Genomic DNA, 44681 nt, shown 5'->3' with positions numbered 1-44681 from the left:
TTGCAGGAGTTTGGCTACGAGCCCGACGCCAGCGTTCTGGCCGAGCGCATGGAAATTCCGGAAGACAAAATTCGCAAGATCATGAAGATTGCCAAAGAGCCTATCTCCATGGAAACGCCGATCGGTGACGACGATGACAGCCATTTGGGTGACTTCATCGAAGACAGCACGCACACCGCGCCCATCGATGCCGCCCTGCAAGCCGGTCTGCGCGACGTGGTCAAGGACATCCTGGACAGCCTCACGCCCCGCGAAGCCAAAGTGCTGCGCATGCGTTTTGGCATCGAGATGTCCACCGACCACACGTTGGAAGAAGTGGGCAAGCAGTTCGACGTGACCCGCGAACGCATCCGCCAAATTGAAGCCAAGGCGCTGCGAAAACTCAAGCATCCCAGCCGCAGCGACAAATTGCGCAGCTTCATCGACACGATGTAAGTCCTCTCGGACTTCAAAGGCAAAAAGCCTCCCGATTGCAAAGTCGGGAGGCTTTATTCATGGCTCAAATCTTCTGCGATTCCACGTCCCTTGCCCAGATCGATCAACTTCAGGGCCGGGGCATCGCCCAGCTCAGGGGGTACGAAACAAATCAGCGCGTCGCTCAAACACTTGAACCATGGCATGGCTCAGCCCTTGAACCACCTGGGGATGGGTTTGGGCCAGCAACTCTTCACCACTGAGTTTGCCGGCAAAGTAAGCCCGAGCGTGCTCCAACAACTGCATGCTGGCCGGTATGCCCAAAGACTTGACCAAATAACTGGCCACGGGGGAGTGTCGCGCGTCGTGAACAGAGTCGGCCGATCGCCCCGTCTCCAGCAATTCCATCACGATTTTTTCTTGCTGATTTTGGGCTTGGTAAGGGTTGGTAATCTTTGGAAGGTAATTTTCAAACTGAATTGGAAAATCCATCTTGCCGGGCAATTTGCCCATGATCGAAGACAAGGAGACTTCTTCACCCAAAGTCAACGACAAGGACTCGATCAAAGTGATGGACACCAATTTGAGCCGCAAATAAAGCCGCGCCACCTCCAAATTGCGCGAGGTCAACTCCAGCCGACGCTGATGCTCTTGATCGGACGGCTCCTGTGCAAACTGTCTGAACACGGCTGCCGGTTGCAAAAAGCCCAAGAAGCCTTCCATCTTTTGCAACGATATGCGATAGCCCTTGACCGTGTAAGTGTTGGTGCTGACCAGATCGTGGTTGGTCTCGGGTATCAGATTCCAGGTGTTGTTCAAAAACTCAGAGGGGTGCTCGCTGGCAAAATTGCCAATGTCACGGTTGGACACCCTCACACCCATCAGGACGGTTTCCAGACAGGCTGCATCGTCCAGCCCCAATGCATGGTTTTGGTTCGCCAGTTTCAAGCGCTCCAGCAAAACCTGTGAACAGTTCTTGCCATCGGCATGAGGGCTGCGAAACGGCACAGTGGCCTCGATGCATGCGGCGATCTGCGCGCAAACCGGCTTTGACAGAATGCCATCCAAGACGCGAACAGCTAACAAGGCACTGAGGAATTCATTGAGTCCGGCGAAGGGAGACAAAACCTGCCCCCGCGTGAACCCAAAAAGGGTCATCACCAACTCCAGGTCTTGTGCTGGCGCATCGTCCATCGGATCGATCACCAAACCTTTGTCGCCCTCGCGGACGTAAGCCGCCACATAGCGTGCCAAATTCACATGGATGCCAGAATCCACTTGGGCATAAACCAAATCATGAAAAAGGGCGGCCACGACCTCCACCGGCGTTCCGCCTGCGCCGACCTCGAAGATATGTTCTGGCGTGTGGAAAGAGCGCCATGGTCCCGTCATCGACTGAATGATCAACGCCGATAAGCTTTCCAAGCGAGGCGATGCAGCATCTCCCCCCAAGGCGGACACTGCGCTTTTCAGCTCAGCATGGCATTTGGAGATGTAATGTTGTGGATCCATGGGGTCTGTTACCTCATTAAGTTGGGCACATTCTAGCTGTGCAATGGGTAAGCAATGCCAATTTGGACACGCGATAAGCTCTTGGACACAGCTCAGCGCGATTGGGCTTTGTTGCCGTAGGGGCAGTGGTTGGGCCTGGGGCCCACCTGCGGGTGCAGACGGCAGGTTGTGGGCCGCTTGTCGTACACCGTACAGCGGCGGGTTTTCGCGTCCAAAAACTGACAATCTCCACTGGCCCGGCGAGCCAGGCTGAAGATGCTGTTCTTGAAGTTGAAGTGATCGATCAACCCGGCTTTGGACAAGCGTTTGGCAATTTGCTTGGGGTCTTCGTGCTCAGCCTCAAAAGGGTCCACCAAGTCCAAGCGCACCAAATCGGCCATCTTGACCTCGACTGGCATGGTGCAGCAGTTGGCGGCGCACGAGTCGCACAAACCTGCCTTGTAACGGGTCCAAGTGTCACAACGGTCAACATCGACTACGGCAATGGGAGATCTCATGCTGGGGATTATCCCCGGATGTGCCTCAGCCCTTCTTGGCCACCAAAGTCAAGATGTCATAGCTGGCCACCACTTCGCCCAACTGGTTGGTGACTTCCACATCCCACGCCACCACGCCTTGGCCCACGCCGTTGGCGTCTTTTCTGTGCCGGTCAATCTTGCGCTTGGCCGTCAGGCGCGCCTGGATGGTGTCCCCAATGCCCACGGGCTTGACAAAACGCAGCGTGTCCAGACCGTAGTTGGCCAGCACGGGTCCGGGGGCGGGTGAGACGAACAGGCCCGCTGCGGCCGACAGCACAAAGTAACCGTGCGCGATGCGCTTGCCAAAAGGCGAATCTTTGGCCGCGATCTCGTCAAAGTGCATGTAGAAATAGTCGCCCGACAGACCGCCAAAGGCCACGATGTCGGCTTCGCCCACGGTGCGGCGGTGGGTGAGCAAACTCTCGCCAATTTGCAGGTCTTCAAAGTGACGGCGGAAGGGGTGAACTTCGGTCTCAATCAGCTTGGCGCCGCGCATGTACTCGCCCGTCACGGCAGCGATCATGGTGGGCGAGCCTTGCAAGGCGGTGCGTTGCATCAGGTGCTTGACAGCGCGGATACCGCCAAGTTCTTCGCCACCGCCCGCACGGCCCGGCCCGCCGTGCTTGAGAGACGGCAGGGGCGAGCCGTGGCCAGTCGACTCGACTGCCGACTCACGGTCGAGGATATGCAGGCGGCCGTGCAAAGCAGCGGCCACCGGAATCATGCGGGCGGCGATCTGAGGGTCTTGGGTGACCAGTGTGCCCACCAAGCTGCCTTGCCCTCGTGCGGCCAACTGCAGCGCTTCTTCGATGCCGTCGTAAGGCATGAGGGTGCTCACGGGCCCAAAGGCTTCCACATCGTGCACGCTGTCGGTTTGCAGCGGCTTTTGGCACAGCAGCAGCGTGGGCTGGAAAAAGGCACCGCCTTCAACACCCTGCCCCACCGGCTTGAAATCTGCAGCACCGCCAAAAACCAGCTCGGCACTTTGGCGCAGCAGGGCCACGCGCTCGGCCACATCGGCCTGCTGGGCGTGCGACGCCAGCGCCCCCATCTTCACGCCCTCGACAGACGGATCGCCCACCACCACCTTGGCCAGGCGGGCCTTGAGCTTTTCAGCGACAGCGTCCAGGTGCTGGCGTGGCACGATGGCGCGGCGAATGGCTGTGCACTTTTGCCCCGCCTTGACCGTCATTTCGCGGGCAACTTCTTTGACAAACAAATCGAACTCTTCGTCGTCAGGCGTCACATCGGGCGCAAGGATGGCGCAGTTGAGCGAGTCGGCCTCGGCGTTGAAGGGGATGCTGTGCTTGACCACATTGGGGTGCACACGCAGCATGGCTGCGGTGTCGGCCGAGCCGGTGAAGGTCACCACGTCCTGGCCGTTCAGACGGTCGAGCAGATCACCCGTGGAGCCGATCACCAATTGCAGGGCGCCCGCAGGCAAGATGCCCGACTGCTCGACCAAACGCACCATGGCTTCGGTCAGGTAACTGGTCGAAGAAGCAGGTTTGACGATGCAAGGCATACCGGCCAGAAAGCTGGGCGCGAACTTTTCCAGCAGGCCCCAGATGGGGAAGTTGAAGGCGTTGATGTGCACAGCGATGCCGCCGCGCGGCACCAGGATGTGTGTGCCCGCAAAGCCGCCCTTTTTGCCGAGTGCAAACGCCGGGCCTTCATGAATCAGGTTGCCGCTGGGCAGCTCGTTGCTGCCCATCCCGGCATAGGCAAACAAAGTACCCGCGCCACCTTCGATGTCGACCCAGCTGTCGGCGCGGGTGGCACCGGTGTGGGCCGAAATGGCGTAGAGCGTTTCCTTGTGCTCACCCAGGTACTTGGCCAGGGCCTTGAGGCGCTGAGCACGCTCTTGGAAGTCCAGCTTGAGTAAGTTGGGCAAACCCACGGTGCGGGCGTGGTGCACCGCATCGGCAAAGTCGATGGCCTCGGCATGGGTTTGGTAAACCGTCTGGCCGTTGATGGCGCTGCGCAAGGCTTGAGCGCCTTGTTGACCGATCCATTGGCCACCGATGAAACTTTGCAGGACTTGGGACATGTCAGGGACTTTCTTTGAGATTCAAACCCGAGGCCTGAATTCACCAACCGGGCGGTCGGAAAATTCTAGTCGCTTTGGGTTGGATGGCTGTTGCTTGCTGAAATTAATATGCATGCTTATAATAAATTACAAAAATCACCCTCACCTGGAGACCTGAATGCACACAGCACACACCGAACTACCCGTCATCGTGGCAGGTGGCGGCATTGGCGGTCTGGCCGCGGCCCTCGCCTTGGTGCGTCAAGGGTTTCAGGTCACCGTGTTGGAACAAGCGCCCGAAATTGGCGAAATCGGTGCGGGCATCCAGCTTGGGCCCAACGCCTTTCACGCGTTTGACGCTTTGGGCATTGGTGACAAGGCCCGTGGCCGCGCTGTGTACACCGACTACATGGTCATGCACGACGCCATCAACGAATACCAGGTGGGGAAAATCCCAACGGGCGAGATGTTCCGCCAAAGGTTTGGCAACCCCTACGCCGTGATCCACCGCGCCGATGTGCATTTGTCGTTGCTCGAAGGTGCTCAAGAAACAGGGCAAGTGGCTTTTCACACCAGCACGCGGGTGGTGCGCATCGAGCAAGATGAACACAGCGTGACCGTGTGGGACCAGAACGGCAAGACTTTTCAGGGCTGCGCACTGATCGGAGCCGATGGCGTGAAATCGGTGGTGCGCGAGCAGTTCGTAGGCGATCCGGCCCGCGTGACTGGGCATGTTGTCTACCGCGCCGTGGTCGACAAAAAAGATTTCCCCATCGACCTGCAATGGAACGCGGCCGCCATCTGGGTCGGCCCCAACTGCCACCTGGTGCATTACCCCTTGCGCGGAGGCGAGCAGTACAACGTGGTGGTGACCTTCCACAGTCGCCAGACCGAAGAATGGGGCGTCACCGAAGGCAGCAAAGAGGAAGTGCAAAGCTACTTCCAAGGCATTTGTCCCAAAGCACGCCAGTTGATCGACCTGCCCAAGACCTGGAAGCGCTGGGCGACCGCCGACCGCGAACCGATTGGTCAATGGACCTATGGCCGCGTGACCTTGCTCGGCGACGCCGCCCACCCCACCACGCAGTACATGGCACAAGGGGCCTGCATGGCCATGGAAGACGCGGTCACCTTGGGCGAAGCCCTGCGCACCCACCACAACGACTGGCCCCAAGCGCTGGACATGTACCAACGTGCCCGCGTGGCCCGCACCGCCCGCATCGTGTTGTCCAGCCGTGAAATGGGGCGCATTTACCATGCCAAAGGCGTTGAGCGCCTGGTGCGCAATGACCTTTGGCGCGGCCGGGGTGCCGAGCGCTTTTATGATGCGATGGAGTGGCTGTATGGCTGGAACGTGGGCAATTGCCTCGATGCCGCCCAAAACAACTGAAGGCAAGGAGACACACACATGAACGAACTCGGACGACTCGAAGACCTGCCCCAGGACTATGTGCAAGACCTTCGCAATGTGAACCTGGTGCCCCTGTGGCCCAGCCTGCGCGGCGTGCTGCCGCCCAAAGTGCCCAGTCGCCAAACCCAGCCGACTTGCTGGGCCTACCAGGACATCAAACCGCTCTTGCTCAAAGCGGGCGAGCTCACCCCGATTGAAAAAGCCGAGCGCCGCGTGCTGGTGCTGGCCAATCCCGGTCACGGCCTCGAGAAAATGCAGGCCTCTGCCGCCATGTATTTGGGTATGCAACTGCTCATGCCCGGCGAATGGGCCCCCAGCCACCGCCACACCCCCAACGCGGTGCGCATGGTCGTCGAAGGTGAAGGCGCTTGGACCACGGTGGACGGCGAAAAATGCCCCATGAGCCGGGGCGACCTGATCTTGACGCCCACGGGTCTGTGGCATGAACACGGCCACGACGGCACCGACCCCGTCATCTGGCTGGATGTGCTGGACCTGCCGCTGGTCTATTACATGGAAGCCAGTTATCACATCAACGGTGACCGCCAAACCGTGGTGCCCGGCCGCAGCGACCAGCAATATGCCCGAGGCGGCGTGGTGCCCTCACATGTGTTTGATCGCAGCAAGAAGGCCTACCCCATGCTGCGCTACGCCTGGACAGACGCCAAGGCCGCGCTCGAATCGCTGGCGACTGATGGTGCGGGTTTGGAACAGGTGCAAGTGACTTACACCAATCCCGAGACCGGTGGCGACGCCGAAAACATTCTGGGCTTTTACGCCCTGATGCTGCGCCCAGGCCAGCGCCTGCGCTTGCCTGCACGCTCGCCCGCTCAGGTTTTCCACGTCATCGAAGGCGCGGTGCAGGCTCAGATCGTGGCCAGCACCTTCACACTGGCCGAAGCCGACACCTGCTGCGCCCCCGGCTACGAAGCCGTGACGCTGACCAATTTGAATGCGGAACAACCCGCCTTCGTGTTCATTGCCGACGAATCCCCTTTGCACCGCAAATTGGGCGTCTATGAGAACCGTGGCTGATCATTTTTCTTTTCATTGCACACCATGACCTTTTATCTGTTCCATCCTCCCGCCGTTCAGTCCCTGCCCATCCGTGGCCAGACCGAGCGTTTCCCGATCAACCGCATCTTCTGCGTGGGCCGCAACTACCACGCGCATGCGGTCGAGATGGGCCGCCCCGTCGACAAGAGTGTCGAACAAGCGTTCTACTTCACCAAGTCGCCCCAGACCCTGGTGGAAAGCGGTGCGACGGTCGCCTATCCACCCCGCACCAGCAACTACCACTTCGAGATGGAACTGGTGCTGGCCATTGGCAAAGCAGGTTTTCGCGTGAGCGAAGCCAACGCGCATGAGCTGATCTACGGATACGGTGCAGGCCTGGACATGACCCGCCGCGACTTGCAGTTGGTGGCGCGCGACAAAGGCCGCCCTTGGGATACGGGCAAAGACATCGAACAAGGCTCGGTCTGCTCGGAGATCGTGCCCATGCCCGGCGTGGTGATCGAGAACGGCGCCATCGCCCTGGAAGTCAACGGCACGACCAAACAGTCGTCCGACGTGGACAAGCTGATCTGGAACATCCGCGAAATCATTGCCGACCTGTCGACCTACTACCACCTGCAACCCGGCGACCTGGTCTACACCGGCACGCCCGAAGGTGTGGGCGCGGTGGTCACAGGCGACAAAATCACCGGACGCGTGGCAGGTGTGGCCGAATTGACCCTGACGATTGGCGCAGCGGAGTAAGACCATGAAGCTTTACAGTTTTTTCAGAAGCGGCACCTCGCACCGCCTGCGCATTGCCCTGAACCTCAAAGGCATCGCCACCGACTATGTGGCGGTAGATCTGCGTGTAGACGAACAGCAAAAAGAGGCGTTCAAGGCCATCAACCCGCAAGGCTTGGTGCCTGCCCTGGATACCGGCGAGCAGCTGATGATCCAGTCGCCCGCCATCATCGAGTGGCTGGAAGAGAAATACCCCACGCCCGCCCTGCTGCCCGCAGATGCTGACGATCGCGCCCATGTGCGGGCCCTGGCGGCCATGGTGGGTTGTGACATCCATCCGATCAACAACCGCCGTATTTTGCAAACCCTGCGCAAGCAGTTCGGCGCCGATGAAGCGGCCGTCAACGCCTGGTGTGGCCACTGGATCAGCGACGGGTTTGACGCCTACGAAGCCTTGCTGGCTGCAGACAACAAGCGCGGGCGATTCAGCTTTGGCGACATCCCCACGCTGGCCGATCTGTATTTGATTCCGCAAGTCGAAAGCGCCCGTCGCTTCAACGTGGACATGAACCGGTGGCCGCTGATCAGCGCTGTCGATCAGGCTTGCGGGGAGCTCGATGCTTTCAAGCGGGCAGCGCCCATGGCTCAACCGGATGCGTGAAGCCAAGGTCTGCCGCTAGAGGCAGATCGCGTCGATGGCCTTGCGTCCAAAGGACCCAGGCGCCGTCAGGCGAACGTCTCGGTATCGACTTCGCTGTTGGCCTGCGCGTTGTACCGATCACCTGCCACGGTGTTTGGGTTGATCAGTGCCTCCAATTGCGCCATGAGGTCGGCGTCCAACTGCACATCCACCGACGCCAAATCTTCCAGCAAGTGGCCCACCGACGTGGTACCCGGAATGGGGATGATGTCGTCAGCCTTGTGCAGCAACCACGCCAAGGCCAGCTGCGAAGGGCTGCAACCAGCCTCTTGCGCCAAATCGTTATAAGCAGGTAACAGTTTTAGGTTGGCCGCGTAATTGTCAGCATTGAAGCGCGGCATGCTGCGGCGAATGTCTTTCGCATCGAAGCCCGCAATGTCAAGGGCAGCGCCACACAAAAATCCCCGGGCCACAGGACTGAAAGCCACAAAGGCCACACCCAATTCTCGGCAAGCTTGCAACACCGCAATCTCGGGGTTGCGCGTCCACAGGGAATACTCGGTTTGAACGGCGGCAATGGGGTGCACCGCATGAGCTTTGCGCAATGTGAGAGCCGACACCTCCGACAAACCGATGGTTTGGATCTTGCCTTGGCGCACCAGATCGCTCAATGCCCCTACGCTGTCTTCGATGGGGACTTTTTTGTCCCAACGGTGCAGGTAATAAAGATCGATCACATCGGTCTGCAGACGACGCAGCGACTCTTCGCAGGTTTTTTTGATCGTCTCTGGGCGGCCATCAATGACGCGCACTTTGCTGCCATCGCTTTGTTCAACGCCTTGCATGCCGCATTTGCTGGCCAGCGTGAACCGTTGACGGTGCGGCTTCAAGACTTTGCCCAGCAAGGTTTCGTTGTTGCCAAAGCCGTACAAAGCGGCGGTGTCAAAGAAAGTGACGCCTTGGTCCAAGGCGGTGAGCAGCACGCGTTCGGCTTGCTCAGGCGAAACAGGTGCACCATAAGCATGGCTGAGGTTCATGCAGCCCAAGCCGATGGCACTGACGGAAAAGGAGGCCAATTGACGGTTTTTCATGGGCTCTATCTTAGCCCGTCAACTTCACCTTTTAGCCGCCACAGGCATTGAACACCCCCATCCAATCTGGCTCCCCCCTCTGAAGCCCAGACAGCCACCTGCCCCACCGTCGCCAGTCTTAGTTTGGTCCAATGTTTGGCGGGCCAGGATGTCCTTGCGCTCACGCACCGAGTGGTGACCAATGCACACAATGCTTTGTGACATTTGCGTGATCAAGGCTTGGACATGACACAACGCCAGTTGTTGCAGTTCGCGGCAACGCACCAGTTCAGATTGGAAGACGCCAACAGGCATTCGGTAAGCCAGACCGGCGCATTGCACCACCACACGGTGGTTGGCCGAATGGCTTCCCAAAACGAGCGACACACCCACGAGGCCGTCGCGACCTGTCATGCCCAATTCGGAGCTGTCACCCTCGGCTGTCTGAGACAGCAAGGAAGTGGTGCAAGTGGTGGGGAAGTAAACAAACTCCAGTGACTCACCCGGCTCGCAGATCACTTGACCGGCCGTCAAAGTCACCAGCTTGAGGTGCTCAGACAACCGCACGTAATGGCTCAAGGAGATACTCGCCAAAATTCGATTTTGCCGAGATCTGATGGACAAAACAGATACACCTGATGGTGTACCCCAGATGATTTTTTGTCAGGCTCTGAAGATCGATCTGCCCCTCAGACCTTCAGACCTGCGCGCGCGTCCAGGCAGGCAATGGTGCCGATTTGTGCAACACATCTTGGTGCAACCAAGTCGCACTCCGACGGGCACGCTCTGCCACCGTCTCGAGAGGCAACTGTTGGTAATCGTCGTTGAACACCTCAAAACTGTAATCGCCTCGGTAGCCAATGCGGTCCAAGCGCAACACCAACTCGGCCAGCTGCTCGCTGTGAACGCCCTCGCCGGGGAACACACGGAATGTACGGGCCGTGGTCATGCGCTCTTCAAAAGTGGGGGTTTCTTGCCACATGAAGTCTGACAGCTGGACCAGAAATATTTTGGATGGGTCCAGCGCTTCGATGGCATCGAGCGAGGTCTTGGCCGCAAAGATGTGGAAAGAATCAATGCCAATGCCCAAATTCGGGCAGTCTGCTCGGCAGACCACATCCCAGCTGGTGGTGAACTCGTTGACGGTGCGGCCCCAGGACAGCGCTTCGTAGGCGACCTTGATGCCCAATGGCACGGCCAACATGGCGAGCTTTTTGAGGTCGGCGGCAATCGCGTCGAGGTCTTGCGTGGCGTGACGCGAGGTGGACGAACAGGCCAACAACACCTTGCTGCCGGTGGCTGCGCACATCTCGAGCATGGCTTTGGCAATGTCCAGTTTGTAACTGTGCAGGTGGCCTGACAGGCCTTCAAAATCACGCAAGACTTGAAAGCCCGTCGGCCGCATGCCGCTTTGCTGCACAGCCTCGACCGCTGCCGTCACGCCACCCGGGTGGGTCACCAAATCTCGGGCCATCAGCATCACCTGAGAAAAACCAGCCCCTTTCATCGCCGTCAGCTTGGCATCCAGAGTGCCCGCCATGGTGATGGTGTCCATGCCATAACCGTCCAGCAAGTTCATAGAAGTGCTCACTGGTGGACGAGTTCAAAAGCGACCGAGCCCAAAGTGGCGCGGGTCAATGCGCCCCGGTCTTCCGGGTGCAAGCGGGCGGACTCCACAAACTCCACCCCCCTGGCTTTCAATGCCCTGACCGCCTCACCCACATCGGGCACACCCAAACCGATGCGCTGCAAGCACTCGGGACTGTCGTCGGCATCCATCCAAGGCTCGGGCTCAATCAGTTGCCACAAAAAGCTGCCGCAAGGGCTTTTCATGAGTTTGCCTTTGGGCAAGATGCCAAAGCGCTCTTCATCAGGCATGGCACTGAAATCGAACATGTGTTCGTAATAGGTCTGCCAATCGGCGCTGCGGGCTGCACCGATGTATTGCACCAGGCCGAAATAACACATGCCCGCCAACGCAGGTGGGTTCAGGTCCACGGTCGGAATGGGTTTGAAGTCAATGTCGTAAATTGAAAACTCTTGCCACCGGTCGACAAAATAAAAGCGGCTGCCACCCGGTCCATGGATGGCAGGGATGTGCAGTTCCATGGCTTGCGCATGACTGCCCACGCTCCAGGCGCCCAGCTCCATGCAGCGGTGGTGAGCCTTAAGCGCATCATGCACCCGAAAAGCCACTGCCGAGATGACGGGCTGGCCATCGACCGTGCCGCTCACACGGGCGTCATCGGGGCTGGCATTGACCACCAGGTTCATCGCACCTTGGCGGTAGAGGGTCACTTCTCTTGAGCGGTGACGCGCCACGGGCCGAAAACCCATGTTTTCAAGCACCTGGCCCAGCGCTTGTGGGCGACTGGTGGCGTATTCGATGAATTCGATGCCTGCAATGCCCAATCGGTTGGGCATTTCCGGTACGGCTTCACGGTCAACTTTGTTGAGGCTCATCCATGCACTCCAGTCAATTCAAACACCCAGTTATCCGTAACTGAGTTGGGCACCACTGCGCAAAACCTCAGCGGTGGTGGTGGGCAAACCGAAATACTCCAAGTAAGCCGGAATTTGCTCATAAAGCATATCGGCACCCACTTGCGTGCGACAACCGCGGGCCTGTACGGCCGCCAAAAAAGCCGTGGTCTCGGCTTTCATCACCACCTCACCCACGAAGGTGTCGGGCGACAAGCGCGACACATCCATGGGCAAAGGATCGCCCTCGTTCATGCCCATCGGTGTGGCATTGACCACCAAATCGTGGCCCAAGGGGTCATGGGAGCCGGTGTGCACTTCGATCTGCGGGTAGTGCGTTTTGAGGCGCCCGGCCAAAGCCTCGCAACTTGCCGCATTCACATCGAACAAGCTGATGGCGGCGATGTTTGCACCGGCCAATGAAGCGGCAATGGCACAACCCACGCCCCCCGTGCCCACGACCAACGCGCGTTTGCCCGTCAAATTGAACCCCTTGCGCTGCACACCACGCACAAACCCAGCGCCATCAAACATGTCGCCCACCAAGCGGCCATCGGCCAAACGCTTGACCGCGTTGCAGGCCCCAGCCACGCGCACTGTGGCAGTCACTTCATCGAGCAAGCCCACCGTGCTGACCTTGTGCGGCATGGTGATCAAAGCGCCCCGGATGTTTTCCAGGCTGAACACCGCCTTGAGAAACTGAGGGTAGTTCTCGGGTTTGCAGCCCATGGGCACCACCACCGCATTGATACCCGCTTCTTGAAAGTACGGGTTGTAAATCATCGGCGACTTGAAGGTGTGCGTCGGGTAGCCGATGTGGGCGATGATTTCTGTGTTGCCGTTGATCATGTGCTGTGAATCAATCGCTCGGTTTAAGCCGCTTGCGCCGCAGACACGCCTGCACGCAGGGCCAGCAAATAGCTGTCAGCGCCAAAGCCACAAATTTGCCCTTTGACGATTTCGGCCAACACCGACTTGTGGCGGAACTCTTCGCGGGCGTGGATGTTGGACATGTGCAACTCCACCACCGGACAGGTGAGCACGGCCAAGGCGTCGCGAATGGCGTAGCTGTAATGGGTCCAGGCCCCGGCATTGATCAGCACTGCATCGACCTGGTCGGCATACGCTTGGTGAATTCGTTCACACATGTCACCTTCGTGGTTGGTCTGGTAGCACTCGACCTCGGCGCCCAACTCTTGGCCCAATTTTTGCAAGTTGGCATTGATTTCATCGAGGGTGATCGTGCCGTATTGCTGGGGGTCGCGTTTGCCAAACATGTTGTGGTTCACGCCGTGCAACATCAAGACTTTCATGAAAACTCCAAAAGGGTTGAACAGTGGGTCAAAGAAAAGCTTTGACCCGCCGTTTGTTGAACTTTCACACCGTTCTGACGGTCTGAAAGCCAGAGGCCATCACTTGCGCAACTTGGTCAATTCAGCCTGCAATTCGGCGACAGTGGCGGTAATCTGCTCCCCATGCTTGGCAATCACGGGCTTCATCTTCTCGCGCAGGATGGCGACTTCGGCCGCCGGCAAAACGGTCACTTGCATGCCGTTTTTCTTCAGGTTTTCCAGCAAGCTGGCTTCCTGGGCGCGCGCCTGGGTGCGCTGGAACTTGGAGGACTCGGCAGCCGCATCGCTCAGAATTTTCTTTTCAGCGGCCGACAGGGTGTCCCAGAACTTCTTGCTGATGACGATCGACTGGGGGTTGTACTGGTGACCGGTGAGGACCATGTGCTTTTGCACCTCGAACAGCTTGGCACCGTTGATGGTGGCCACCGGGTTTTCCTGGCCGTCCACGGCTTTTTGTTCCAGCGCAGCGTACAGCTCCGGAAATGGCAGTGGCGTGGGGTTCGCGCCCAGCGCCTTGACCCAGTCCACATTGATCGGGTTGGGGATGACGCGCAGCTTCAGGCCTTCGATGTCCGACACTTTGTTGATGGCGCGGCGGCCGTTGGTCACATGGCGAAAGCCCAGCTCGTAGTACCCCAGACCCACCAAGCCTTTTTCTTCCAGCTTGGCGTGCATTTTCTTGCCAAAGGCACCGTCCACCACGGCATCGGCTTCTGGGCCGCTGGCGAACATGAAGGGGAAATCAAACACCGAAAAATCACGCACTTGCGAGGCAAAGATGCCCGAGTTCATCGACGCCATCTCCAAGGTGCCGCCTTGAATGGCCGAGACATTGGCCTGGTCGCTGCCCAAAGCGCCACCGGGGAACACATTGACCTTGAGCTTGCCGCCCGAGTTTTTCTCAACGATTTCCTTGAATTTTTCCATCCCCTGAATGATGGGGTGTCCCGCCGCATTCTGGTTGGCGAACTTGATGGTCTTGTCTTGCGCCGAAGCCACGCCCATGGCGGCCAGCGCCACGGTGGCGATCAAGGACTTGATGAATACACGTTTCATGAAGGGTCTCCAGTAAAAATAAGGACGTACGCTGTGCATCAAAGGGGTGGTCATCAGGCGTACCCGATCAGACAACCACACCCGGGAATCAATAGAACCAACGCGCGGGCACCATCACCAAAGCCGGGAAGGCCACCATCGCGAACATGATGGTGAACTGGGCGATCATGAAAGGCATCACGCCCCGGGTCACCTCGTCCATGCTGATTTTTCCAACCCCTGCCACCGCGTTGAGCACCGTGCCCACTGGCGGTGTGATCAGGCCAATGGCGCAGTTGATGATGAACAGCACACCGAAGTAAATCGGGTCGATGCCCGCCGCCTTGATCACCGGCATGAGCACCGGGGTCAAGAGCAAAATGGTGGGCGTCATGTCGAGCGCAGTGCCCACCACGATGATGATCACCATGATGGTGAACATGAGCAAACGGGGGCTGTCCAGCAAGGGCTGCAAAATTTCGATCAACTGAGCGGGCAAATTGGCCACCGTGATCAACCAGGCCGAGACCATGGCGGCGGCCACCAAGAACATCACGACCGCGCTGGTTTTGGCCGAGCTCACAAATAAGGGGTACAGGTCTTTCAGACGCAATTCGCGGTAAATGAAGGTCGAGATGAACAAGGCGTAAACCGCTGCCACCACCGCCGCTTCAGTGGGGGTGAAAATGCCGAACTTCAGGCCAAACACCACGATCAGCGGCATCACCAGGGCCCAAGTGGCCTCAAGCATGGCCACCATGATCTCGCCCATGGATTTGCGCGGCGGCACCTGCACCATTTCACGCCGTGCCAACCACCACCAGGTGACCCAGAGCGAAGCACCCAACATGATGCCCGGCACGATACCGGCCATGAACAGTTTGGAGATGGACACATTGCCCGCCACGCCAAAGATCACAAAGCCAATGCTGGGTGGAATCACCGGGGCGATGATGCCGGCCGAGGCAATCAAGCCTGCCGAGCGGGCCCGGTCATGGCCTGCGGCCACCATCATGGGCAAGAGCAAGGCTGACAACGCTGCCGCATCGGCCACCGCCGAACCCGACAAGGCCGCCATGATCACGGCGGCCATGATGGTCACATAACCCAAACCGCCTTTGATGTGGCCCACGCAGGCCATGGCAAAGTTCACGATGCGGCGCGACAAGCCGCCCGCATTCATGATCTCGCCCGCCAGCATGAAAAACGGCACGGCCAGCAAAGGGAAACTGTTGGCACCTTCGAGCAGGTTTTGCGCCAGGATCTGGGCATCGAACATGTTCAGGTGCCACATCAAAGCCACACCACACAACAACAGTGAAAACGCGATCGGGATACCGATCGCCATGGCACCAAGCAGCGAAAAAACAAAAACAGCGATGGTCATAAAGCTCTCCGTTGTTCTGCAGCTTTGTTTTCGCCGTGTGGCGACTCTTCGGTGTCCTGGACCATCACCAAGTCTTCATCACGCAGTTGACCGGTGAGCAAGCGCAGCAAGTCGGTGAGTAAGACCAAACCACCCAACACCGCAAAGATCACCCCAGGCGCGTAAATCCAGGCCATGGACACTTCCATCACCGCGCTGGTGCTCCCCAAATTGATCATGGTCTGTTGATAAGCGCCACTGAACAACAACCAGCAAATGAACAGCATCAAGCTATAAGACAAGGCCAAACAAAACTTTTTGCCAACAGTACCCAACTTACCCACCAGCATGTCGGTGCCCAAGTGCCCGTGTTCCTTCAGCGCCACGATCGCGCCCATGAAGGTCATCCACACAAACAACCAACGCGACAACTCTTCTGACAAAGTGATGCCCGAGTTGAATGCATAACGCATGACCACATTGCCAAACACCAAAATCACCATCACGGCGAGACAAATGGCCATGACCATGTTCAGAATTTTGCAAAAACCATCCATGAATTTTTGAATCAACGCATCACTCCCAACAAAGACAATCACTAATGTACGAACTGGTTAGTTTTCTATTAATAGTACAAACCCTATGTCAAAAAGGGTCCGCACCCTAGCTGTTATGCCGAAATTGAATGACTCACAAAACGCAAGATCAACTCCACCACATGCTCGCGCTTGAGAGTGTTGGCTTTGTCCGGGCTGTTGCGGTCCTGAAAAATCACGCCAAAGGTGTGGCGGTTCGACACATTGAAAAACGTGAACGCTGAAATGGCCGAGTGGATGTCCACCGGGTCCAGCCCTGGCCTGAAATCCCCCTGCACCACACCACGGTCATACACCGCTTGAACCGAGCGTATGGCATTGGAATTGAGTTCTTGGATGTTGCTGCTTTGGCGCAGGTAGTCGCCACGCTGGATGTTCTCGTTCATCACCAAGCGAATGAAGTCTTCGTTGTCGCGGTGGTGGTCGTAGGTGAACTCCACCAAGCGTTTCAAGGCGGCCACAGGGGCCAAGTCGTCCAAATGCAGGTCGGATTCGATGGTGCGCATGCGGCGGTAGGCTTCCTCGAGCACGGCCAAGTACAAACTGTCCTTGCTGCCGAAGTAGTAATAGATCATCCGCTTGCTGGTACGCGTGGCTGCTGCAATAGCGTCGATGCGGGCCCCGCTCAGACCTTTGTCGGCAAACTCGTGAGTGGCCACCTGAAGGATCTCGGCCATGGTGCGGGCCGGGTCGTTGGTGCGCCCTGCCTCGCGGGCGGTGGGCGCCTCAGCGGGCGTGGACTTTGCAGAATGTACCAGTTGGTTCATTGTGCAAGTATAGAGGGGTGACTGTCGCATTTTGATCAGGACAAGCCCTGATCGGATCTGTGGTTTAGGTATATTGAGCCAACCCCTTGAAAGACTTCCCATGAAAACAATCGGCATGATCGGCATTGGCATGATGGGCCACGGCATCGCGAGCAATTTGCTCAAGCACGGGCAACTCCTGACGGTGCTGGAACACCCGGGGAACCAGCCACTGGACGCTTTGTTGGCCGCAGGCGCACGCACCTGCACCACGCCCCAGGCCTTGGCCGCGCAGTCCGATGTGGTCATTTTGTGCGTGACAGGCACGCCACAAGTCGAAGCCGTTCTCTTGGGAGACGACGGGGTACTCAAGGGCATGCGACCCGGCACGATCTTGATCGACTGCTCCACCGCAGTTCCCACTTCGACCGAAAAAGTGGCCGCCATGGTCATCGCCCAAGGCGGTCAGTTTCTCGATTCGCCCATGACCCGCACCCCCAAGGAGGCCGCCGAAGGCCGCCTGAACTTGCTGGTGGGCGGGGATGCGGACTTGTTTAAGGCCTGCCAACCCATCTTGTCGTGCTTTGCCGAAAACATCGTTCACACCGGCCCCATTGGCTCGGGCCACCGCATGAAGCTCTTGCACAACTATGTGTCGCTGGGCACGGTGACCTTGCTGGCCGAAGCGGCGGCTTGCGCCCAACGTGCAGGTGTGGATGCCAACACCTTTGTGGAAGTGCTGTCCAAAGGCGGCGGCTGGGGGGCAGCGCTTGAGCGCCTCAAGCCCACGCTGGCCACAGGCGACACTTCTGGCCTGCGCTTTTCCATGAGCAACGCGCTCAAGGACCTGAGCTATTACAACCAGATGGCCAGTGATACCCACGCCGACCACACCGTCGCTCAAGCAGTGAAAAACACTTTAGAAACTGCTTGCAAAGAAGGCGACCAGAACGCGCTGGTGCCCGAGTTGATTGGCTTGTTGGTCAAGCGCAAAGCCCACTGAACAGCCCCTGAAAGAGGGGGGTCTGGGTCAGACCAAAGGCACTGTCAATTTCTGAATCACTGCCGCTGTATCCGGACGCACACCCCGCCACCACTGAAAAGCTTCTGCCGCTTGTTCGGCCAACATGCCCACGCCATCGGCCAGGCGATGGGCATTGGCCGCAAGCGCCAGCTTCAAAAACGGGGTCAGGCCTTTGCCATAGGCCAACTCATACGCCAGACAACCCGCGTCAAAAACAGAATCGGGCAATGGCGGCAATTCGGAACTCATGCTGGCCGAGGTCGCGTTGAAAACCACATCAAAATTTTGCTGCCCGATATCACCGTAGCCCACGCCACGAACAGGGACTGCGCCGCTTTGGTGCTCAAGCGCCAAGTTGGCCAACTCTTGGGCCTTGGTCACGGTGCGATTGACGATGACCACCTCGGCAGGCCCCTGCGCCAGGATCGGCAACAAAGCCCCGCGTGTGGCGCCACCCGCACCCAAAATCAACACACGCTGGCCTTGTAATGGGCAACCGAGGTTGTGCACCACATCGCGCACCAAGCCGATGCCATCGAAGTTTTCCGCGTACACCTTGTCGCCATCGAACTTCATCGCATTCACTGCACCGGCCATCCGTGCACTGGGCGCCAAATCGGTCGCGTAGTCAAACGCATCCAACTTGAAGGGCGCGGTGACATTCATGCCCCGTCCACCGGCCGCGCGAAATGCGTCCACGGTCTGGGCAAATCCGCCCAAGGGGGCAAGCAACTTGGTGTACCCGATGTCTTGCCCAGTCACTTGGGCGAATGCGGTGTGGATGAGCGGCGACTTGCTCTGCTCGATGGGGTTGCCGATCACGGCGTAACGGTCTGTCATGGGGTCGTCTCGAACAACAATCTGTCGATCTTACCGCCGAAGAACGCCTCAGCCTGCCCCGTCGGATAGAGGAGGCCCAGGTCAATCCAATTGATGATGAGACCCGCCAAAGTTGATTCAAGACGGATACACGACATGACCTTGTAACCCCAAATGTTGGCCCTGCTTTTCACCGTGGTCTTACTGGCCGTGACCACCTATTTTTTGTTGGGCTCCATACCTCTGTTGATACTCAAGCACGACAACCCGATGGATTCCCGGTTCGTCCGCTCTTTTTACATCACCTACTTTCGCCTCGCCCTGCTCGCCGCCCTGGCCGCAACCATCAGCTTCGCCTTTGCGGGAAAACCCGCTGGATCGAGTCAGTGACACGCTGGTGTCAGCTCGGGCGCAAGACATGGCCTAAATTGTCTCCTTCACTTCGAAGACAAACCATGAAAAATCGTCTACCCCTTTGGGTCAGTCTGTGCTGCTTATGGCTGAGCTTGTGCGGTAACTTGCACGCGCAAGAAGCCCCGCAACACGGCAGCTGGGTCGTCAAGGACTTCAAGTTTCACACGGGTGAGGTCTTGCCAGAATTGCGCTTGAACTACACCACCTTGGGTGACCCCAAAAATGAAGCCGTGCTGATTTTGCATGGCACCACCGGTTCCGGTGCCGGCATGTTGGGGGCCAATTTCGGTGGGGAGCTTTTTGGACCCGGTCAAATTCTGGACGCCAAACGCTACTTTTTGATCCTGCCCGACGCCATTGGCACCGGCAAATCCAGCAAACCCTCTGACGGTCTGCGGGCCAAGTTTCCGGCCTACAACTACGATGACATGGTGTCGGCTCAGCACCGGTTGGTCACCCAACACCTGGGCATCCGGCATTTGCGTTTGGTCCTGGGCAATTCCATGGGGGGCATGCAAACCTGGATGTGGGCCGTCAAATACCCCGACATGATGGACATCGCTGTGCCCATGGCCTCTTTGCCGTCGGCCATGTCGGGCCGCAACTGGATGCTGCGCCGCATGCTGACCGATTCCATCCGCAAAGACCCCTTGTGGATGAACGGCAATTACAAAGAAGCCCCTCCGAGCTGGCAATTTGCGTCCGTTTTTTATGCTGCCGCCACCAATGGCGGGAACTTGGGCCTGCAAAAAATCGCACCGACCAGCGACAGGGGCGACGCTTTGCTCAAGCAGCGCCTGACGGCCCCGTTTGCGGGTGACGCCAACGACCACCTATACCAGTGGGAATCGTCCAAAGATTACGATCCATCTGCGGGTCTGGAGCGCATCAAAGCCCGGGTGCTGGTCATCAACTCTGCCGACGACGAGCGCAACCCACCCGAACTGGGCATTCTGGAAAAGGCGCTGCCTCGCATCCAAAATGCCAAAGCCCTGATCATTCCGGGCAGCCCCGACACTTTCGGCCACGGCACCACCGGCAATGCGCGATTCTGGAAATCAGAGGTGGGGCAATTGCTGCAGTCTGCGCCCAAACTGCCGCGCTGAAACCCACTGCGCCCTCAGTGCCGCCCCACCAGGCGGTACACCATCACACCCAGCGCTGCAACACCCACTGCCGCCAAGCTGAAGGCATAGGCCAGCCAGCCCATGTCCACACTTTGCGCCATGAGCAGCACCCCCGTGGACTGGCCAAAAAACAGTGAACAGGCAAACAAGGTCACGGCCGAGCCGCGTGCGGCCGGGGCCATTTGGGTGGCCTGCACCTGCAGCGTGTTGTGCAGCATGTAAAAGCCCAGCCCGGTCATGAAGCAGGCCAACACGCCAAGCCACACACCACTGCCCCACGCCAGCACCAGCAAACCCACAGCGACCAAAACGGCCCCTGTGCGCACCAGGCCGCGCTCGCCCAACCAGGCCAGCCAACGGCGTGCCATTTGGCTGTACAGCAAACCACCCACGCCATACACCATCATCACCGAGCCTGCCGCCACCACACTCAAACCAAACTGCTGGTGCAAATGTGTGGGCATGAAAGCCAAGGCCCCAAACACCAAGGCACCTTCTGCGGCCGTGACGCCCAGCACCCAGCGCACACGGGGCGTGCCTAAGAGCTGCCCGGTCAAGCGAAACGCCGCCCACAAACCCGGCGCCGCCACAGGCCCCGACTGTGTCTGCAACTTTGTTTGCTGTCGCAGACGGCGCAGCAGCAGCACAGCGGCCACGCCAAACATGGCTGCAAGCAAAACAAAAGCCCCGCGCCAACCCACCGTGTCGGCTGCGAAGCCGCCAAACCAGAGACCGCTCATCATGCCCAGTACGGTCGCGCTCATGAGCTTGGCCAGGGTTTCCTGACGTCGCTCGTAAGGCACTTGATCGCCCACCCAGGCCATCGACAAGGGAATGATGCCGGCCGCCGCCGCGCCCATGAACCCGCGCATTACGACCAGCATGGACAGGTTCATGGACAGCGCCGTGATGACGCTCAACAGCGCACAGGCCGACAAGGCCAAAGACACCACCCGAAGCTTGCCAAACCGCTCGCCCAGCGGGCCATAAAACAGCTGCAAAACGCCATAGACCATGGCAAACACCGAGACCACCGCAGAGGCGTCGCCGGTACTGACCTGAAACTCCTGACCCAGCACCACCAGCATCGGATCGCAGATGCGCATCGAGGCCATGCTGGCAAAACCGGCCAGGCCCAACAGCTTCAGGTGTTGCCGCTCGTCTGCAGGTGTCAAGCCGCTCATGCTCAGGCCAATTGCTGCTCCAGGTCGTGCAGGACCTGGTAGCAGGGCAACACCTGGGCAATCGAGCTGTTGGGCTCGCGGCCTTCGCGGATCGCGGCGAAGAACTCGCGGTCTTGCAGTTCGATGCCATTCATAGACACCGCCACTTGCGACACGTCGATCTTTTCTTCCTTGCCGGTGAACAGGTCGTCGTAACGCGCCAGATAAGTGCCTCTGTCACCGATATAGCGAAAGTACGTGCCCAGTGGGCCATCGTTGTTGAACGACAAGCTCAGCGTGCAGATCGCGCCGTTGGCCGCCTGGAGCTGGATGCTCATGTCCATGGCGATGCCCAAGGCAGGATGGATTGGGCCCTGCACCGCGTTGGCTTTGACGATCGGGCTGCCACACTGGTAGGCGAACAGGTCCACCGTGTGGGCAGCGTGGTGCCACAGCAAGTGGTCGGTCCAACTGCGCGCTTGACCCAACGCGTTCATGTTGGTGCGGCGGAAGAAATACGTCTGCACATCCATCTGCTGGATGTTGAACTCACCCGCTTTGATTTTTTGGTTCACCCACTGGTGGCTGGGGTTGAAGCGCCGGGTGTGGCCCACCATGGCGACCAAACCGGTTTCTTTTTGCACACGCAGGACTTCCTGGCCTTCCTGGTAGACATCACACAGGGGAATTTCCACTTGCACATGCTTGCCCGCTTTCAGGCAAGCCAGGGTCTGGCTGGCATGCATTTGGGTCGGGGTGCACAAGATGACGGCATCGACTTCTTTCAAAGCCAGCGATTCATTCAGGTCGGTGGTGACATGACCAATGCCGTATTTGTCCGCCACCTCTTTGGTTTTGGCGAACTCGCGACCGGTCAGCGAAACGACTTCCACGCCGTCGATGTTTTGAATGCCGTCCAGGTGTTTGATGCCGAAGGCACCTGCGCCCGCGAGGGCGACTTTGATGGTTTTGCTCATGGGTGAAATCTCTCAGGTGTTTTCAAGAATGACGTGTCCCACCGCTGTGTTGCTGGCGGGCACATGGTAAAAGCGGTGGCGCAACTTTGGCGCGGGACCGTTGGCTTTGCCGTCGTGGATGTCGCTCATCGCACCACGGGCGATCAGCCACATGACCAGCTCAATGCCTTCGCTGCCCGCTTCGCGCACGTAGTCGATGTGCGGCATAGCAGCTGCCGCCAGTGGGTCGTTGATCAATTTGTCCAGCCAGGCATTGTCCCAGTCACGGTTGATCAGACCCGCACGCGCACCCTGCAGCTGGTGACTCATGCCCCCTGTGCCCCAAATGTGGACCTTGATGTCTTCATCGAAACTCTCGACCGCTTTGCGGATGGCTTGGCCCAAATTGAAGCAGCGCTGACCACTGGGCACAGGGTACTGCACGACATTGACCGCAAACGGGATCACCGGGCAAGGCCAGGCGTCTTTGACGGGGTCCTTTTCACCACACATCAGCGACAAGGGCACCGTGAGGCCGTGGTCCACGTCCATCTTGTTGACGATGGTCAGGTCAAAGTCCTGTTGAATGACCGATTGCGCGATGTGGCTGGCCAGCTCAGGGTGGCCTTTGACCAAGGGCACAGGTCGCGGACCCCAACCTTCGTCAGCCGGCGTGAATTGAGCCGCTGTGCCAATCGCAAATGTCGGTATCAGGTCCAAGCTGAAAGCGGTGGCATGGTCGTTGTAGACCAGAAAGACCACATCCGGCGGGTTGTCCTTCATCCATTGCTTGGAAAAGTCATAGCCCGCAAACAGCGGCTTCCAGTAGTCTTCTTGGGTCTTGCCCAGGTCCATGGCCGCGCCAATGGCGGGCACATGCGAGGTAAAAACGGATGCAGTGATTTTGGCCATGTTTATGCTTTCTTACCGGCTGCGCGCATTTGTTGACCGGCTGCGCCTTGGGGCTGGTTTTGCGCTTGTGCATCGCCGTTTTCGCCGATGTAGCGGTTACCCTCCACGCTGCGGCCGCCGCCGATCATCATGTGGCGGTATTCCTCTTCGGTCATGCCGGTCATGGAGCCCGCCATTTGTTGAAAGCTCTTGCCGTCGGTCGCGCCGATTTTGGCCAAGAAGTAAATGTTGCCGCCCGTGCGCATGCACCAGTTCAGATCGCGGGCCAGCACCGCCTGCTTTTGTTCTTCCGTCATGGGCCACTCGTCCAGATAAGCACGTTCATTGGCTTTGAAGCGCTCACGGTTTTCGGCTTTCATCAAAGACATGCAGAACTGGTTGATCCAGTAGCCTTTGCGAGACTGCTCGGCATCAAAAATGATGGTGCCGGGCACATCGGTGTAGGGTTTGTCGAGGGCCATCAGATGTTCTCCTCAGGCCAGTACAAGCGCATCGGGTTATCCACCAGCAGCTTCTTTTGCAACTCGGCCGTGGGCGCGATGTGCGGGATGAAGTCCACCAACAGCCCGTCATCGGGCATGTGGTCTTTCAGGTTGGGGTGCGGCCAGTCGGTGCCCCACAGCACGCGGTCGGGGAACTCTTGCACGATGCGCTGGGCAAAGGGGATCACGTCTTGGTAAGCGTTTTGCTCGCCGTTCAATGCTTTGGGGCCGGTGACCGACAAACGTTCGGGACAAGACACTTTGCTCCACACATTGGTGTGTTCGCGCATGAACTTCTGGAACAACGCAAACTGAGGGCCCTCCACGGGCAGCGACACATCGGGGCGGCCCATGTGGTCCACCACCACCGTGGTGGGCAGCGCGGTGAAAAAGTCCCACAGCTCGGGCAAGTCAACCGCTTCAAAGTAAATGACCACATGCCAACCCCATTGGGCGATGCGGCCTGCAATCTCCAGCAGCTCGTCTTTGGGGGTGAAGTCCACCAAGCGTTTGACGAAGTTGAAGCGCACACCCCGCACACCGGCATCGTGCATGGCCTGAATTTCTGCGTCGCTCACGCTGCGCTTGACAGTGGCCACGCCACGCGCTTTGCCGCCAGAGTTGAGCAGCGCATCCACCATGGCACGGTTGTCTGCACCGTGGCAAGTGGCCTGCACCACCACATTGCGCGCAAAGCCCAGGTGGTCTCGCAGCGCGTACAACTGGTGTTTGGATGCATCGCAGGGGGTGTACTTGCGCTCGGGTGCGTAAGGGAATTCGGCGCCAGGGCCAAACACATGGCAATGCGCGTCCACTGCGCCTGCGGGCAATTGAAATCGGGGCTTGGCCGGACCGGTGTACCAGTCCATCCAGCCGGTGGTTTTGGTGAAGTCACCTGTGGTGGGTTGGGTCATGGCGAGGTCCTCAGTCGATGTACTTCAAACCCGCAGCCGCCAACGGTTCGCGCATCTTGTACATGTCCAAACCCAGCACGCCCGAGGCCAGTTTGGCGCGTTTTTCGCCTTCGTTGGCTTCACGCGCTTGGGCGGCAGCCAGCGTTTTGGCGGCCAGTGCCTGGGGCACACACACCACGCCGTCGTCGTCGGCCACGATCACGTCACCGGGGTGGACGATCATGCCCGCGCACACCACAGGAATGTTCACCGAACCGATGGTGGACTTGATGCAACCCTTGCTGCTGATGGCTTTGCTCCACACCGGGAAGTTCATCTTTTGCAGCTCTCTCGCATCGCGCACACCGGCGTCGATGATCAGAGCGCGCGCACCGCGGGCCTGAAACGATGTGGCCAGCAGGTCACCGAAGTAACCGTCGGTGCAATCGGCGGTGATGGCCGCCACCACGATGTCGCCGGGCTGAATCTGCTCGGCCACCACATGCATCATCCAGTTGTCACCGGGGTGCAGCAGCACCGTCACTGCCGTGCCCGACACTTGTGCGCCAGGATAAATGGGGCGCATGTAGGGTTTCATCAGGCCCACACGGCCCATGGCCTCGTGCACGGTGGCCGAGCCGAGGGCTGCCAAGCCATCGGCCGCTGCGCGGTCTGCGCGGGTGATGTTGCGGTAAACAACGCCGAGTTCGTACATGTTCTTTCCTTATTTAATCAGTTGATGAGAGAGCTAAAGATCTGTCTCACAAAGTCCTCAAATTCCTTTGGCCTTGAGCTGGTCGTCCAAGCGCTTGAACACACGGCGCGCATTGCCCTCAAACACCATGTAACGCTCTTGGTCGTTCAGGTTGGCCGTGGCTTGCACATAGCGCTTGGTGTCGTCGAAGTAGTGACCGGTTTCCGGGTCGATGCCGCGCACCGCGCCGATCATCTCGGACGCGAACAAGATGTTCTTGACCGGGATCACTTTGGTCAACAGATCGATACCGGGTTGGTGATAGACACAGGTGTCAAAGAAGATGTTGTTGAGAAGGTGCTCAGACAGCAAAGGCTTTTTGAGCTCTTGCGCCAGACCCCGGAAACGGCCCCAGTGGTAAGGCACTGCACCGCCACCATGCGGGATCAGGAACTTCAATGTCGGGAAGTCTTTGAACAGGTCGCTGGTCAGGCACTGCATGAAGGCGGTGGTGTCGGCATTCAGGTAGTGCGCACCAGTGGTGTGAAAGCAGCTGTTGCAGCTGGTCGAGACGTGGATCATCGCTGGAATGTCGTACTCGACCATCTTTTCATAAATGGGGTACCACGCTTTGTCAGACAGTGGCGGCGACGTCCAATGGCCGCCCGACGGGTCCGGGTTCAGGTTGATGCCGACGTTGCCATATTGCTCGACGCACTTGACCAGCTCAGGGATGCAGGTGGCGGGGTCCACGCCAGGCGACTGGGGCAACATGGCCGCAGGCACAAAATGATCGGGGAAGAGTTGACCCACGCGGTAGCACAGCTCGTTGCAAATCGCCGCCCAGGTGGAGGACACCTTGAAGTCGCCAATGTGGTGGGCCATGAAGCTGGCGCGGGGGCTGAAAATGGTGATGTCAGAGCCGCGCTCTTTCATCTTGGCCAGCTGGTTGGTCTCAATCGTTTCGCGCAGTTCGTCGTCGCTGATCTTCAGCTCAGAGACTTTGGGCATGGATGCGGGGTCTTGGATGCCCGCAATTTGCTTGTTGCGCCAGTCCTCCAGCGCTTTCGGTGCCGTGGTGTAGTGGCCGTGCACATCGATGATCAAAGGCTTGGATTGACTCATGGGGGCTTCCTGAAGGTACAAATGACTGCATCCGATTGTGCAGGCTCGCTCGCCATGCACACAGCGTCAGGGCCATCTACCAGCTAGAACAAATTTGCATAACAGACCCATCGATATGACAAAATAATAGCAACGTAAAGGCCTGCATGGACCTCAAACAACTCGAATACTTTGTGCGCGTGGCCGAACTGGGCAGTTTCACCCGCGCCGCCCAAACACTGAACATCGCCCAACCCGCGCTCAGCCGCCAAGTGCGTCTGCTCGAGGTCGAGTTGCGGCAAAACCTCTTGGTGCGCAATGGCCGAGGAGCCACACCCACCCAAGCGGGCCAGCTGCTGCTCGAGCACGGCCGGGGCATCCTGCACCAAGTCGAACGCGCCCGAGAAGAGCTGGGTCGCGTGCGCACCGGCCTCACCGGCCGTGTGGCTTTGGGCATGCCCCCGAGTGTGGCACGCATGCTCACAGTGCCATTGACACGGGCTTTTCGCGCCAGCATGCCCGAAGCCCAACTGTCCATCAGTGAGGGCCTGTCGAGTGCCATGCAAGAAAACCTGCTGAACGGCCGCTTGGACATTGCCGTTCTTTACAACCCCAACCAAGTTCAAGGCATCGCACACACCCCACTCGTCAAAGAGGAATTGCTGCTGGTGCAGCCACGCCCTGCGGGCTTGCAAGAAGATCCACCGCCACCGCCCATTGCGCTGAAAGACGTGGCCCACTTGCCCTTGGTCATCCCCACCCGTCCCAATGCGATCCGCATGCACGTCGAATCCGAAATGGCCGCGATTGGCTGCCGCCCGCTCATCGCGTTGGAAATCGACGGGGTGAGCGCCATCCTGGATTTGGTGGCCGACGGCGCGGGCTGTGCCATCTTGTCGCGCAACGCCGTCATGCGTTCGGTGCGGCCGTCGGCTTTTGCCGTGAGGCCAATGTGTGAACCTGCTCTGACGATACAGCTGACGACAGCGGTCAGCTCATTGCGCCCCACCACGCTCACCCAGCAAGCCACTCTGGCACTGATCAACCAGGTGGCTGGCCAATGGTTGACCCCATGAGCCCAAGACTTGCCCTTGCCAGAACATGGCTGCAAGCGCGCTGCAAAGGACAGTAAAGATCACACAAGGTGATGCTGCAACACCAACAGCAATGTGCTGAGCGTCAAAAAAGACACGATGGTGGTGAGCAGCAAAGCCGCCGCGCTGATGGCACCGTGGCCATCACAAATCCAGCACCAAGCGTGCCGTCTGGCTGCGTGAGCAGCAGACCATGATGCAGTCGCCTTTTTCCTGCTCTTCGGGGGTCAGGTACATGTCCCAATGGTCGGGTTTCCCCGCCACGACTGGGGTCAGGCAGGTGCCGCAAATGCCTTCCGAGCAAGAGAACGGCACGTCGTGTCCGGCGTCTTGCAGCACTTTCAGAATCGATTGGTCTTTGGTGACTTGCAGGATCTGACCGCTTTTGTTCAGTTGCACCTCGAAGTTGCCCTCTTCAGCGATCGGGGTTTGGCTCAGGTCTGTGGTGTTCATGCGGTGGCTCCGGTGTTGTTTTCTTCGGCCAGCAAGCGCTCGATGATGCGGCGCGATTGAACCCCACCGGAATCGATGTTGAGCATCAGCAGTTTGCGCTCGGGCCACCTGCTGATGTTGGCTTGCTGCAATTGCAGCATTTCCATGTCCTCGTTGAAAATGCCGCCCTGCCCCATGCGGATCTTGTCAGTGAGCGCCGCATCATTGGGCTTGAACTGGCGAGCCATGCCCCAGTGGTACCAGTGCGAGGTCTCTGTCTCGGGTGTGATGAAGTCGACCACCACGCTGTAGGCCTTGTGTTCGGGGGCCGCGTCAAATCCACCACGGCCCGCGATCGCCACACCCACGTCGATCATGATGTGGGTGGGTGGCGTGAAGCGGCAAATTTGCCAGCGGTCCACCTTGGCCTGCGGGTCCAAACCATTGGCGCTCATGGCCATTTGCCAAAAAGGCGGTGCCTGTATGCCTTCCATATGGCGCTGCAAGATGACTTGGTCACCTTCCACAGAGGTGGTGCAGGGCGTTTCGTCGATCTCGGGTTGGCCGATGCTATTGGCATGCACATAGGTCTCGTGCGTGAGGTCCATCAGGTTGTCGATCATCAGGCGGTAATCGGCTTTGACGTGATACAACCCACCGCCATAAGCCCAGGCGGGGTTGTCGAAAAATTCGAACACGGGCATTTGGCCCACATCGGCCTTGGCCTGGTCACCGGGCCAAACCCAAACAAAACCGTAGCGCTCTACCACGGCGTAGCTCTTGACGGCGGGAAAGCCGCGCACGCGCTGGCCGGGCATGTGCACGGTCTTGCCTTCGCAGCCCATTTCCAAACCGTGGTAACCACACACCAGATTGCCATTGCAGACCTTGCCCAGCGACAGGGGTGCGCCACGGTGCGGGCAAAAGTCTTCGACTGCAGCAACCTTGCCGTCCGGGCCTTTGAAGAACGCCATCTGTTCGTTGCAAATGGTGCGCCCCAGTGGCTTGTCGCCCAAGGCATACAGGTCGGCCAGGGAACAGGCCACATACCAGGTATTTTTGATGAACATCTTGTCCTCTCTCGTTCCAATCAAAGCTTTCGGGCCACGCCCAACAGGCTGTCAAGCAATTCGGGGTTTTGGCGAAGGGCATCTGCGTCGCTGGCGTGCACCACGTTGCCATGGTCCAACACCACGGCGCGGTGGCTGATGCGCAAAATGGCTTGCGGATGCTGCTCCACGATGATGGCCGACAGGCCCTCCTCGCGGGTGATGCGGGCAATGGCGCGCAGCAACTCTTCCACAATGATCGGCGCCAAGCCTTCGAGCGGTTCATCGAGCAGCAGCAAGCGGGGGTTGAGCACCAGTGCCCGGCCTACGGCCAGCATTTGTTGCTCGCCCCCTGAAAGTTGCGTACCCAAGTTGGTTTGGCGTTCGGCCAGACGGGGGAACATCTCGTACACACGCTCCGGCGTCCAGGCGCGGCTTGCGCGTGCCGGCCTGGCCACAGCGGTCAGGTTTTCGTGCACGGTGAGCGATTTGAAAATATTGCGCTCTTGCGGCACCCAGCCAATGCCTGCTGCAGCGCGTTCGTGCGAGGGCAGCGTGTGCAGGGGCAGACCGCCCAAAAAGATCTCCCCGCCGTGCTGGCGCGTGGCACCGGCCAAGGTGTCTATCAAAGTGGTTTTACCGGTGCCATTGCGGCCCAGCAAAGCCAAGGTTTCGCCCTCGCCCAAGGTCAGGCTGATGTCGTTCAACACGACGGCTTCGCCATACCCCGCACGCAGGTTCTCCACACGCAACAACTCAGCCATGGGCCACCTCCTCGCCATGCCCCAGGTAGACTGCTTTGACCTGCGGGTCCGCCGCGATCGCCTCGGGCGTACCTTCGGTCAGCACGGCACCGTTGACCAGCACCGTGATGCGGTCGGCAAATTCAAACACCAGATCCATGTCGTGCTCGATCAACAAAACAGACACTTCGGCAGGCAGCGCTGCCACGGTCTGCAGCAACTCTTCGCGCTCGCCCGCGGGCACACCGGCCACCGGTTCGTCGAGCAACAACACTTTGGGCTCACACGCCAGCGCAATCGCCATCTCCAGCAAGCGGCGTTTGCCATAGGCCAGGTATTCGGTGCGCTGGTGCATGACTTCGGTCAACCTGAACAGCGCCAGCAGTTCTTCGCACCGCGCAACCACCTGGGCATCTTGCCCCAAGGCAGACCACCAGCGACCGCCCAGGCCGCGTTGTTGCGACACCACCATGGCAAGCGTTTCCAGCGGCGTCATGCTGGCAAACAACTGGTTGATCTGGAAAGTCCGCACCATGCCCCGGTGCACGCGTTGGTGTGGTGGCAGCTGGCTAATGTCTTCACCCAGCAATTCAATCCGGCCCGACGTGGGCGGCAAGACACCGGTGAACAAATTGATGAGCGTGGTCTTGCCAGCGCCGTTGGGGCCAATCAGGGCATGGCGTGCACCCAAGCGCAGCTCCAAGTCCACATGGTCGGTGGCGGTGATGCCCCCGAACTGTTTGACCAGGCCCTGGGCCTTCAACACGATGGGGGGGGTCACAACGGTCACACTCATCGCACACCGCCTTTTTCATTCGCAGCGTGACCAAACCACCGCCAGGGGCGAATCAGCCGCTCACGTCCGACCATGACCAAAACCACCAGGAACAGGCCAATCCAAAACGTCCAATACTGCGGCGTGATGCCCGAAATCACATCGTGCATGAGCTTGAACACAACTGCGCCCACAACGCCGCCATAAAGCCAGCCCACGCCGCCGATGACCAACATCAACATCACGTCGGCCGAGCGTTCCAATGCAAACACATCCAGCGATGCAAAGCCGGTGGTCTGCGCCAGCAAGGCACCGGCCGCTCCGGCCAAAGCCGCCGCCACGGTGTAGACCACGGCCAATCGGTGGTGCACCGGTATGCCGATGGCCATGGCCCGCAAGGGGTTGTCGCGCACCGCCATCAGCGTGGCACCCCAAGGTGAGTTCACCCAACGCCTGGCCAACACAAACAGGACCAGCAAAACCGTCAGTGAATACCAAGCCGCCGTCTGTCCGTAGAGATCGAATTCAAAACGGCCCAACACCGGCCCCATCACCACCCCTTGCAAACCGTCCGAGCCTCCGGTGAGCCAGTCGAGTTTATTGGCCAGTTCCATCAAGATCAGGGCCATGCCCAAGGTGACCATCAGCCGGGTCAAATCGGTGCCCCGCAAGATGGTCAACGAACACAAGGCCCCCAAAACGGTGGCAGCGGCGGTGCCCACGATCAAACCCAGGAGCGGGTCGGGCATCACATGCTTGGCAAACAGCGCCGCCGCATAGGCCCCAAAACCCAAAAAGGCGGCATGTCCGAGCGAGACGATGCCGGTGTACCCCAGCACCAAATCGAGCGACACCGCAAACAAGGCAACGATGGCCACTTCGTTGACGATCAGGGCATGCCCAGGAAAAACAAAAGGCAATACAAATGCCACCAACCAAACCAGGGGTTCCCAACCACGCACCCGGTTTTTGGACAACAGTTGTTGCTGTGCAGTCATGTTGTCCATTTCAGCGGCCTCCTTTGCGCACAAACAGGCCTTGCGGACGCCAGATCAAAATCGCGATCATCAGCGAATACACGATAAAAGAACCCAACTTGGGCATGTAGTACTTGCCCGCCACATCGGCGATGCCCAGAAGCAACGCCGCCCACAGCGGACCGGTGATGGAAGACGTGCCGCCCACCGCCACCACGATCAAGAAATAGACCATGAACTTGAGCGGAAAGGTCGGATCCAAGCCCAACACCTCAGCCCCCAAAGCCCCCCCGAGTCCAGCCAAACCCGAGCCCACCGCGAAGGTGGCGGCAAACACGAGGTTGACCCGAATGCCCAGACCTGCGGCCACCCGCGCGTCGTCGACACTGGCACGCAGTCGGCTGCCAAAGCGGGTTTGACTCAAGATGAATTGCAAGCCCACCGTGAGGGCCGCACACACCGCGATGATGAACAGGCGGTAGTGGCCCATGCCCAACTCGAAGGCTTGGCCAGCCCACAGTTCGGTACGACCACGCAACCAGTCGGGCAACTGCATGATCTGCTGCTGCGAGCCCATGAAGTAATCCATGCTGGCCACGGCCATGAATGCCAGGCCGATGGAAAACAGCACCTGGTCCAAATGCGGCTTGCGGTACATGTGCCGGTACAGCGTGCGCTCTAGCACAGCGCCCAGCAAGGCCGCGCCCGCAAAAGCAATGGGCAGGCACCACAAAAAAGGCACATTCCAGTGCTGCATGAGCACCACCGTGAGGTAGCCGCCCACCATGGCAAATGCACCGTGCGCCAGGTTGATGAAGTTCATCAAGCCCATGGTCACGGACAGGCCCACGGCCAGGATGAAAAGCAGCATGCCGTAAGCAATGCCATCGAAAATAATGGTCAACATGTCAACTGGGTGAGGTGGAAAACGCAGGAGCACAACCCGTGCACCCCTGCAGAAAAACGCTGGCTTACCTGGTTTTGCCCGGGTCTTTCACGTCCTTGAGGGTCGCAAACTCCTGGTTGAACAACTGACCGCCCACCCTCTCGACTTTGCGGATGTAAATGTTGTGCACCACGTCGCGGGTTTGCGCGTCGATGAACATCGGGCCACGGGGGCTTTCAAACACTTGGCCCTTCATGGCTTCGAGCAAAGCTTCACCGCCTGCACCCTTGGTGGCCTTGGCTGCTTCGTAGATCACGCGCATGCCGTCATAGCCACCCACGGCCATGAAGTTAGGCCGCAAACCGTTGTTGGCTTTCTCGAACGCTGCCACGAACTTTTTGTTCAGCGGCGAGTTGTGCGATGCCGAATAATGGTGCGAAGTCACCACACCATTGGCCACATCGCCCATGCTGTTCAAGATGTCGTCGTCGGTGATGTCACCGGTGCCAATCAGTTTGATGCCCGCTTTGTCCAAGCCACGCTCGGCAAACTGCTTCATGAGGGCTGCGCCTGCGCCAGAGGGCACAAACACATAAAACGCATCGGGTTTGAGGTCACGCACTTTTTGCAAGAAAGGCGCAAAGTCGGGGTTGCGCATGGGCACGCGCAAGCTGTCCAGGACCTGGCCACCATTGAACAGCAAACGGTCTTTGAAGAACTTTTCTGCGTCAATGCCAGGACCGTAATCGGCCACCAAAGTCACGACTTTTTTGATGCCGTTGTTGGGTGCCCAGTCGGCAATGGCCACCGCCGCCTGGGGCAGTGTGAAACTGGTGCGCACAATGAAAGGCGAAGCCTGTGTGATGCTGGACGTTGCAGCCGCCATCACCACCATGGGGGTCTTGGACTGGGTGGCGATGGGCGCTGTGGCAAAAGCCAAAGGGGTCAAACCAAAGCCGGCCAACACGCTGACTTTTTCGTTGACCACCATCTCTTGGGCCAAGCGCTTGGTCACGTCGGCAGCGCTGGTGTCGTCTTTGACAATCAGCTCGACTTTTTTGCCGGCCACCATGTCGCCGTTTTGGGCAATGTAGAGGCGCGCTGCAGCTTCAATTTGCTTGCCGGTGGAGGCAAACGGACCGGTCATGGGCAAAATCAGGCCGATTTTGAATTTGTCTTGAGCCATGGCAGACGCTGCGGTCAAAGCCAGGTTTACGCCAACGATGGCACTCAGGAATTGTCGTTTTTGCATGCTCTATCTCCTCGTTAAAAAACCGTTGTTCAAGATGGTCGAATCAATTGCACGCCGGGGGTGCCCGATGCAGCAGGGTCGCGCAACGCGACCTGCATGTTTTGCCGCGCGATGCGCGAGTGCTCACGCATGAGGGCCTCGGCCCGGCCCGCTTCGCGCCGCTCGATGGCGTCCAGCACCTGGCGGTGCTGGTGCTGGGCGATCACCAAGGTGTCTCGCGCATGGTGGTCTTTGATGTGCACACCCACAAAGCCAGAAGCCGAAGCAAAAGGCAAGCTCGAGGCACGTTCGATTTCTCGGGCCAGCACAGCACTGTCGGCCATTTCGGACAGTTGCTTGTGGAATTTCCCATTGAGCGCCACATAGGCCGAAAACGTTTCATCGTCCAAGGCCGAATCGCGCAACACCCAATCGATTTGGTTCAGACATTCACGCGCTTGATTCAGCAAGCCAGCCCGCACGCCACGCTCGGCAGCCAAGCGAGCGGCCAAGCCTTCCAAGGTGCCACGCAGTTCGATGGCATCGGCTACCTCGCGCTCGGAAAATGTGCGCACCGCATAGCCACCACCCGGCAGTGACGCCAGCAAGCCCTCTTGACTGAGGTGCATGAGCGCTGAGCGAATGGGTGTTCGAGACATACCCAGGCGATCCACCAAAGCCAACTCGGCTATGCGTGCACCCGAGGGCAGGTCGCCTGCCAATATCCATTCACGCAAACGTTGCTGTGCCTTGACGACTTGGGAGCCGCCTTCTTCGACAAAGTCGGCGTCAATAAAGCGAACGGGAGAAGTGCTCATGGGTGGACAGAAGGAGAAGCACGGATTAAACCACTGTCACCGCCATCCTTGTATACAAGAACCCATTTGAATCTCATTTATTGCTGAATATTTAAGCAGTAAATACATTTTTTGTATCCCAAGTGACAGGCCAAAGGGACAGCGACAATGGCGCAAATGGATGAAAAGTACCCGATGGATTGGCAATATCTGGATTTCGAGTGCAGCGAAGACACCGACGGCGTGGTCTGCTGGAACGCACTGGCCCAACCAGCGGCCCAGCATACCCGCGCCTTGTGCCAGGAAGTGGCGCTGCTGCTCGCCTGGGCCTGTCGCTTCAGTCCAACAGGCCCCGGCCCCCTCGAAGATGGGGCAGACTGGGACCTTGACCTGCAAGTTCAATTGCATGGCCCAGGCGAGCACCTGGGCAGGCCTGCCCAAGCCGTCTGGCAAAGTGCACAGAAAACATTGGCCATTGACCCCGCCCCAGGGCCTGATGACCGCCTCGAATTGAGCTTGAGCCTGAGCGGCACACCGGCCTTTGCACAAGCCTTTCGCGAACACTGGAACACCCCATGAACAGCGCCCATTTGGCACCCGCTCCTGTTTCCTTTCGCCAAGCCCTCCAATTTTGGTTCTGGCTCGGCTGTGTCAGCTTTGGCGGTCCGGCCGGGCAAATCGCGCTGATGCACCGTGAGCTGGTGGAACGTCGGCGCTGGATTTCAGAAAAGCGCTACCTGCACGCCTTGCAGTACTGCATGTTGCTGCCCGGCCCGGAGGCCCAACAGCTGGCCACTTACATGGGCTGGTTGATGCACGGCACACGCGGCGGCATCGCAGCCGGCGCTCTGTTTGTGTTGCCTTCGCTCTTGTTGATGATCGCGCTGGCTTGGGCCTACAGCGCCTGGGGGCAACACCCTTGGGGGCAGGCCATTTTGTGGGGACTCAAGCCGGCCGTGACTGCGCTGGTGATTCAAGCGGTGCACCGCATTGGGATGCGCACGCTCAAGGCCCGCTGGCTTTGGTGGGTGGCCGGTTTGTCCTTGCTGGGCATGCTCTGGGACGTCCCCTTCCCGATCATCGTGGTGGCCGCTGCCCTCACGGGCTGGCAAATGCACAAGCCATTTGCCCGACCAGTGGCGGGCTCAGTGCACTCTTCGCCCCAAGCTGCAGCGGCTTCAGACGGTCCAGCCTGGCTGGACGACCACAGCCCCGCGCCGGCGCACACGCATTACCAACATGATCGGCTGATCCAGAGGGTGGCCATCGGGGTGGGCCTTTGGGTGCTCACGCTGGGAGCGCTGGCGTGGCTGTTGGGTGGTCAACACACCCTGACCCTCATGGGCGGCTTTTTCACACAAGCGGCGCTGTTGACCTTTGGCGGAGCCTATGCGGTGCTGCCATTTGTGACACACGCCGCAGTCACGCAATATGGCTGGGTGAGCGCCGCCCAGATGATGGACGGCTTGGCACTGGGCGAGACCACGCCGGGCCCACTCATCATGGTCGTGGCTTTCGTGGGCTTTTTAGGCGGGCACAGCCAAGCCATCACCGGCTCCCCGCTGCTGGGTGGCATCATTGCCGCTTGCGTGGTGACCTGGTTCACCTTTTTGCCCTCGTTCGTGTTTATCCTGGCGGGCGGCCCTTTTGTCGAATCCACGCGCCAGATGCCCGCCCTGCAAGGCCCACTGCAAGCCATCACGGCAGCGGTGATCGGTGTCATGGTGCAATTGGCCGGCGTCTTTGCCCGCCAAACTTGGCTGCCCCAGGGCTGGCACATGTTGCCCGACTTCTGGGCTTTTGTGCTCACGGGCTTGGCCGCTTGGTTGCTCATCCAAAAACAGCGCAGTGTTTATGAAGTGTTGGGCTTGTGCGTGGTGGTGGGTTTGCTGGTGCAGGCACTGCGCTGACCGGGCGGCAATGCCCAATGGGATGGGTATCGGTTGGGGCCGGTACCCCTTAAACGCCGGACACGCCGTTGAACTGTAGCGCCGCCAAGCTGGCGTAAAGCCCACCCCGGGCCTGCAGTTGGGCGTGGGTGCCCTGCTCCATCAGGCGGCCACGTTCCAGCACCCAGATCACATCGGCACGTTGCACCGTCGCCAAGCGGTGGGCGATGACCAGCGTGGTGCGGCCGATCATGGCCTTGTCCAGCGCGGCCTGAACCATTTTTTCGCTTTGCGCATCGAGCGCGCTGGTGGCTTCGTCGAGCAATAAAAGTGGCGGGTTTTTGAGGATGGCCCGCGCAATGGCGATGCGTTGGCGTTGCCCGCCCGACAAGCGCACACCCCGGTCGCCCAAATAAGTGTCAAAACCCTCGGGCAATTCGCGGATGAATTCTTGGGCGTAGGCCGCTTCGGCTGCAGCGTGCACCTCGTCCAGACTGGCCTCAGGTCTGCCGTAACGGATGTTCTCCATCACCGTGCCCGAAAAAATCACCGGCTCTTGCGGCACGATGGCCATGCGGTTGCGCAGATCATGAAGGTCCATCTGGTCAATCGGTACACCGTCCAGCACGATGCGGCCCGACTGCGGGTCGTGAAAGCGCATCAGCAAGTCGAACAAGGTGGTTTTACCGGCGCCACTCGGCCCCACCACCGCCACCGTCTGACCCGAGTGGATCTGTCCGCTGAGCTGATCGATCGCCCAGGTGTCGGGGCGCGAGGGGTAGTGAAACCGAACCGACTGCAGCTGCAACGATGAGCCGCCTTGCGGCCAAGGCGCTTGTTGTGGCTGGGTTGCCCTCTTGAGGTTGGATTCGGTGTTCAGCAATTCCATCAGGCGCTCGGTGGCCCCGGCTGCGCGCAGCAAGTCGCCATACACCTCGCCCAGCACGGCAAAGGCGCTGGCCAGCAAGATGACATAAAACACGGTTTCGCCCAACTGGCCCGCTGTGCTGGTGCCCGCGCGCACGGCCAGCGTGCCCATGTACAAACCCCAGAGCAACACCGCACTCGAGGCCATGATGATGAAGCCCACCAGCACAGCGCGTGCGCGGATGCGGCCCAGCGCCGTAGCCAAGGCACGCGTGGTCGATTCAATGAAACGACGGGTCTCGCGGCCTTCTGCGGTGTAACTTTGCACCACACCAATGGCATTGAGCACCTCGGAAGCGATGGCACTCGAATCGGCTACGCGGTCCTGGTTGGCCCGTGACAAACGGCGCACGCGTCGCCCCAAATACACACTCGGGAAAATCACCGCGGCCAGCACCGCCACCACCTGCAGCATGAGCACCGGGTTGGTCCACACCAACATGATCAAGGCCCCAGAACCCATGACCAGGTTACGCAGGCCCATGGAAAAAGATGACCCCACCACGGTTTGCACCAAGGTGGTGTCGTTGGTCAGCCGTGACAACACTTCGCCCGATTGCGTTGTTTCAAAAAACGCGGGGCTTTGTTTCAGCACATGGCCGTAAACCGCATTGCGCAGATCGCCGGTGATGCGTTCGCCCAGCCAGCTCACTGTGTAGTAGCGCCCAGCCGAAAAAACCGCCAAGGCTGCCGCCACGACAAACAATTGCAAAAAGTTGCCCGACAACTGCTCGGCGGTGGCGCCAATGGCCAAACCTTGGTCAATCAATTGGCGCAAGACCCAAGGAAAAGCCAGGGTGGTGCCTGCAGCAAGCAACAAAAACAGTGCGGCGACCCCCATGGTGAAGCGGTAAGGCTTTAAAAACGGCGCGAGACCAGAAAGCGATTGAGGGGTGGTGGCCATGTCAACAAAAGGTGGGAAGAAGTCGCTTCTAGCATACCGTCAAAAACCATGCGGCCCTTTGAACAGTTTTGGGAACGACAATGGGGTCTGTGAGAAAAATTTCCCTATGAGCCCCCCGCCACCTTGCCCCCAATGAGCGACGACAACCAACTTTATCTGCCAGAGAGTTTTAAAGTACTCTACGTGCCCCATGGCAAGATCAAACCGAGCATCGGCCTGAGCGAGATGGCCGAGCGCTACGAACTGTGTGAAGACCTGGCCAACCTGCTGACCAAAAAAGCCGCCAACATGCAATTCACATTGGGCATCACCGAAGAACTGGTGCTGGCCCAATGTGAGCTGGGGCTGCTGGCTGAGCCCTCGGTGGTCTCGCCCCTGGAAGCTCGCTGGGTGGTCTGCCGCCTGGCAGAACTGCTCAACTGGCCCATGGGTCAGTTGCTGCAAAGCCCTGCAGGGCAAGGTGATTGAAACTGAGGGCGCTGAAACTGCATCCTCCAAAACGCAAGCGACAGATCAGACGGCCTTGTCCAAGCCCAACAAACGCACCGCATTGCCTTTGAGAATACCGGGCATCACTTCGGGCTTGAAGCCAGCCACCTCGAAGTCTTTCATCCAGCGCTCAGGTGTGATCAGCGGGTAATCGCTGCCAAACAAAATGCGGTCTTTGAGCAATGTGTTGGCGTACTGCACCAGTTGCTTCGGAAAATATTTCGGGCTCCAGCCGGACAAGTCAATCCACACGTTGGGCTTGTGCGTGGCCACACTCAAGGCCTCGTCTTGCCAGGGGAAGCTGGGGTGTGCCATGACAATCTGCATATCAGGCCAGTCAATCGCCACGTCGTCCAAGTGCATGGGGTTGCTGTAGGCCAAACGAAGCCCACCGCCGCAGCGCATGCCCGAACCAATGCCACTGTGACCCGTGTGAAAGATGGCGGGCAGCTTGTGCTCGTTGATCACGTCATAAATCGGCCAGGCCATCTTGTCATACGGGTGGTAGCCCTGCACCGTGGGGTGAAACTTGAAGCCTTTTATGCCTTCTTCCTGGATTAAGCGCTCGGCTTCGCGCGCGCCCATCTTGCCCTTGTGCGGGTCGATGCTGGCAAAGGCAATCATCATGTCGCTGTTGTCGCGTGCGGCCTTAGCGATCTCTTCATTGGGGATGCGGCGGCGGCCCAGCTGCGACTCGCTGTCCACCGTGAACATGACCAAGCCAATCTTGCGCTCGCGGTAATAGACCACCGTCTCTTCGATGGTCGGGCGGCGGTTGCTGCCAAAAAACTTGTCGGCGGCACGGTCGTACTCCTCGCCGTAGTTTTCAAACGGGTTCCAGCAGCTCACTTCGGCGTGCGTGTGGATGTCGATGGCGATGAGGTCTTCGTGTTTCATGGGTTTCCCAAACAGGTGTTATGAGAACGATAGCCGAAGACCAGCACGCTGTGCGTCACAAGCAAGACCGCGTGCTGAAACCAAACCACCGATCGCCCCAGCAGCGGGTCGGCCCAATGGGTTGAAAGTTTCTCGAGGAACCGTAAATCCTAGGGAAAACACCAAGGAGAAAAAGCCGTCGCACTGATCACAATATCGTTATCAATAATAACCTTTTTGGCCCTTTAGCCATTCTCATGAGCGCGCGCCGCATGACCTTCACCCGCCACCCCCTCCTTGAACGTGCAGCCTCTCAAGGTGTTGCTTTGGAAATGCAAGGCGCAGTGGCCGTGGTGCGCCTTTGCCGCCCGGCCAAACGCAATGCCCTGAACGATGGCCTGATCGAGGCCCTGCGCGATGTGTTCCAGAACTTGCCGCCTGAGGCCGGTGCGGCGGTTATCCACGGCGAGGGCGAGCACTTTTGCGCGGGCCTCGATTTGTCCGAGCTCAAAGAGCGCGACGCGGGTGAAGGCATCTACCACTCACGCAGCTGGCATGTGGCACTGAACGCGGTAGAGCAAGGCCGCGTGCCCGTGGTCGCCGCTCTGCACGGTGCAGTGGTGGGCGGCGGTTTGGAGCTGGCCAGTGCCTCGCACATCCGGGTGGCCGATGACAGCACCTTCTACGCCCTGCCCGAAGGCACGCGCGGCATCTTTGTCGGCGGCGGCGGTTCGGTGCGTGTGCCCAAGCTGATTGGCGCCGCCCGAATGACCGACATGATGCTCACAGGCCGCGTGTACAACGCCCAAGATGGTGAGCGCGTGGGCTTTGCCCAGTACTTGGTGCCCACCGGCACGGCCTTGACCAAGGCCATTGAGCTGGCCACCCGCATCGCCACCAATGCCCCCCTGACCAACTTCGCTCTGATGCACGCCCTGCCCCGCATCGCCGAGCAACCGGCAGACCATGGTTTCTTCACAGAAGCACTGATTTCGTCAATTGCTCAGTCCGCGCCCGAAGCCAAAGCCCGAGTTCGCGCCTTCCTCGAAGGCAAAGCGGCCAAAGTGCAAAAAGCCTGAGCCGGCATACCCCAGAGCATCGGAGACAAAGCATGAGCGCCCCCCAATTTCGCCCCTTGAAGTTCGGCGTGACCCGCGTTAGCTTGCGCGATGGTGTGCCCGGAACACACTACCTCAAGGCCGACCAAGAGCTGCAAGGCTTTCCTGACCGCTTGACCGACCGCCTGCAACACTGGGCGCGCGTCAAGCCCGAGCACAGCTTCATGGCGCGCCGCGTGAAGCAGGCCGATGGCACGCTGGGCGACTGGAAACACATCAGCTATGCGCAAGCGTGGGCCACGGCCCGCAACATTGCCCAAGGCCTGATCAACCGTGGCCTGAATGCCGAGCGCCCCGTGGTCATCCTGAGCGAAAACAGCCTGGAACATGCCCTGCTGGCCTTGGGCGCCATGGTCGCTGGCGTGCCCTTTGTGCCCACGTCACCGCCTTATTCCTTGGTCAGCGTGGATTACGACAAGCTCAAACATGTGCTCAAGACCGTGACACCCGGCTTGGTTTTCGCGTCTGACGCCCGTTACGCTAAAGCCATTGCCGCCACGGCGGGTGACAGCATGGAAGTCGTGATGGTTGAAGGCGCTGTGCAAGGCCGTGAGGTGACGTTGTTCGACAGCCTGTGTGCGACACCTGCCACCCCTGCGGTGGACGCGGCAATGGCCACCACCGGCCCGGACACCATCGTCAAGTTTTTGTTCACCAGCGGCTCGACCAAACTGCCCAAGGCCGTCATCAACACCCAACGCCTGTGGTGCGCCAACCAGCAGCAAATGGCTCAGTCCATGCCGGTTCTGGCCGAACAGGAACTGGTGCTGGTCGACTGGCTGCCTTGGAACCATACTTTTGGTGGCAACCACAACTTTGGCATGACGGTGTTTCACGGCGGTACCTTGTACATCGACGATGGCAAACCCACCCCAGCCCTGATGCACGAGACCCTGCGCAACCTGCGCGAGATCGCGCCCACGGTGTACTTCAACGTGCCCACGGGTTTCGAGGCGATTGCCAACGCCATGCAATCCGATGACCAACTGCGCAAAACGCTGCTGTCCAGGGTGCAGATGTTCTTTTATGCGGGTGCTGCATTGGCCCAACCCATTTGGGACAGCCTCTACGCATCGCAAGAGCTTGAAATTGGCGAACGCATCGTCATGGGCACGGGCCTGGGCATGACCGAATCCGGCCCGTTTGGCATCTTCGTGACCAACCCCTTTGTGCAAGCGGGCGACTTGGGCGTGCCCACACCCGGGCTGGAGCTCAAACTGGTGGACACCGATGGCAAAACCGAGGTGCGGTACCGGGGCCCCAACATCACGCCTGGCTATTGGCGCAACCCCGAAGAAACGGCGGGCGCTTTTGACGAAGAGGGTTTCTTCAAAACCGGCGACGCGGTCAAATGGATCGATGAAACCGATGTCCACCTGGGCCTCAAATTCGATGGCCGCATTGCCGAAGATTTCAAACTGGCCACCGGCACTTTTGTCAGCGTCGGGCCATTGCGCGGCAAGATCATCGCAGCCGGTGCCCCCTACATCCAGGACGCGGTGCTGACCGGCATCAACTTGAAGGAAGTTGGCGCCATGATTTTTCCGACGCCTGCCGTGCGCGCCTTGAGCGGCCTGGCTGCCGATGCGCCTTTGTCCGAGGTACTCGCATCAGCCCCTGTGCTGGCCAAGTTCCAAGAGATCGTCAACAGCTTGGCCCAGAGCGCCACCGGCAGCGCCAACCGCATCGCCCGCCTGTGCCTGCTGAGTGAGCCGCCCACCATCGACAAGGGCGAAATCACCGACAAGGGCTCGATCAACCAGCGCTCCGTGCTTAGCCACCGCGCTGACACCGTGGCTGCGCTGCACGCCGACACCTTGCACTGCATCGTCAAACCCCAATGATCTCCGCGCAGGAGCGAAAGCACAAGATGACCGCCAAAGGATTTTTCAACGCGTTTGCGGATGTGTGGATGCACGAAGGCGTGCGCACCCCCATGGTGGACTATTGCGGTGCCTTGGGTCACATCTCCCCCACTGACTTGGGCATCAAGGCCGCCCGAGAAGCCTTGAAACGTGCGGGCATCGCCCCCAACGACATCGGCTCTGTCATCACTGGCAACATGGCCCCTGGCGACTTTGACCAGTTCTTCTTGCCACGCCACATTGGCCTTTATGCCGGTGTGCCGCAAGAGGTGCCCGCCATCATGACCCAACGCATTTGCGGCACAGGATTTGAACTTTTCCGTCAGGCGGGCGAACAAATCGAAGCGGGTGTGTGCAATGCCGCGCTGGTGGTCGGCACCGAGAGCATGACGCGCAACCCCATTGCCGCCTTCGACCACCGCACCGGCTTCAAGCTGGGCGCGCCCGTGGGATTCAAAGACTACATGTGGGAAGCACTGAAAGACCCGGCTGCTGGCATCAACATGATCCAGACCGCCGAGAACCTGGCCAAGAAGTACCACATCACCCGCGAAGAAGTGGACCAGTTTGCGTCCGAATCCTTCGCCAAAGCCTTAGCGGCGCAAGCGGGTGGTTTCCATGCGGGTGAGATCGTGCCGGTGATCACCGAGAAGTTCGAGCTCGAAGGCTACAAGCCTCGCGGCATCCAACTGCAAGGCAAAGTCACCGAAGTCAGTGCGGACACCCACCCCCGCATCTCGCCGCCCGAAGTGCTGGCCAAACTCAAGTCTGTTTACGAAGGCGGCGTGCAAACCGGCGGCAACAGCTCGGCCCTGGTGGATGCCGCCGCGGCCTGCGTGGTCACCTCCGGTGCTTATGCCCGAGCAAACCACAAAAAGCCACTGGCCCGCGTGGTGGCTGCTGCCGCTGTGGGCGTGCCACCCGAGATCATGGGAATTGGCCCCGCACCAGCCATTCGATTGCTGCTGGAACGCACGGGTCTGCAGCTGTCCGACATTGGCCGCTTCGAGATCAACGAAGCCCAAGGTGCACAAACCCTGGCCGTGGGTCGCGAGCTGGGCCTGGATTTGTCCAAGCTGAACGTGAACGGCGGTGCCATCGCTTTGGGCCATCCGCTGGCTGCGACCGGTGTGCGCCTGACCATCACCCTAGCGCGTGAATTGAAACGCAGTGGCTTGCGCTGGGGCATCTCCAGTGCCTGCGTGGGCGGCGGTCAAGGCATTGCACTGCTGATCGAAAACCCCGAAGGCGTTTGAACCCACCGAGGGCGCCGCTTCCAGCTCAACAAAAGGAACTGACATGAACATCCAAGGACAAACAGCACTGGTCACCGGAGGTGGCTCTGGTTTGGGCGAGGCCACGGCCCGTGAACTGGCCCGTCTGGGCGCCAAAGTCGCTGTGCTCGACCTGAACATGGACAACGCCGAACGCGTCGCAAAAGACATTGGCGGCATTGCGGTGCACTGCAACGTGTCCGACCCGGACAGCATGGCCCAAGCCATCGAGACCGCAGCCGCCGCGCACGGCCCTGCCCGCATCCTGATGCAGATCGCAGGCATCGGCACCGCCAAGCGCGTGGTGGGCAAGGACGGCAAAGCCGCACCGTTGGAAGAATTTGCCAAAGTGATCAACGTCAACCTGATCGGCACCTACAACGCCGCACGTTTGTTTGCCGAGGCTTGCAGCAGGCTCGAGCCCATGGAAGATGGCGCCCGAGGTGTGATGGTCTTCACCGCCTCGGTCGCGGCTTTTGATGGCCAAGTGGGTCAGCAGGCCTACAGCGCGTCCAAAGCTGGCGTGGTCGGGATGACACTGCCCATGGCCCGTGACCTGGCTCAGCACGGCATCCGCGTGTGCACCATCGCACCTGGACTCTTCAAAACGCCGCTGCTGGCCAGCCTGCCCGAGCCCGTGCAGCAATCGTTGGCCGCCAGCATCCCCTTCCCTGCGCGCTTGGGCAAACCCAGCGAATTTGCCGAACTGGCTTGCCATATCGTCAACAACGACCACTTGAACGGCGAAGTCATCCGCTTGGACGGCGCGCTGCGAATGGCCCCACGTTAAGAGACCCCCATGAGCAAAACCGTTGTTTACGAAGTGCAGGTGATGTTCGGTGACTGCGACCCCGCAG

Annotated in this window: 47 protein-coding genes; 16 read left to right on the top strand and 31 right to left on the bottom strand. The window is 59.3% G+C overall.

Features of this window, described 5'->3' with window-relative positions; genetic code table 11:
• The coding region (locus Q0O19_RS02890) for a sigma-70 family RNA polymerase sigma factor (protein WP_295519899.1) at positions 1-435 on the top strand (435 nt) is incomplete at its 5' end.
• Positions 436-567: 132 nt separating this feature from the next.
• Here the strand turns inward: Q0O19_RS02890 and Q0O19_RS02885 are convergent.
• From Q0O19_RS02885 to paaZ, 3 genes are all read right to left on the bottom strand, one after another.
• Positions 568-1926: a hypothetical protein gene (locus tag Q0O19_RS02885; RefSeq protein ID WP_295519897.1), complete on the bottom strand. Its 1359-nt coding sequence runs from the start codon at positions 1924-1926 to the stop codon at positions 568-570.
• A gap of 92 nt (positions 1927-2018) precedes the next feature.
• Positions 2019-2423 (bottom strand): YkgJ family cysteine cluster protein, encoded by a 405-nt coding sequence (locus tag Q0O19_RS02880; RefSeq protein WP_295519896.1) that lies wholly within the window; start codon positions 2421-2423, stop codon positions 2019-2021.
• Between the two features lie 25 nt (positions 2424-2448).
• Positions 2449-4494 carry a phenylacetic acid degradation bifunctional protein PaaZ gene (gene paaZ / locus Q0O19_RS02875; RefSeq protein ID WP_295519894.1) on the bottom strand — a complete coding sequence of 682 codons (2046 nt, stop codon included), beginning with the start codon at positions 4492-4494 and terminating at the stop codon, positions 2449-2451.
• Positions 4495-4651: 157 nt separating this feature from the next.
• On the opposite strand from paaZ, the gene Q0O19_RS02870 reads away from it, so the two are divergent.
• The 4 genes from Q0O19_RS02870 to maiA are packed head-to-tail and all read left to right on the top strand — an operon-like array spanning position 4652 to position 8285.
• Positions 4652-5863: a 3-hydroxybenzoate 6-monooxygenase gene (locus Q0O19_RS02870; protein ID WP_295519892.1), complete on the top strand. Its 1212-nt coding sequence runs from the start codon at positions 4652-4654 to the stop codon at positions 5861-5863.
• Between the two features lie 18 nt (positions 5864-5881).
• Positions 5882-6919, top strand: coding sequence for a cupin domain-containing protein (locus Q0O19_RS02865; RefSeq protein ID WP_295519890.1), 1038 nt, complete (start codon positions 5882-5884; stop codon positions 6917-6919).
• 24 nt (positions 6920-6943) lie between these two features.
• Positions 6944-7645, top strand: a complete 702-nt coding sequence (locus Q0O19_RS02860) for a fumarylacetoacetate hydrolase family protein (protein WP_295519889.1) — start codon at positions 6944-6946, stop codon at positions 7643-7645.
• A 4-nt stretch (positions 7646-7649) separates the two neighbouring features.
• The gene (gene maiA / locus Q0O19_RS02855) at positions 7650-8285 is read left to right on the top strand and encodes a maleylacetoacetate isomerase (protein WP_295519887.1); all 636 of its coding nucleotides are present in this window, start codon (positions 7650-7652) and stop codon (positions 8283-8285) included.
• Between the two features lie 65 nt (positions 8286-8350).
• Here the strand turns inward: maiA and Q0O19_RS02850 are convergent, their stop codons facing one another.
• The 10 genes from Q0O19_RS02850 to Q0O19_RS02805 form a co-directional block, all read right to left on the bottom strand.
• On the bottom strand, positions 8351-9355 hold the full coding sequence (locus Q0O19_RS02850; protein WP_295519885.1) for an aldo/keto reductase: 1005 nt from the start codon (positions 9353-9355) through the stop codon (positions 8351-8353).
• Between the two features lie 24 nt (positions 9356-9379).
• Positions 9380-9913 carry a cyclic nucleotide-binding domain-containing protein gene (locus tag Q0O19_RS02845; protein WP_295519883.1) on the bottom strand — a complete coding sequence of 178 codons (534 nt, stop codon included), beginning with the start codon at positions 9911-9913 and terminating at the stop codon, positions 9380-9382.
• Between the two features lie 118 nt (positions 9914-10031).
• Complete coding sequence (locus tag Q0O19_RS02840) at positions 10032-10913, bottom strand: TIM barrel protein (RefSeq protein ID WP_295519881.1); 882 nt, start codon at positions 10911-10913, stop codon at positions 10032-10034.
• A gap of 8 nt (positions 10914-10921) precedes the next feature.
• On the bottom strand, positions 10922-11797 hold the full coding sequence (locus Q0O19_RS02835; protein WP_295519880.1) for a 4-hydroxyphenylpyruvate dioxygenase: 876 nt from the start codon (positions 11795-11797) through the stop codon (positions 10922-10924).
• A 30-nt stretch (positions 11798-11827) separates the two neighbouring features.
• On the bottom strand, positions 11828-12664 hold the full coding sequence (locus Q0O19_RS02830) for a shikimate dehydrogenase (protein WP_295519878.1): 837 nt from the start codon (positions 12662-12664) through the stop codon (positions 11828-11830).
• A 23-nt stretch (positions 12665-12687) separates the two neighbouring features.
• A complete protein-coding gene (gene aroQ / locus Q0O19_RS02825) occupies positions 12688-13128 on the bottom strand; it encodes a type II 3-dehydroquinate dehydratase (protein WP_295519877.1) in 441 nt (146 codons plus the stop codon).
• Positions 13129-13227: 99 nt separating this feature from the next.
• Positions 13228-14223 carry a TRAP transporter substrate-binding protein gene (locus tag Q0O19_RS02820; protein ID WP_295519876.1) on the bottom strand — a complete coding sequence of 332 codons (996 nt, stop codon included), beginning with the start codon at positions 14221-14223 and terminating at the stop codon, positions 13228-13230.
• Between the two features lie 88 nt (positions 14224-14311).
• Entirely contained in the window at positions 14312-15589 is a 1278-nt protein-coding gene (locus Q0O19_RS02815) for a TRAP transporter large permease subunit (RefSeq protein WP_295519874.1), read from the bottom strand.
• Positions 15586-16140, bottom strand: a complete 555-nt coding sequence (locus Q0O19_RS02810; RefSeq protein WP_295519873.1) for a TRAP transporter small permease — start codon at positions 16138-16140, stop codon at positions 15586-15588. Before Q0O19_RS02810 ends, Q0O19_RS02815 begins: the two co-directional genes overlap by 4 nt.
• A gap of 98 nt (positions 16141-16238) precedes the next feature.
• Positions 16239-16931 carry a TetR/AcrR family transcriptional regulator gene (locus Q0O19_RS02805; protein ID WP_295519871.1) on the bottom strand — a complete coding sequence of 231 codons (693 nt, stop codon included), beginning with the start codon at positions 16929-16931 and terminating at the stop codon, positions 16239-16241.
• A 100-nt stretch (positions 16932-17031) separates the two neighbouring features.
• Here Q0O19_RS02805 and Q0O19_RS02800 point away from each other — a divergent pair, with 100 nt between their 5' ends.
• Entirely contained in the window at positions 17032-17913 is an 882-nt protein-coding gene (locus Q0O19_RS02800) for an NAD(P)-dependent oxidoreductase (protein ID WP_295519869.1), read from the top strand.
• A 27-nt stretch (positions 17914-17940) separates the two neighbouring features.
• Here the strand turns inward: Q0O19_RS02800 and aroE are convergent, their stop codons facing one another.
• A complete protein-coding gene (gene aroE / locus Q0O19_RS02795) occupies positions 17941-18774 on the bottom strand; it encodes a shikimate dehydrogenase (protein WP_295519867.1) in 834 nt (277 codons plus the stop codon).
• Between the two features lie 156 nt (positions 18775-18930).
• Between aroE and Q0O19_RS02790 the strand changes: the two genes are divergently transcribed.
• Entirely contained in the window at positions 18931-19143 is a 213-nt protein-coding gene (locus Q0O19_RS02790; RefSeq protein ID WP_295519865.1) for a hypothetical protein, read from the top strand.
• A 65-nt stretch (positions 19144-19208) separates the two neighbouring features.
• Positions 19209-20273: an alpha/beta fold hydrolase gene (locus Q0O19_RS02785; protein WP_295519863.1), complete on the top strand. Its 1065-nt coding sequence runs from the start codon at positions 19209-19211 to the stop codon at positions 20271-20273.
• A gap of 14 nt (positions 20274-20287) precedes the next feature.
• Here Q0O19_RS02785 and Q0O19_RS02780 read toward each other — a convergent pair whose 3' ends face one another.
• The 7 genes from Q0O19_RS02780 to Q0O19_RS02750 are packed head-to-tail and all read right to left on the bottom strand — an operon-like array spanning position 20288 to position 26501.
• Positions 20288-21478: an MFS transporter gene (locus Q0O19_RS02780; RefSeq protein ID WP_295519861.1), complete on the bottom strand. Its 1191-nt coding sequence runs from the start codon at positions 21476-21478 to the stop codon at positions 20288-20290.
• A gap of 2 nt (positions 21479-21480) precedes the next feature.
• Entirely contained in the window at positions 21481-22434 is a 954-nt protein-coding gene (locus Q0O19_RS02775) for a Gfo/Idh/MocA family oxidoreductase (protein WP_295519859.1), read from the bottom strand.
• 12 nt (positions 22435-22446) lie between these two features.
• The gene (locus Q0O19_RS02770) at positions 22447-23325 is read right to left on the bottom strand and encodes a class III extradiol dioxygenase subunit beta (RefSeq protein WP_295519857.1); all 879 of its coding nucleotides are present in this window, start codon (positions 23323-23325) and stop codon (positions 22447-22449) included.
• A 2-nt stretch (positions 23326-23327) separates the two neighbouring features.
• Positions 23328-23786, bottom strand: a complete 459-nt coding sequence (gene ligA / locus Q0O19_RS02765) for a protocatechuate 4,5-dioxygenase subunit alpha (protein ID WP_295519856.1) — start codon at positions 23784-23786, stop codon at positions 23328-23330.
• Entirely contained in the window at positions 23786-24721 is a 936-nt protein-coding gene (locus tag Q0O19_RS02760; protein ID WP_295519854.1) for an amidohydrolase family protein, read from the bottom strand. Before Q0O19_RS02760 ends, ligA begins: the two co-directional genes overlap by 1 nt.
• A gap of 10 nt (positions 24722-24731) precedes the next feature.
• Complete coding sequence (gene ligK / locus Q0O19_RS02755) at positions 24732-25415, bottom strand: 4-carboxy-4-hydroxy-2-oxoadipate aldolase/oxaloacetate decarboxylase (RefSeq protein ID WP_295519852.1); 684 nt, start codon at positions 25413-25415, stop codon at positions 24732-24734.
• Positions 25416-25472: 57 nt separating this feature from the next.
• A complete protein-coding gene (locus Q0O19_RS02750; protein ID WP_295519905.1) occupies positions 25473-26501 on the bottom strand; it encodes an amidohydrolase family protein in 1029 nt (342 codons plus the stop codon).
• Between the two features lie 164 nt (positions 26502-26665).
• On the opposite strand from Q0O19_RS02750, the gene Q0O19_RS02745 reads away from it, so the two are divergent.
• Positions 26666-27574 (top strand): LysR substrate-binding domain-containing protein, encoded by a 909-nt coding sequence (locus Q0O19_RS02745; protein WP_295519850.1) that lies wholly within the window; start codon positions 26666-26668, stop codon positions 27572-27574.
• Positions 27575-27736: 162 nt separating this feature from the next.
• On the opposite strand, the gene Q0O19_RS02740 is transcribed toward Q0O19_RS02745, so the two are convergent.
• The 8 genes from Q0O19_RS02740 to Q0O19_RS02705 form a co-directional block, all read right to left on the bottom strand.
• A complete protein-coding gene (locus tag Q0O19_RS02740; RefSeq protein WP_295519848.1) occupies positions 27737-28045 on the bottom strand; it encodes a 2Fe-2S iron-sulfur cluster binding domain-containing protein in 309 nt (102 codons plus the stop codon).
• Complete coding sequence (locus Q0O19_RS02735; RefSeq protein WP_295519847.1) at positions 28042-29094, bottom strand: aromatic ring-hydroxylating dioxygenase subunit alpha; 1053 nt, start codon at positions 29092-29094, stop codon at positions 28042-28044. Before Q0O19_RS02735 ends, Q0O19_RS02740 begins: the two co-directional genes overlap by 4 nt.
• Before the next feature lie 20 nt (positions 29095-29114).
• Positions 29115-29837: an ABC transporter ATP-binding protein gene (locus Q0O19_RS02730; RefSeq protein ID WP_295519845.1), complete on the bottom strand. Its 723-nt coding sequence runs from the start codon at positions 29835-29837 to the stop codon at positions 29115-29117.
• The gene (locus Q0O19_RS02725; protein WP_295519844.1) at positions 29830-30612 is read right to left on the bottom strand and encodes an ABC transporter ATP-binding protein; all 783 of its coding nucleotides are present in this window, start codon (positions 30610-30612) and stop codon (positions 29830-29832) included. Before Q0O19_RS02725 ends, Q0O19_RS02730 begins: the two co-directional genes overlap by 8 nt.
• A complete protein-coding gene (locus Q0O19_RS02720; RefSeq protein ID WP_295519903.1) occupies positions 30609-31589 on the bottom strand; it encodes a branched-chain amino acid ABC transporter permease in 981 nt (326 codons plus the stop codon). The genes Q0O19_RS02725 and Q0O19_RS02720 overlap by 4 nt, the downstream gene beginning before the upstream one ends.
• A gap of 10 nt (positions 31590-31599) precedes the next feature.
• Positions 31600-32475 (bottom strand): branched-chain amino acid ABC transporter permease, encoded by an 876-nt coding sequence (locus Q0O19_RS02715; protein WP_295519842.1) that lies wholly within the window; start codon positions 32473-32475, stop codon positions 31600-31602.
• A 64-nt stretch (positions 32476-32539) separates the two neighbouring features.
• Positions 32540-33706 (bottom strand): ABC transporter substrate-binding protein, encoded by a 1167-nt coding sequence (locus Q0O19_RS02710; RefSeq protein WP_295519841.1) that lies wholly within the window; start codon positions 33704-33706, stop codon positions 32540-32542.
• Between the two features lie 29 nt (positions 33707-33735).
• Positions 33736-34503 carry a GntR family transcriptional regulator gene (locus Q0O19_RS02705; RefSeq protein ID WP_295519839.1) on the bottom strand — a complete coding sequence of 256 codons (768 nt, stop codon included), beginning with the start codon at positions 34501-34503 and terminating at the stop codon, positions 33736-33738.
• A 156-nt stretch (positions 34504-34659) separates the two neighbouring features.
• Here Q0O19_RS02705 and Q0O19_RS02700 point away from each other — a divergent pair, with 156 nt between their 5' ends.
• Positions 34660-35061, top strand: a complete 402-nt coding sequence (locus Q0O19_RS02700) for a hypothetical protein (protein WP_295519837.1) — start codon at positions 34660-34662, stop codon at positions 35059-35061.
• Positions 35058-36392, top strand: a complete 1335-nt coding sequence (chrA, locus tag Q0O19_RS02695) for a chromate efflux transporter (RefSeq protein WP_295519836.1) — start codon at positions 35058-35060, stop codon at positions 36390-36392. Before Q0O19_RS02700 ends, chrA begins: the two co-directional genes overlap by 4 nt.
• Before the next feature lie 49 nt (positions 36393-36441).
• Here the strand turns inward: chrA and Q0O19_RS02690 are convergent, their stop codons facing one another.
• Positions 36442-38202: an ABC transporter transmembrane domain-containing protein gene (locus tag Q0O19_RS02690; RefSeq protein ID WP_295519835.1), complete on the bottom strand. Its 1761-nt coding sequence runs from the start codon at positions 38200-38202 to the stop codon at positions 36442-36444.
• 132 nt (positions 38203-38334) lie between these two features.
• Here Q0O19_RS02690 and Q0O19_RS02685 point away from each other — a divergent pair, with 132 nt between their 5' ends.
• A complete protein-coding gene (locus tag Q0O19_RS02685) occupies positions 38335-38670 on the top strand; it encodes an ATPase with chaperone activity (protein WP_295519834.1) in 336 nt (111 codons plus the stop codon).
• Between the two features lie 45 nt (positions 38671-38715).
• Here the strand turns inward: Q0O19_RS02685 and Q0O19_RS02680 are convergent, their stop codons facing one another.
• Positions 38716-39588: an amidohydrolase family protein gene (locus Q0O19_RS02680; protein ID WP_295519833.1), complete on the bottom strand. Its 873-nt coding sequence runs from the start codon at positions 39586-39588 to the stop codon at positions 38716-38718.
• A gap of 311 nt (positions 39589-39899) precedes the next feature.
• Between Q0O19_RS02680 and Q0O19_RS02675 the strand changes: the two genes are divergently transcribed.
• From Q0O19_RS02675 to Q0O19_RS02660, 4 genes are read left to right on the top strand one after another with little or no spacing between them, the layout of a single operon-like run.
• A complete protein-coding gene (locus Q0O19_RS02675) occupies positions 39900-40646 on the top strand; it encodes a crotonase/enoyl-CoA hydratase family protein (RefSeq protein ID WP_295519901.1) in 747 nt (248 codons plus the stop codon).
• Positions 40647-40678: 32 nt separating this feature from the next.
• The gene (locus Q0O19_RS02670; RefSeq protein WP_295519832.1) at positions 40679-42529 is read left to right on the top strand and encodes a feruloyl-CoA synthase; all 1851 of its coding nucleotides are present in this window, start codon (positions 40679-40681) and stop codon (positions 42527-42529) included.
• A 26-nt stretch (positions 42530-42555) separates the two neighbouring features.
• Entirely contained in the window at positions 42556-43806 is a 1251-nt protein-coding gene (locus Q0O19_RS02665) for a thiolase family protein (RefSeq protein ID WP_295519830.1), read from the top strand.
• A 43-nt stretch (positions 43807-43849) separates the two neighbouring features.
• Positions 43850-44614, top strand: a complete 765-nt coding sequence (locus tag Q0O19_RS02660) for an SDR family NAD(P)-dependent oxidoreductase (protein ID WP_295519829.1) — start codon at positions 43850-43852, stop codon at positions 44612-44614.
• Positions 44615-44681: the final 67 nt, after the last annotated feature.

The organism is Limnohabitans sp. Rim8 (assembly GCF_945869175.1).
In the GTDB taxonomy this organism is placed as follows: domain Bacteria; phylum Pseudomonadota; class Gammaproteobacteria; order Burkholderiales; family Burkholderiaceae_C; genus Limnohabitans_A.
This window is presented reverse-complemented; position numbering and strand designations above follow the sequence as displayed.

Coding starts and splice junctions, on each gene's coding strand:
- Q0O19_RS02665 (WP_295519830.1), top strand. CDS start 42,556: ATGACCGCCAAAGGATTTTTCAACGCGTTTGCGGATGTGTGGATGCAC.
- Q0O19_RS02715 (WP_295519842.1), bottom strand. CDS start 32,475: ATGTTGACCATTATTTTCGATGGCATTGCTTACGGCATGCTGCTTTTC.
- paaZ (WP_295519894.1), bottom strand. CDS start 4,494: ATGTCCCAAGTCCTGCAAAGTTTCATCGGTGGCCAATGGATCGGTCAA.
- Q0O19_RS02865 (WP_295519890.1), top strand. CDS start 5,882: ATGAACGAACTCGGACGACTCGAAGACCTGCCCCAGGACTATGTGCAA.
- Q0O19_RS02680 (WP_295519833.1), bottom strand. CDS start 39,588: ATGAAACACGAAGACCTCATCGCCATCGACATCCACACGCACGCCGAA.
- Q0O19_RS02760 (WP_295519854.1), bottom strand. CDS start 24,721: ATGACCCAACCCACCACAGGTGACTTCACCAAAACCACCGGCTGGATG.
- Q0O19_RS02830 (WP_295519878.1), bottom strand. CDS start 12,664: ATGATCAACGGCAACACAGAAATCATCGCCCACATCGGCTACCCGACG.
- Q0O19_RS02805 (WP_295519871.1), bottom strand. CDS start 16,931: ATGAACCAACTGGTACATTCTGCAAAGTCCACGCCCGCTGAGGCGCCC.
- Q0O19_RS02860 (WP_295519889.1), top strand. CDS start 6,944: ATGACCTTTTATCTGTTCCATCCTCCCGCCGTTCAGTCCCTGCCCATC.
- Q0O19_RS02725 (WP_295519844.1), bottom strand. CDS start 30,612: ATGAGTGTGACCGTTGTGACCCCCCCCATCGTGTTGAAGGCCCAGGGC.
- Q0O19_RS02700 (WP_295519837.1), top strand. CDS start 34,660: ATGGATGAAAAGTACCCGATGGATTGGCAATATCTGGATTTCGAGTGC.
- Q0O19_RS02670 (WP_295519832.1), top strand. CDS start 40,679: ATGAGCGCCCCCCAATTTCGCCCCTTGAAGTTCGGCGTGACCCGCGTT.
- Q0O19_RS02705 (WP_295519839.1), bottom strand. CDS start 34,503: ATGAGCACTTCTCCCGTTCGCTTTATTGACGCCGACTTTGTCGAAGAA.
- Q0O19_RS02885 (WP_295519897.1), bottom strand. CDS start 1,926: ATGGATCCACAACATTACATCTCCAAATGCCATGCTGAGCTGAAAAGC.
- ligK (WP_295519852.1), bottom strand. CDS start 25,415: ATGTACGAACTCGGCGTTGTTTACCGCAACATCACCCGCGCAGACCGC.
- Q0O19_RS02850 (WP_295519885.1), bottom strand. CDS start 9,355: ATGAAAAACCGTCAATTGGCCTCCTTTTCCGTCAGTGCCATCGGCTTG.
- Q0O19_RS02660 (WP_295519829.1), top strand. CDS start 43,850: ATGAACATCCAAGGACAAACAGCACTGGTCACCGGAGGTGGCTCTGGT.
- chrA (WP_295519836.1), top strand. CDS start 35,058: ATGAACAGCGCCCATTTGGCACCCGCTCCTGTTTCCTTTCGCCAAGCC.
- Q0O19_RS02710 (WP_295519841.1), bottom strand. CDS start 33,706: ATGCAAAAACGACAATTCCTGAGTGCCATCGTTGGCGTAAACCTGGCT.
- Q0O19_RS02820 (WP_295519876.1), bottom strand. CDS start 14,223: ATGAAACGTGTATTCATCAAGTCCTTGATCGCCACCGTGGCGCTGGCC.
- Q0O19_RS02775 (WP_295519859.1), bottom strand. CDS start 22,434: ATGAGCAAAACCATCAAAGTCGCCCTCGCGGGCGCAGGTGCCTTCGGC.
- Q0O19_RS02870 (WP_295519892.1), top strand. CDS start 4,652: ATGCACACAGCACACACCGAACTACCCGTCATCGTGGCAGGTGGCGGC.
- Q0O19_RS02675 (WP_295519901.1), top strand. CDS start 39,900: ATGCAAGGCGCAGTGGCCGTGGTGCGCCTTTGCCGCCCGGCCAAACGC.
- Q0O19_RS02720 (WP_295519903.1), bottom strand. CDS start 31,589: ATGACTGCACAGCAACAACTGTTGTCCAAAAACCGGGTGCGTGGTTGG.
- Q0O19_RS02685 (WP_295519834.1), top strand. CDS start 38,335: ATGAGCGACGACAACCAACTTTATCTGCCAGAGAGTTTTAAAGTACTC.
- Q0O19_RS02815 (WP_295519874.1), bottom strand. CDS start 15,589: ATGACCATCGCTGTTTTTGTTTTTTCGCTGCTTGGTGCCATGGCGATC.
- Q0O19_RS02745 (WP_295519850.1), top strand. CDS start 26,666: ATGGACCTCAAACAACTCGAATACTTTGTGCGCGTGGCCGAACTGGGC.
- Q0O19_RS02800 (WP_295519869.1), top strand. CDS start 17,032: ATGAAAACAATCGGCATGATCGGCATTGGCATGATGGGCCACGGCATC.
- aroE (WP_295519867.1), bottom strand. CDS start 18,774: ATGACAGACCGTTACGCCGTGATCGGCAACCCCATCGAGCAGAGCAAG.
- Q0O19_RS02880 (WP_295519896.1), bottom strand. CDS start 2,423: ATGAGATCTCCCATTGCCGTAGTCGATGTTGACCGTTGTGACACTTGG.
- Q0O19_RS02690 (WP_295519835.1), bottom strand. CDS start 38,202: ATGGCCACCACCCCTCAATCGCTTTCTGGTCTCGCGCCGTTTTTAAAG.
- Q0O19_RS02785 (WP_295519863.1), top strand. CDS start 19,209: ATGAAAAATCGTCTACCCCTTTGGGTCAGTCTGTGCTGCTTATGGCTG.
- Q0O19_RS02735 (WP_295519847.1), bottom strand. CDS start 29,094: ATGTTCATCAAAAATACCTGGTATGTGGCCTGTTCCCTGGCCGACCTG.
- maiA (WP_295519887.1), top strand. CDS start 7,650: ATGAAGCTTTACAGTTTTTTCAGAAGCGGCACCTCGCACCGCCTGCGC.
- aroQ (WP_295519877.1), bottom strand. CDS start 13,128: ATGAAAGTCTTGATGTTGCACGGCGTGAACCACAACATGTTTGGCAAA.
- Q0O19_RS02835 (WP_295519880.1), bottom strand. CDS start 11,797: ATGAGCCTCAACAAAGTTGACCGTGAAGCCGTACCGGAAATGCCCAAC.
- Q0O19_RS02740 (WP_295519848.1), bottom strand. CDS start 28,045: ATGAACACCACAGACCTGAGCCAAACCCCGATCGCTGAAGAGGGCAAC.
- Q0O19_RS02780 (WP_295519861.1), bottom strand. CDS start 21,478: ATGAGCGGCTTGACACCTGCAGACGAGCGGCAACACCTGAAGCTGTTG.
- ligA (WP_295519856.1), bottom strand. CDS start 23,786: ATGGCCCTCGACAAACCCTACACCGATGTGCCCGGCACCATCATTTTT.
- Q0O19_RS02770 (WP_295519857.1), bottom strand. CDS start 23,325: ATGGCCAAAATCACTGCATCCGTTTTTACCTCGCATGTGCCCGCCATT.
- Q0O19_RS02840 (WP_295519881.1), bottom strand. CDS start 10,913: ATGAACTTGCTGGACGGTTATGGCATGGACACCATCACCATGGCGGGC.
- Q0O19_RS02730 (WP_295519845.1), bottom strand. CDS start 29,837: ATGGCTGAGTTGTTGCGTGTGGAGAACCTGCGTGCGGGGTATGGCGAA.